Here is a 57671-nt window from a genome sequence, read left to right on the forward strand (position 1 = left end):
AAAAGCTAAAGAAGAAGAGAAAGCAAAAGAAATAGCAAAAGCTAAAGAAGAAGAAAAAGCGAAAGAAATAGCAAAAGCTAAAGAAGAAGAGAAAGCAAGAGAAATAGCAAAAGCTAAAGAAGAAGAAAAAGCAAGAGAAATAGCAAAAGCTAAAGAAGAAGAAAAAGCAAGAGAAATAGCAAAAGCTAAAGAAGAAGAAAAAGCAAGAGAAATAGCAAAGGCTAAAGAAGAAGAGAGAGCGAAAGAAGTATCTAAAAACAACATACAGTCTGCTAAACGTGAATTAACGGTAGTAGCGACAGCGTATACTGCTGATCCAAGTGAAAATGGTACATATGGTGGACGCGTATTAACTGCGATGGGGCATGATTTAACGGCAAATCCGAATATAAGAATTATTGCAGTTGACCCGAAAGTAATCCCATTAGGATCTAAAGTATGGGTAGAAGGCTATGGAGAAGCGATCGCTGGTGATACTGGAAGTGCAATTAAAGGTAATCGTATTGATGTTTTAATGGGTTCAAAAAGTAAAGCTATGAATTGGGGAAGACAAACTGTTAAAGTGAAAATTTTATAATAACAATAATTATCCAAATAGAAGTCAGTTCTCTTTATTGAGGCTGGCTTTTATTTTGTTAGTAGAAGGATAATAGGATTTTTAAAGGGCTTATTACTAAATCTGTAATTAAGTTACCAGCTTCATTACCAAAAACAACGGTAAAGCTTATAAATATGAAAAATGAAGATATACCTACAGATGAAGATAGTTACTGGGAAGCTTTTGACTTGTTCGGTTCTGAATATGTATGTAGATTATTAGGGGTACCGTTATATGATAATCTTCCAAAGGATTTGGCGTGTCCAACTTGTGCGAAAGAGATGAAATATGTTGCTACAATTACTCAAGATATTGAGGAACGTGGACTTATTTCAGTAGTTGATTTCCAGTTTGGGGAAATGAATATATACTATTATTTATGTATAGATTGTTTAATTATAAAAACTGAAATACAAAGTACATAACAAGACTAACATATTATATTAGTCTTGTTTTTGTATCGCAACATCATTAAGAATCGCATCAAATATATCTTTTTGCGTAAAGTTATCTGTAAAAATAGTTTCTCTGGCAACCTCAATTGTATCGTGCGGATTATACCATTTTTGTAGGGAATCCTCACCAAATTCATGTCGTTTGTCTCTTGTGTTATGTCGTCTAATAGTTTCCTCTAATGATAAATCAAAGTAATATGCAAATGCATTTTCATCAAAATAACGAATTAATTCTTTTAACATCTCACCATACCTATGACTGTTCAATATACCTTCTAAAATAACAAATTCACATTTTCCTTTTCCGTACTTCGTAATTTCAAATAGTAAATCATGTGATAAATTACCCATTGTGTCGTGTACTCTAAGCATATCTCTACGTACAACATCCTGTGATACTAAAAGTGTTCCTTGTCCGAAATGTTCTTGTAGTTGTTTTGCAATCGTTGTTTTACCACTTGCGGAGTTTCCTCTAAGAATGATTAAAGTGGATGTAAGTATAGGATTAGACATAATGTATTTCCCCCCAACAGCATTAATTATATAGAAAATTTTAACAAATAAAGTGAGGAAAGTGTATAATTAATATGATGGATATTTAAGGAGGGGGTAAGATGGGAGATATATTAAAAAATGCACAACCTATATGGAAACGGACTTGGTTTCGTTATCTAGGGGCATTTTTTATTGTTCAGTTACTGTTTACCCCGCATTAAAGGGCAGTAAGACCCCCACCTCAAAATTCAGCGAAAGCGAAGAAGTTAGGTGGGGGGATCAACTGCCCGTAAAAGCCCGATTGGTTCAACTAATAATCAGTGGGGGATGAACAAAACCCCCACTGATTAAAGTTTCACTTTATTTTGTGTGAAATCACTGCGTGGGCGCCAAACTTTAGGCCAGGCGGAGAGTTTTTTAATAGAATATTAAATTCTCAATTTTTCACTGAATGGTTCACACTCTATACAATCCCGCAATTTAACGTATTTACAGCATTTTTTGCGATTACATTACTACCATATGCATTAGTAGGTGCAATGAAAGATGTAACAGCAAGAAAAAATATAAAGAAATAATAGAGGTATAATATGCTTTTTCAAAAAGAAGGTTTATTGATTAGATACGTAATGGAAGATGATGCATCTATCATTTCTAAATGGTTAACGGACCCAGCAGTCCTGCGGTATTACGAAGGACGAGATAATCCGCAATCTGTAGAAAAGGTGCTTGATCATTTTATACATAGTCCAGACAGTAATGAAAAAAGATGTTTAATAGAATTTGATACCATTCCGATTGGTTACATACAAATGTACCCAGTGGATTCAGAGTGGAAAGCGTTATATGGCTATAAAGAATCACAAAATGTATGGGGTATGGACCAATTTATCGGTGAACCAGCCTATTGGGGAAAGGGAATTGGAACAAAACTCGTTCAGGCAGCAATTACATATATTATGGGTGAAATGGGAGCAGAAGCAATTGCAATGGATCCGAAAGTAAATAATGAACGAGCAATAAAGTGTTATGAAAAAAGTGGATTTAAAAAAGTAAAGATTTTAAAGGAACATGAGTTGCATGAGGGGAAATTAGAAGATTGTTGGATGATGGAATATAAACAATAATAATGGCTTATACAAATAAAGGGGGATGTGTGAAATGAAAAAAGCATTAATCGTAATTGATGTGCAAGCGGGTATGTATACAGCTGGAATGCCAGTACATAATGGGGGAAAGTTTTTACAAACATTGCAAGAGCTTATTAGGGAATGTCGTTCAAATGATATTCCAGTTATTTATATCCAACATAACGGTCCTAAAGACCATCCGTTAGAAAAAGGTACGGATGGATGGCGAATCCATGCGGCCATCGCTCCGCAAGAAGGAGATAATATAGTTGAAAAGACAACTCCAGATTCATTCCATAATACAAACTTAAGCGAAGTGTTACAAGAGAAAGGAATTGAACATGTTATTCTTTCGGGAATGCAAACAGAGTATTGTGTAGATACGACAACGCGCAGAGCATGTAGTGAAGGGTATAAAGTAACGTTAGTGAGTGATGCGCATAGTACATTTAATACAGAAGTGTTACGTGCTGAAGATATTGTGAAACATCATAACGCAGTATTGGGAGCGTTTGCGGATGTTGTTGCAGTAAAAGACTTAAAAGTGGCTGCCTCTAAATAAGAGGCAGTTTTTTATTAGAAAAAATAGCGTCAAATATTGTTAGTAAGTCGGTATTTTGAAATAATCACTTATATAATTTCACGTACCATAATGAAAAAATACAAAAAAGGAGCACCACATAATTAAAAAGGGCGCTCCTGCATTAAAACGTTACTTTTTCTTATCTTTATCCAATATATTTTGTTCTTCAGCAAACTCTGTACCATATGCAAAGCGGCGATTAATACGAATGTTATCATTGTTGTGCCTTGTATGAGAGTTAGAGAAGCGATGAACGATTACTTCAGATAAAGTGAAGACGATGGCAGAAAGGATACTGCCCCATGCAATTTGCATATAGTTGTCTAATAAAATATTACCGAAAATCCATACGCTTAAATATGTTAATAAGAAATCCGACATAATGGCACCAGTATTGCCAATTCGATTTAAAATAATTTTATCAACGAACATGTAGGATACGATTGTAACAAAGAGACTGAATGAAATAATTTGAACAAACGTTGCAGGGAAAAATAAAGCAAGCCCAATGCTAAATGCGATAATGCACGATATAAACTTGATAAGCACTACTGTGAAATCATTCAAAATTTACACCTCCGATTTATACATAGTTTTTCAATAAATTCTGGAGTTCATACATTGTAACGGATTTATTTACATAAAACTTTTTCATGTTCGGAATTTAGTCTAAATATTATAAAAACAATGAAAAAATGTTATAGTAAAATGAGAGTGTATGACATTTTTAGGTAAGGGGGAATCCAAGATGTGGATTACTTCAGAAGTAGAAATTCCAGATGAGTTAATTGATCACCTTGAGCAAGGAAAGTTAGTGTTATTTGTTGGAGCGGGAGTTTCTATGAAAGGGAAATCAAACTTACCGAATTTTGATGATTTAGTTGATGAAATTGCAAAAACGTTATATGTCGAAAAACGTGAAATAACAGAGCCACATGATTATTATCTTGGCAAAATTGCGAAAACAAAAGATGTACATCAAGTCGCAAGAGATCTCGTTCATATAGAGAAATCAAAACCGAATCCATTGCATTATGCAATTCCAAGGTTATTTCCTTTAGATACAGATATCCGCATTGTAACAACAAATTTTGATCAACATTTTACAACTGCAATTAAAGAAATAAATAGAGATATCAATGTTTATTACGCTTCAGCTTTACCGACTGGGAGAGCTTTTAAAGGTCTTGCTTACATACATGGTAATGTAGAACAGGAGAAAGAGGCTTTAATTTTAACAGATGGTGATTTTGGAAGGGCTTACTTAACGGAAGGGTGGGCGAGAAGGTTTTTAGTTGATCTATTCTCAAATTACACCGTTTTATTCGTTGGATATAGTCATAATGACCCAGTAATGAAATATTTAGCAACTGGTTTACCACCAAGTACAAGACGATTTGCTTTTGTCGCACAAGGAGAAAATACATACCACTGGGAACATTTGGGGATAAGACCAATTGTGTATCCGAATAAGGTGAATAATCATCAATCCCTTGTAAAAGCGGTAAAACGCTGGGCTGAATTAATGGGTGATAATTATATTACGAAAAGAATGCGTATTCGGGATATTGTAACGGTTCCCCCGTCAGTAGAACAGGAACAATTATCATACATAAAGCAATCGATTAAAAAAATTGAAACAGTACGTTACTTTGTGGAATTTGCTCATGATTATGAATGGGTCGAATGGTTAGAAGCAGAAGGTAAATTACAAAATTTGTTTATGCTTACGCCAAACTATAATGAAGTAGATGAATTACTTGCAGAATGGTTAGTGGAACAATTTCTTTTTAGTCATCAGAAAGAATTATTTCAATTAATTTATAAAAACTATTCTAAAATATCACCGTTATTATGGAGAACAATTTGTAACTACTTAAACGAAACGAAGAGTAAGATGGACCCGTTGTTGTTTGCAAGGTGGACACTCCTTTTATTAGAAACAGCTGAAAAAGATAGTAGCTCTATAGAAAAGATTTCTAAGTTACTGCAAAAATGTTCTTTTCCTGAGCATAAAGAAATTGCCTTATTGTTACTAACTTTTATTTTAGACGGAAAACTGAAGTTGAAACGTGTAAGAAAATGGGGAAATGATACGCAAGAATCAATAGAACTCGAGGAATCGAGTCGCTTACCAGTATCTACATTTTCTCATGTGGAGCAAATTTGGAACGAAAAGATGAGGCCATATATCGCTTATTATGCTGTTCCAATTATGATGATTGGATTAGAAAAATTGAGAATGTTGTCGTTAAGACAAACGGCACTGAAAAAAAGAAATAAGGAAAATGTAGAGAAAGAGTTTCATCAAAATGATCTTGCATTTTTAATACGAATTGTAAAAGAGTGTCTAACTTATTTATGCGAAAACAATGAGAAAAAAGCGGATTATTATATTACAGAAATGATAGAAGCAAATAGCGTACTTCAAAAGCGAATTGCAATTGATGCGATGAATAAAAATATTTTTGTTCGTGTAGATGACAAAATGAAATGGTTGTTACATGAAGGACTTCTTTTAGATTTCACTTATAAACACGAAGTTTTTCAACTTTTAAAAAGGCATTATGCACATTGTTTAGAAAAAACAAAAGAAGAAGTCACTCGAACTGTAATAAAGCATCTTACAGAAGAGCGGGTATTTGATGCATGTCTCGTATTAGACTTATTATTCAAGTGTGATTCGAATAGCCCATCTACGGCAAATGGGTATGAGTTAATGAAGCAAAAGCATCCTCATTTTCATTCTGAACGATACAGTGTACAAAAGAAAGAGGATACAGCAGAAAGCATTACTTGTAATGTAACTGCTGACGGATTATTGCAGCTGAAAGATGTTGAAATTATGAAGCAAGTTCAGCAATTTTCGCAAGATGGTGTTTTTGAACAACGCCATTTTTTAGAGATGTTATCAAAAGCATGTAAATTAAACACAGAGTGGAGTATTTCATTTGCATACCAATTAGTAGGAGTGCAAGAAATAAGTAATGAAGTATGGTTTGTTTGTATTAGAGAATGGCGAAATAATCGAGGATTGACGAATGAGCAAATCCAAAAAATTATTCCGCTATTGCAGAAATTTGTTAGAAATACTGCTTTTCATTGGTTAATTAGTAGTTTTCTATATGAAATTAGTAATCGACTAGAAGAATTAGAAGAGAATAGTATACGTGTTGTAAAACGATTTGCATTTTCAGTGTTTCCTCAAGTTATGAAGAGTGATACAGACTTTAAGCTTGGGAAACAAGATTTTTATAATGAATCAATTCAGCATCCAGTTGGAAAAATGACGGCTGTATTATTAAAGTTGTTATCATATGATCATTTATACGATCGTAATGTATATGAATATTTATTTTTATTTGAAGAACAAGTAAGAGTTAATTCGGAACGAACAAACTTTATGTTTGCTCGTTTAATAGCAGATATTACATTCCTATATCATATTGAAAAACAATGGTGCCGAAAATATTTGTTACCATACTTAGATTTAAAAAAACAAAATGAGATTACGGAATATGCATGGGCCGGCTTATGTTACACGCAAATAAATCTACCTTTATTTACAGAAATGAAGCGATTTATTAAGTATGCGATAGAACATTTGGAAGTATTACATCCGCATACGAGAGAAGCTTTCTTGAAGTGGCTTAGCTTTGTATTTATTAAATGTGTACTATATTGGGATCAAAAAACAGATTGGTTATACCCGTTACTCATACTAGAAAATGAAGAAAATAAAATTAAGTTTATGCAGTTTTTATGCTATTACGTCAAAACATTAAGTGTAAAAGAACAACAAAAATTTTGGACAGCTTGGCTCAGTGTATTTTTGCGAGAACGACCAAAAATGGGTGAGATAACTGCAAGAGAATATGTAATGCTTTTACGTATTATTTTATACATGGATGAAATATTAGAAAAAGGATTATGTATTATGTCTCGTGCATTTTCAAGTGTACATGGTAAATGTGCAGGTGAGGAAATGAAGCAGTTATTGATTGAAATGCTTCATAAAAAAGAAAGTATGAAAGCGCATAAAGAAATATTTGCAAATGTGTTTTTTATTTTACTACAAACATGTCACGAAGCCGTTTTATTTGAAAAAGAAATCATAAAAATAAAAGAATTATTAGTTCAGTATGAAGTAGAGGAATATGTTTTACATTTACTAGAAAATGAAATAATTCGCATAGGAATTGTAATGGGTGATTTACAAAAAGAATTATAGGACGAAAGTGGAATTTTAAAAAATATATAAAAAGTTGTTGACAGTGTTTTGAAAAGCGTTCTATAATACGAATCATACTTATTCAATTTCAAAAACATTTGAATAAACAAAGTGCAATGAAGAGATCACAGTAGTGGTTAGTCTTACTGTAACAGAGAGCTGGTGGTTGGTGTGAACCAGTACAGGGATAATCATGAATTACAGTCTTGGAGCATCTTTTTCGTAATAAAGATAGTTTGTCTTTATGAGGAAAAAGCGGTCAATTGATCGTTAACAGTGAAGAGAGGTAGACGGAAAGTTAGTCTACAACTAGGGTGGTACCGCGATAAATATCGTCCCTACTGATTTATTCAGTAGGGACTTTTTGTATTTTAGTGGTTCAACTTGAAAATTAAATAGTCATGCATTGAAAGGAAAAGCAGTAGTTGTTGTTTCCCTGTAACAGAGAGCTGGTGGTTGGTGCAAACCAGTACATAAACAAGAGCGAATTACAGTCCTGGAGCATCTTTTTCGTAGTAAAGATAGTATTGTCTTTATGAAGGGAAAGACGGTCAGATGATCGTTAACAATGAAGAGAGGTAGACGAAAGAAGTCTACAACTAGGGTGGTACCGCGATAAATATCGTCCCTACTGATTGGATCAGTAGGGCTTTTTTGTACAAAAAAGTGGGTTTTTAACTAGTAGTTCATGTCTTTGTAAGAATTATCAGTTTAAAATAAGAAGAGGTATCGATTCCACTATAAATTTGTATAATTAGTCAGTTCAGAAAATAGAGAATTTTTTATTCTCTTACTATACTTTTAAAACATTAGAGGAGGATTTCCAAATGGCAAATCATGAATTAGATCAATTACGTAAACAGGTAGATGAAATTAACTTACAACTATTACACCTTTTAAACAAACGTGGTGAAATTGTTCAAAAAATTGGAGAGCAAAAGCAAGTACAAGGTACGAAACGCTTTGATCCAGTACGTGAGCGTGAAGTACTTGATATGATTGCAGAGCATAACGAAGGACCATTCGAAACATCAACAGTTCAACATATTTTCAAAACGATTTTCAAAGCAAGCTTAGAGTTACAAGAAGATGATAACCGTAAAGCGTTACTAGTATCACGTAAAAAGAAACAAGAAAATACAATCGTTGATGTAAAAGGTGAATTGATTGGAAACGGAACACAAACGTTCATCATGGGACCTTGTGCAGTAGAAAGTTTAGAACAAGTTCGTCAAGTAGGGCAAGCGATGAAAGACCAAGGCTTAAAATTAATGCGCGGTGGTGCATTCAAACCGAGAACTTCTCCATATGATTTCCAAGGTTTGGGAGTAGAAGGACTTCAAATTTTACGTCAAGTAGCAGACGAGTTTGACTTAGCAATTATTAGTGAAATTTTAAATCCGAACGATGTTGAAATGGCATTAGACTACGTTGATGTAATTCAAGTTGGCGCACGTAACATGCAAAACTTCGATTTATTACGAGCTGTAGGTAAAGTTAACAAACCAGTATTATTAAAACGTGGATTAGCAGCAACAATTGATGAGTTCATTAACGCAGCGGAATACATCATTGCGCAAGGTAACGATCAAATTATTCTTTGTGAGCGCGGTATCCGCACATACGAAAGAGCAACACGTAACACATTAGACATTTCTGCAGTACCAATTTTAAAGAAAGAAACACATTTACCAGTTATCGTTGATGTAACACATTCAACTGGACGCAGAGATTTATTATTACCAACAGCGAAAGCGGCACTTGCAATTGGCGCAGATGCAGTAATGGCTGAAGTTCATCCAGATCCAGCAGTTGCATTATCAGATTCTGCACAACAAATGGACATTCCAGAATTCCATAGATTCATGGATGAGTTAAAAGGTTTCAAAAATAAATTATCTTAATTCCATATCATATATGCGTTGAAGAGGAAACAGTAGCGCTTATCTCACTGTTAAAGAGAGCTGATGGTCGGTGTGAATCAGTACAAAGGTAAGCATGAATTACAGCCTTGGAGCATCTTTCCCGACAACTTTTGGAGGGTAAGACGGTCAAACGATCGTTAAAGAAGAAGAGAGGTAGACGAAAGAAGTCTACAACTAGGGTGGTACCGCGATAAACATCGTCCCTACTGAGCGCTCAGTAGGGACTTTTTTGTACAAAAAAATAGTAAAGGGGCAAGAGAAATGAGATACATTACAGCTGGAGAATCACATGGACCGCAGTTAACAGTTATTTTAGAAGGTGTACCAGCAGGTTTGACACTTACGGCGGAACATATTAATAAAGAATTATTAAGAAGACAAAAAGGTCATGGACGCGGAAGACGTATGCAAATTGAAACAGATACAGTTGAAATTGTAAGTGGTGTTCGTCACGGGATGACACTTGGATCACCGATTACGTTAATTGTAAAAAATGATGATTTCAAACATTGGACGAAAGTAATGGGTGCAGAGCCAATTTCTGAAAAAGAAAGTAAGGACATGAAACGTACAATTACAAAACCACGTCCAGGACATGCGGATTTAAATGGAGCAATTAAATATGGTCATCGTGATATAAGAAACGTATTAGAGCGCTCATCTGCAAGAGAAACGACAGTTCGTGTAGCTGCTGGTGCAGTTGCAAAACAAATTTTAAGCGAATTAGGCGTGGAAATTGCAGGACATGTTCTTGAAATTGGTGGAGTAAAAGCAAAACATATTTCAAACTTACCGATTGAAGAAATCCAAACGATAACTGAAAACTCACCAGTTCGATGTTTAGATAAAGAAGTAGAGCAAGAAATGATGGATGCGATTGACAACGCAAAAAGTAGCGGAGATTCAATCGGTGGTATTGTGGAAGTCATTGCAGAAGGTATGCCGATTGGCGTCGGTAGTTACGTCCATTACGATCGTAAATTAGATGCAAAACTTGCTGGTGCAATTATGAGTATAAATGCATTTAAAGGTGCTGAAATCGGCGTAGGTTTTGAAGCGGCACGACAACCAGGAAGCAAAGTGCATGATGAAATTCTGTGGGATGAAGAAAAAGGATACACGAGAAGAACGAATAATGCCGGCGGTTTAGAAGGCGGTATGACAACAGGTATGCCAATTATCGTAAGAGGCGTGATGAAGCCAATTCCTACTTTATACAAACCGTTAGCAAGCGTTGATATTGATACGAAAGAAGCATTCCAAGCGAGTATTGAAAGATCTGATAGTTGCGCAGTACCAGCGGCGGGTGTAGTAGCTGAATCTGTTGTGGCATGGGAACTTGCAGATGCACTAGTCGAACAATTCGGAAAAGATCGTATGGAATTATTAAAACAAAACATTATGCAACACAATAACTACGCAAAAGAATTTTAATAAAAAGGTGGGTTTAACGTGCAAGTAAAAGATCAACTATCATCATTACAACCATATAAACCAGGTAAATCACCAGAACAAATGAAAGAAGTGTACGGAGATCATTCGTTTGTGAAATTAGCATCGAATGAAAATCCATTCGGCTGTTCGCCACGTGTTTTAGATGAGCTGCAAAAATCGTGGTTGGAACATGCTTTATATCCTGACGGAGGTGCTACAACGCTCCGTCAAACAATTGCAGATAAGTTGCATGTGCAAATGGAACAAGTACTTTGTGGTAGTGGTTTAGATGAAATCATTCAAATAATAAGCCGCGCCGTATTACGAGCGGGAGATAACATTGTAACAGCAGGTGCAACATTCCCACAGTATCGTCATCATGCCATTATAGAAGGTTGCGAAGTGAAGGAAATTGCGTTAAATAACGGTGTATACGACTTAGAAGAAATTTCTTCAGTAGTAGATAACGATACAAAAATTGTATGGATTTGTAACCCGAACAATCCAACAGGCACATATGTGAATGACCGAAAATTGACTCAATTCATTGAAGGTATTAGTGAAAATACGTTAATTGTCATTGATGAAGCGTACTATGAATACGTAACAGCAAAAGATTTCCCTGAGACATTACCGTTTTTAGAAAAACATAAAAACATTCTTGTACTTAGAACGTTTTCTAAAGCATACGGATTAGCTTCTTTCCGCGTTGGATATGCGATCGGACAGGAAGAGCTAATTGAGAAATTAAATGTCGTACGTTTACCATTTAACGTATCTTCATTAGCGCAAAAAGCAGCTACGATTGCTTTTGGTGATAACGAGTTTATTGAAGAAATAGTTCGTGTGAATACAGAGGGATTACAACAATACGAAAGCTTTTGTAAGGAAAATGAAATTCCATTTTATCCATCGCAAACAAATTTCATCTTCTTGCCAGTTGAGAATGCAGGAGAGATTTATGAAGCTTGTGCACATGCAGGGTTTATTATTCGTCCATTCCCAAATGGTGTCCGTATTACAGTTGGAACAAGGGAGCAAAATGAAGGGGTGATTTCAGTGTTACAACAACACTTTGAAAATAAAAAAAGAAAGTCTCGAGATGAGGAAAATGCGTAAAAAGGTAGTATTAATTGGAACTGGTTTAATCGGAGGCTCTCTCGCATTAGCAATTAAGAAAGAGCACGATGTAACGATAACAGGTTATGATATATTTCAAGAACAAGTAGAGCGTGCAAAAGAATTACATGTAGTAGATGAAATAGCAATTAATTTACAGCATGCATGTGAAGAGGCACATTTAATTATTTTTGCTTCTCCAGTTGAAGAAACGAAGAAGCTATTACACAAACTTGCGTCATTCCGTTTACGAGAAGATGTTATAGTGACTGATGTTGGTAGTACAAAAGGCACGATTATGAATGAAGCAGAAACTTTATTTTCAAAGGAAGTATCTTTCATTGGTGGACATCCAATGGCAGGTTCTCATAAAACGGGAGTTGAAAGTGCAAAAGCGCATTTATTTGAAAATGCATTTTACATTTTAACACCTATGCATCATGTGCCAAATGAACAAGTGGAAGAGTTAAAAGATTGGTTAAAAGGAACGGGATCACATTTCCTTGTTTTAAATACAGAAGAACATGACTATGTAACAGGGATCGTTAGTCATTTCCCGCACCTTATCGCAGCAGGTTTAGTGAAGCAAGTAGAGAAACATGCAGGAGATAATCCGCTCATTCATCAGCTAGCTGCTGGAGGGTTTAAAGACATTACACGTATCGCATCTAGTAGTCCGAAAATGTGGAGTGATATTGTAAAGCAAAATCGAGAGCATTTAATGGTATTATTAAAAGAGTGGATCTCTGAAATGGAAGATTTATATAAAACAGTTTCTACCGGAGATGCAGGCGAGATTCAAAACTATTTTGCAGATGCGAAAGAATACCGTGATTCTTTACCAGTAAGAAAGAGAGGGGCAATTCCTGCCTATCACGACTTATACGTCGATGTATTAGATAAGGTGGGGGCATTGGCTCATATTACGAGTATTTTAGCGCGCGAGGAAATTAGTATTACGAACTTGCAAATATTAGAAGCGCGTGAAGGACTGCTTGGGGTATTACGTATTAGCTTCCAAAGGGAAGAAGATCGTATGAAAGCAAAGCTAGCGCTTGGAGAAGAAGAATACCAAACTTATGAAACAATTTAAATGAGAAGGTGAAAAACGTGAAAGAAAGAACAATACAACCTGTTAATAACGGATTGAATGGCAATATTACAATCCCAGGTGATAAATCCATTTCACACCGTGCTGTTATGTTCGGTTCTATTGCAGAAGGGAAAACAACAATTAAAGGTTTCTTGCCCGGTGCAGACTGTTTAAGTACAATTTCATGTTTTAAAGAAATGGGAGTAGAAATTACGCAAAACGGTGATGAGGTTACTGTAGTTGGTAAAGGATTAGAAGGTTTACAAGAACCGAAAGCTGTATTAGATGTTGGTAATTCTGGTACAACAATCCGATTAATGTCAGGTATACTAGCTAACACACCATTTTTCTCTTGCGTACAAGGTGATGAATCTATCGCAAAAAGACCGATGAAGCGTGTAACAAACCCATTAAAACAAATGGGCGCAAACATAGACGGCCGAGAAGAAGGAACATTTACACCGTTAACAATACGTGGTGGAGATTTAAAAGCAATTGAATATATTTCTCCTGTTGCAAGTGCACAAGTAAAGTCAGCTATTTTACTTGCAGGTCTTCGTGCAGAAGGTGTAACAGCTGTTACAGAACCACATATTTCCCGCGACCATACGGAAAGAATGCTTGAAGCATTTGGTGTTAAAGTAACTCGCGAAGGGAAAACAGTGAAGCTGTCAGGTGGACAAAAATTAACAGCAACAGACATTCAAGTGCCAGGTGACGTATCATCAGCAGCATTTTTCTTAGTAGCAGGTGCAATCATCCCAAATAGTAAACTAGTATTACAAAATGTAGGGATGAATCCAACCCGTACCGGTATTATTGATGTTTTAGAAAAAATGGGTGCTACGTTCACTGTAGATCTAATTAACGAAGGGGCATCGGAACCAGCTGCAAATATTACAATCGAAACATCTTCATTAAAAGGAATTGAAATTGGCGGAGATATTATCCCTAGATTAATCGATGAGATTCCTGTAATCGCATTAGCGGCAACGCAAGCAGAAGGAATTACAGTAATTAAAGATGCACACGAATTAAAAGTAAAAGAAACAAACCGTATTGATACAGTCGTTGCTGAATTAACGAAACTAGGAGCTCGCATAGAAGCAACTGATGACGGTATGATCATTTACGGAAAATCAGCTCTAAAAGGCAATACAGTAAATAGTTATGGTGATCACCGTATCGGAATGATGCTTGCAATTGCTGGTTGCCTGGCAGAAGGAAAAACAATTATTGAAGATGCAGAAGCAGTAGGTGTATCATATCCTACATTCTTTGACGAACTTCAAAAATTAGCTAAATAAAAAGGATGGAAAGCAGATACGTGATGTATCTGCTTTTTTTGTTAAAACGTCCTTGTAGTTTCACTTACCGAACTATAATAGTAAGAATTATGATACAATTCAAACAGGGAATGGAGGAGAATTATATGAATGTCATACAATTAAAAGAAGATAAGTTCAGAGAAGCATTACGTTTATCAGAATACGCTTTTCAATATAAAGTAGATGAGGAACGATTACAGCAGCAACTTACAAAGATGAAGGAAAGTCATGAAGTATACGGTATTATGGAAGGTGAGGACTTAGCTGCAAAACTACACCTCATCCCGTTTCATATTTACATAGGTAAAGAAAAATTTAAAATGGGTGGCGTTGCAGGAGTAGCGACGTATCCAGAGTACAGAAGAAGTGGGTATGTAAAAGAGCTACTTCAACATTCACTTCAAACAATGAAAAAAGATGGCTTTACAGTCTCTATGTTACACCCATTTGCTGTTACATTTTACCGTAAATACGGCTGGGAACTTTGTGCGAATCTTCTCGTATGTCATTTGACAAAGAGTGATTTAGTTATGAAAAAACAAGTGAATGGTACTGTGAAACGTTTCAATAAAGAAAATCACCCAGAAGAGGTCGAGAAGCTTTATGAAACATTTGCAGAACATTTTTCTGGTATGCTAGTTCGCAATGAAAAATGGTGGTTACAAGCTGTTTATGAGGATTTAACATTAGCAATTTATTACGATGAAAATAAAAGTGCAGCCGGCTATATGTTATATAAAATAGAAAACTATAAAATGACAGTAGATGAATTTGTTCCACTGCATAATGAAGCACGAAATGGTCTATGGAATTTTATTTGCCAGCATGATTCTATGATTAAAGAGCTTGAAATGACAGTAAGTGAAAACGAACAGTTGTTATATACATTGCAAGAACCACGTGTGAAAACAGAAATAAAACCATATTTTATGGGAAGAATTGTAGATGTAGAGCAGTTCTTAAAACAGTATGAGTTAAACTGGAACAATGTACAACAAGAAGTCATTTTACATATTACAGATTCATTTGCACCGTGGAATAATGTATCGGTGAGACTTGCAAATTATGAAATAGCAATTATAGAAGAACCAATGGATAAAGGGATCAAGCTAGATATAAATGCACTATCTACAATACTGCTTGGATACAAACGCCCATTAGAACTAAATGAATTAGAATTAATTAGCGGAAGCGAAGAGGAAATACGGGCATTTGAGAATGTAGTACCAGTGCGCAAGCCGTTTATTTATGATTTCTTTTAATTTGCATATAAGATGGAGTTGTTTCGAACAAAATTTTGGGATAGCTCCATCTCATTGTATTAATTTTTGTCGGTAAGTTGATATATCCTGAAAATCGCTGATATAATTTTATTCACATACAAGAGAATAGAATCGCAACTATACGTTGTCACGCACTTGACTTTTATTCCCTGTAATTTATAATTAAAAACGGAATGAATTTTCATTCCTGAAAATAGAGGTGGAAAAAATGGCTAAAAACAAACAAGAGGATATTTTTGATGCTGCGATGCAACTTTTTGCAGAGCGTGGTTACGATGGTACGACAATTCCAATGATCGCTGAAAAAGCAAATGTCGGTGCGGGTACTATTTATCGCTATTTTGAAAATAAAGAGGCGCTTGTTAACTCATTATTTTCAAAAAGTATGTTACAGCTTTCTGAAATGATAAAAACGGATTTTCCTGTTGAAGCAAATATTCGTGAACAGTTTAGTCATACGTATAACCGTTTATTTGAATTTGCGAGAAACAATGTGGATGCTTTTTTATTTACAAATTCTCACTGTGATAGTTATTTTCTTGATGAGCAGAGTAAGAAAATATTTGACGATTTTATAGGCTTCTTTATGAATATTATTGAAGATGGAATCGCAAAAGGTTTGCTTCGTCCATTGCCTCCAGTTGCTTTAATTATTATTGTATATCAACCGTTAGAAAAATTAACGAAAGTAATTGCAACAGGGCAATTAGAATACTCGAAAGAGTTAGTAAAAGAATTGGAAGAAAGCTCTTGGAACGCTATTAGAATCATTTGATTCTATAGCTTTATAAGGACAGGAATGAATATTCATTCCTAAATAGAATTAAAAAATGAGAGTAGGAGAGGGTATTTGTGCAACTAAAGGAATGAATATTCATTCCGGAAAGACTAGTTTAATAGAGTTTACAAAATAATGTAATAGAATAATAGGAATGAATATTCATTCCGTAACTAACGTAAATTTTAATCGCGGGAGATGATGCAAATGAGCAAGCTGAAAAATTGGAGAAGTTTATCTTTTCTATTATGGATAGTTATTACCATTACAATGATCGTAACGATGCCTAATATGGATAAATTAGTGAAAGAAAAAGGGCACATTACGATTCCTAATACAGAACAAAGTAGTATTGCTGACAAAATGATAAAAGAAATGGATAAAGACGGGACAGAAAAGTATGACATTATAGTTGTTTTTAATAGTGACAGTAAAACAGCTTTAACGACTGAGCAAAAAGAGGAAATAATAAAAACAATCAACGCTTTGCAAAATGAAAAAGAACAATTAGGAATTAAAGAAGTTGTTTCACATTTAGATAATAAAGAATTAGAGAAACAATTAGTTTCTAAAGATAATACGACTATTTTAACGCAAATATCGATAGATAAAAAGCATGGTGAAATATCGAAAGTTACAAATAACCTTCATAATAAAGTGAAAACGAAAGGGGTAACAACGTACTTAACAGGAAGTGATTTAATAGCAGGAGATTTCCTTACATCTTCTCAAGAGGGAGTGAAAAAGACTGAAGTTATTTCAATCATTTTCATTCTTGTAATATTAATCATTGTATTCCGTTCACCTATTGTTCCAATTGTTTCTCTTCTTACTGTTGGGGTATCATATTTAGTTTCAATGGGGATTATTGCTCATTTAGTAGATCAATTTAATTTTCCATTTTCTAACTTTACACAAGTGTTTGTCGTTGTTGTCCTGTTTGGGGTTGGAACAGACTATAACATTTTATTATTTACGAGATTTAAAGAAGAATTAAGTAAACAAGAAAACGCATTTTTGGCTACGAAAGAAACATTTAAATCGGCAGGGAAAACCGTTTTATATAGCGGGATAGCAGTACTAATTGGTTTTGCATCTCTTGCTTTAGCGAGTTTTAAACTATATCAAGCTACTTCAGCGGTAGCAATTGGTGTCGCAGTTTTATTACTAGTATTAACTACGTTAAATCCGTTTTTTATGGTGCTTTTAGGAAAAGGGATGTTTTATCCCGTTAAAACATTTAAAGGTCATGAAGACAGTCGTCTATGGGGATTCTTTGCGAAAAACTCAGTAGTGAGACCATTTGTAGCTTTAATTATTGTATTCGTGATATCAATTCCTTTCATATTAAAGTATTCTAATACACTTAATTACAACGATTTATTTGAAGTAGACAATAAATATGAGTCGAAAATGGGGATTAACGTAATAGAAGAACATTTTCCACCTGGTTTTTCTTCACCAAGTACGTTAGTCATTCAATCGAATAACAAGTTAGATGAGGCGAGTTCGCTTCAAACTTTAGATGAACTAACTGATAAGATTTTGAAAGTAAAAGGTGTTTCAGAAGTATATTCACCGACACGTCCAACTGGTGATAGGATTAAAGAACTATATATAAATAAACAAGCGGGTGAACTAAATACAGGTTTAGGAGATGCCAATGGTGGTATAAAGGAAATTAATGATGGATTAACTACTGCGAAAGATAAGATGGGTAATAAGGACTCAAATAGTCTTGCGAACGTTCAAAAGTTAATTGATGGAACAAATGAAGCGAAAAGTGGTGTATCAGCATTAGGAACAGCTTTAAATCAACTATCCAATGGCATAAATGACGGAGCACAAGGTGCGCGGCAAATTGAGAGTGGGTTAACTTCAGTAAATGAAAATATAAGTGTATTATCTCAAGCAACTTCACAACTTCATGCTGGCTATACACAGTTAGAAAAAGGTTTAAGTTCTTACGATCAATACTTCGGAAGTATTTCTCAAGCGATTGACGGTGCGAAGAAAGGTTATGAACAAATTGAAATGTTAATGACCAATTTCATTCAAACGAAACCAGAATTAGCAAATGATCCTAACATTCTGCAGACGATAGGAATTGCTAAAGAGGCTCAAAAGCAATTAGGTGGGCTTTCAAATGAATTAAATAAATTGAAAGCGCAGCATAATTCGGCGATGGGATCATTTAAAGAAGCGAATCAATCGTTATTGAAAGTGGATAATGGCTTAAAAGAAATGAACAATGGAGTTACTAAGTTACAAAAAGGAGCAGCTGATCTTAAAAATGGATTAAATGAAGGTGCTTCAGGTTCAAAACAAATTGCGAACAAGTCATCTGAGTTACAAACCGGATTAACGAAAATAAACGATGGGCAAGGTCAGCTATTAACCGGACTGAAAGACTTGCAAGAACAGATGGGTCAATTACAATCCGGACTAACTAAAAGTACAGAAGGCCTTGAAAAGGTAAGTAATGGCCTAGGGGATGCTCAGAAATATTTAGGAGAACTGAACGAATCAAAAAGCTCTGAGAAATTCTATATTCCAAAAGAAGTTTTGGAGGGAGAAGATTTCCAAAAAGCTTTGAATACGTACATGTCACATGATAGAAAGACTGCTAAAATGACAATCATTTTAGACGTAAATCCGTATTCAAAAGAAGCGATGCCAATTATTCAAGAAATCAATAACACAATAGATGGTACTTTGAAGGGGTCGGAATTAAATCATGCGAAAACAGCAATCGGAGGAACGACAGCTAGAAACGTTGATTTAAAAGAAGTAACTGGGCAAGATTTCTTACGTACAGCTACAATTATGTTAATTGGAATCGCGATTGTATTAATTGTGATTACACGTTCATTATTAAACACCATCTTTATTATTGGATCGTTACTATTAGCTTACTTTGCATCATTAGGGATAAGTGAACAAATTAGTACGCATATTTTACATGTAGATTCATTAAGCTGGAATGTTCCATTCTTTAGTTTCATAATGATTGTCGCTTTAGGAGTGGATTATAGTATTTTTGTAATGATGAGATACAATGAGTTAGAAGGGGACCCAGCGACGAAAATTGTAACTGCTTCTCGTCATATCGGAGGAGTCGTATTATCAGCGGCACTTATTTTAGGTGGTACATTTGCTGCATTAATCCCTTCAGGTGTATTAACGCTTATACAAGTAGCATCCGTAGTTGGCGTTGCACTTCTTCTATTAGCTTTAATTGTGATGCCGATATTATTACCGGCGTTAATAGGGTTAACGAGTAAAATGAAGAGTTACAAAGAGAAAATAAGAAATAAGAAGAGACTGTAGGGAATGATTTCTCTACAGTTTTTTCGGTATATAATATTTCAGATGAAAATGAATCCGATGTATGACAGAATGAGCAGTGAAAGGTTATATGAGAAAGAGGTCGATGATATACATACAATAGCTAGGGGAATGGACAAAAACTATCCGATTTCATTGTAGAAAGGTAATCAACCGTTGCTATTCATCCAGCTTCTACTATATAATAGCTATAGTCTACAATAATTGAGTCGTAATATGCGATTTTTTAAGACAATCGGTGAGAAAACGCTGAAATAAGCGGTATTAGTAGGAGGACACAAATGATTACAGTAAGTAACGTTAGTTTGCGTTTCGCGGATCGCAAATTATTTGAAGATGTTAACATAAAATTCACGCCAGGTAACTGCTACGGTTTAATCGGAGCAAACGGTGCTGGTAAATCTACATTTCTAAAGATTTTATCTGGGGAAATTGAACCATCAACAGGTGACATACATATTACGCCAGGTGAGCGTCTAGCAGTATTAAAACAGAACCATTTCGAATATGAAGAGTTCCCAGTATTAGAAACAGTAATTATGGGTCACACGCAACTTTACAAAGTAATGCAAGAGAAAAATGCTATTTACATGAAAGAAGACTTTAGTGATGAAGATGGAATGCGCGCTGCTGAACTTGAAGGTGAGTTCGCTGAGCTTAACGGTTGGGAAGCTGAGTCAGAAGCTGCAATTCTTCTTAAAGGTTTAGGTATTGGTGAAGATCTTCATGATAAGAAATTGTCAGAATTAACTGGGGCAGAGAAAGTAAAAGTATTACTTGCTCAAGCTTTATTCGGTCAACCTGACATTCTATTATTAGATGAGCCTACCAACCACTTGGACTTAAAAGCGATTCAATGGTTAGAAAACTTCTTAATGAACTTTGAAAACACAGTTATCGTAGTATCCCATGACCGTCACTTCTTAAATAAAGTATGTACGCACATGGCTGACCTTGATTTCGGTAAAATTCAACTTTATGTTGGTAACTATGACTTCTGGTATGAGTCAAGCCAATTAGCTTTAAAATTAACACAAGATGCTAATAAGAAAAAAGAAGAGAAAGTAAAAGAGTTACAAAACTTCATTGCACGCTTTAGTTCAAACGCTTCTAAAGCGAAACAAGCAACTTCTCGTAAAAAATTATTAGACAAAATTACATTAGATGATATTAGACCGTCATCACGTCGTTACCCATTCGTTGGCTTCACACCTGAGCGTGAAGTAGGAAATGACTTATTAACTGTTGAAGGTCTTTCTAAAACAATTGATGGTGAAAAAGTGTTAGATAATGTGTACTTCACTTTAAATAAAGGTGATAAAGTTGCATTTATCGGCCGTAACGATATTGCGATGACAACATTATTTAAAATTCTTATGGGTGAAATGGAGCCGGATAGCGGTTCATTCAAATGGGGTGTTACAACCTCTCAATCTTACTTCCCAAGAGATAACTCTAAGTACTTTGAGAACAGTGATTACAACTTAGTTGAATGGTTACGTCAATTCTCTCCACAAGATGAGTCTGAAAGCTTCTTACGTGGTTTCTTAGGCCGTATGTTATTCTCAGGTGAAGAAGTTAAGAAGAACGTTTCTGTATTATCTGGAGGCGAAAAAGTTCGTTGTATGTTATCTAAAATGATGTTAAGTGGTGCGAACGTAATCACACTTGACGATCCAACGAACCACTTAGACCTTGAGTCAATCACAGCATTAAATAACGGTTTAATTGCATTCAAAGGTACAATCTTATTCACATCTCATGACCATCAGTTCGTGCAAACAATTGCAAACCGCATTATCGAAGTAACACCAAACGGTGTAATCGATAAAGAGGCTACTTATGATGAGTTCTTAGAAAATGAGGAACTTCAAAAACAAGTAGATGCAATGTACAAAGGTCAATAATATATAATGAAAAAACTCGCTCTTTTTAGAGCGAGTTTTTTTGTCGAGAAAACGTAACATCGCTGGTCGGTCAAATGAATAATTATTCAAATATAATATTAATGAACAGGAGAATTTTTTCATGTATGAAGGGATGTAATGACTTTAAGATTTAAAGAGTTAGTTGAAGAAGGGAAATGTAAGTAGAGTAATATAATCAAATCGTATTATTTTGTCATGTGAAATATGTACCAAATTTGGAGATAGAATAGTTTGCGAATGAGTTTATAAAGGTATATAGTATGGGTTGTCATAATTAGTGGATGAATCTTGGGAGAAAACAGGAAATGTTACAAATTTATTTTGTTAAATAGAAACCAAGGTCAAAATGTCTAGAAAGAAATAGTTGAATAAATACTAGCTTCAAATTATAATTACTAATATTCTTCATATAGTTAAATAAAGATAATCTATTTGAAGAAGAAAATTTGAATAGAGAGACAGACTTATAAAAAAATAAGCCTTGGATGATCAAAAGAGGTGGAGAAATGAAACAGTTCTTATTAAAGAGCAAAAGCGTGTTAAGCAATCATTTTGGATTCTTTCTGTTTGCCGTTATTTTATTGTGGCTCAAAACATATGCAGCTTATGTAACGGAATTCAATTTAGGAATTTCAAACACAATTCAAAAATTCTTGCTGTTTTTTAACCCGCTTAGTTCAGCAGTTCTATTTTTAGGACTTGCATTATTTGCAAAAGGGAAACGATCTTATATTTGGTTAATTATCATTAATTTGTTATTGTCGATTCTTTTATACGCAAACGTAGTATACTATCGCTTTTTCAGTGACTTTATTACGTTCCCGACATTAACACAAACGAATAACTTTGGAGATTTAGGTGGTAGTATTCTTGCGTTGCTACATCTTTATGATCCATTATACTTCTTAGACACGATTATATTAATTGTGTTAGTCGCAACAAAATTTGCAAATCCAAAACCAATTCGTGTTGCGAAGCATAAATTATCTCTAGTATTTGTAGCAGGTATTTTATTATTCAGTGTTAACTTAGGTCTTGCAGAGTCTGACCGTCCTGAATTATTAACAAGAACGTTTGACCGTAATTATATTGTGAAATATTTAGGTGCATACAACTACACAATTTATGATGGAATTCAAAGTGCGAAAGCATCGACAGAACGAGCATTAGCTGATGGCGATAATATGACAGAAGTACGAAATTATTTAACATCAACTTATGCAAGTCCAAATCCTGAGTATTTCGGTAAAGGAAAGGGAATGAACGTAATTTACATTCATTTAGAGTCATTCCAAAACTTCTTAATTGATTACAAATTAAATGGTCAAGAAGTTACACCGTTCTTAAACTCATTTACAAAAGATGCGAATACACTTTATTTTGATAACTTCTTCCATCAAACAGGACAAGGGAAAACATCTGATGCGGAGTTTATGTTAGAGAATTCAATGTTTGGTTTACCGCAAGGTTCTGTCTTTACAACGAAATCTCATAATACGTATCAATCAGCACCAGCTATTTTAGGACAACAAGGATACACATCAGCAGTATTCCACGGTAACTACAAAACATTTTGGAACCGTGACGATATTTATAAATCATTTGGTTTTAATAAATTCTTTGATGCGTCATACTACGATATGAATGAAAAAGACGTAGTAAACTACGGGTTAAAAGATAAACCGTTCTTTAATGAATCTATTCCGTTATTACAAACGTTGAAACAACCGTTCTATACGAAGTTTATTACGTTATCGAACCATTTCCCTTATCCAATCGATAAGGCAGAAGCAACGATTGAACCAGCAACAACAGGTGATTCATCAGTAGATACGTACTTCCAAACAGCACGCTATTTAGATGAATCTGTAAAAGGCTTCATCGATTACTTGAAACAATCTGGTTTATATGATAACTCAATTATTGTTATGTACGGAGACCATTACGGTATTTCAGATAATCATAACGCAGCAATGTCAAAAGTAATGGGTAAAGAAATGAACTCATTTGAAAATGCACAGTTACAACGTGTACCATTAATCGTTCGTGTACCAGGAGTGAAAGGTGGCGTACAACATCAATACGGTGGTGAAATTGACGTTCTTCCAACGCTATTACACTTACTAGGTACAGATACAAAGAATTATGTTCAATTCGGTTCTGATTTATTATCACCAGATCATAAACAAGTCGTTGCGTTCCGTAACGGTAACTACGTAAGCCCAACAGTTACTGCACTAAACGGCAAATACTATGATACAACTACTGGAAAACCTGTAGAATTTACAGATGAAATAAAGAAAAATGAACAAATGGTTCAAAACTCACTAAAATACTCTGACCAAGTCGTGAATGGTGACTTATTACGATTCTACACACCGGAAGGATTCACTCCAGTAGATCGTTCGAAGTATAACTATAACAACCGCGATAAAAACAAAACGAAGGTAAAAACGACTCCGGAAGGGGAAGCTAAATAAATAATAAAAGGCGCTATTCATATGAATAGCGCCTTTTATTTGTAAATATACCATCATTATGAGACAGAACCAGCTGTTGCTTTTTGTTTAGCCTTTCCGAAGAAAACTACGCCGATGATGATAATAATGATAAATGCCCATTTAACCAAAGGGTTACTTTCGAAAAATCCAGCGAACCATTTCTCATCTACAATCATTTTCGCGGCAGTATAAGCTAAAACGGCTGCTCCAATCGTAATGATGACAGGAAAACGATCTACCCATTTTAAAATCAATGTACTGCCCCATACGACTACTGGAATAGACACTAATAATCCGATGATTACTAAAGAAAAGTTACCATGGGCAGCTCCTGCAACAGCGAGTACATTATCGATGCCCATTAACGCATCAGCAATAATAATGGTTTTAATAGCAGACCAAAATCCTTCTTCGGCCTTAATATCATGATCTTTGCCTTCAGCAATTAATTTATAAGCAATCCATATAAGGAGTACACCACCAATTAGAAGTAGCCCTGGTATTTTTAACAACCAAACAACAACTAAGGTAGCGAGGGCTCTAATCGCGATTGCCCCGATAGTTCCCCATATAATAACTTTCTTTTGCTGATCTTTCGGTAATCTTCTTGCTGCTAATCCAATTACAATGGCATTATCACCGGCTAACACTAAATCAATTACAATGATGGCAAGTAGGGCGGACAAATATTCGGCTGAAAGAAAATCCATATACACATCACTCCTTAAGAGTAATATGTGCTAAAGTGTTGATAATATAAAAAATAGGATTGAATTTGTATATTCAATCCATAATTTCTTACTGTATTTTGATATATGTTTTAATTTCGTATAAGTCGCTTTTGTATTCTTTTTTGTTTATCGTTTCGCTTTCTTAATTTTCGATTCATCTTTTTAATGCGGTTTTCTTTTCTATTATCCCAGTTATCACTTCGAATTTTACTAATAGACTTATCTGTCTTAGCACGAAAACGTCTTACTTTTTTCACGAAGGAAAGGGGTGTTTTGCCGATAACACCTTGTTTTTCTAACGAATCCTCTTTACCTAGACACCAATCAGGATGAGATAATAAATAGTCGAAATCAAATATTATCCCGTATTCTTTATCCATATATGTATACCATTCATCTAAAGTACACTTATTTTTTGTATGTAAATATGTTGATCCATCAGTCATAGCACAGCACCAATAGTCAAAATAGCTCCATAGTACCCATTCTTTCGGTACATCTAGTGTTAAAATTACCATTTTTGAATTTGTTCTACCCCAAGCTTTATGATTTCGATTTGGGTAATTATTTGCTTCCCAGACCCAAATAGGATAGTTACCTTCGTAATGAGGCAATCTTGTTTTAGCGACGCGCACCATCCAGTCATATGAATATACATCGTCTGGATCGATGAATTCTTTATTACCTTCTAAATAACCAAGTTTCTTAAATTGTTTCCATGCTTCTTCAGTTTGTACTGTATATACGATCATATGGCACCTACTTATTTAAACTAAATTATAGTATAACATGTGATTTTGAATTTTTATTGATATTAGAGAAGGGGGAGTTTGAGTCGAATATACGAGGAGTAATTCCCAAAATGATAAAAAGACTTGATTCCCAGCTAAAGGAAATCAAGTCTTTTCATTACATACGATTATCATGCCAGAAGTTTAATGGGAAGTGTTCGTTCTCATTATATGCTTCTAATTCATATCCTTTTTCTTTCAGTCCTTTAATAATTCCAGGAACTGCTTTTACTGATTGTGGATGAATATCATGCATAAGGATAACTTCTGTTGGATTTGTAGCACCATGTAACACGTTTTCTACAATTTTAGCAGATGCAGCATCAACTTGCATTTTGTTATATTTCCAGTCTAAAGAATCAATTGTCCAATCCCAAACTTTTAAGCCATTTTCTACAACTTTGTTGCGAAGAGCTTCGTTTAATCCTGGCATAGAGCCGTAAGATGGACGAGTTAATACTGGTGATTTACCTAAAACACCAGCGATTAAGCCTTGGTCTTCCTTCATTTCATCTACGTAATGACCTTCAGTGTAAAGTTTCTTGTAGTTATGAGTCATACTGTGCATCCCAACGTAGTGACCTTCAGCATCTTCGCGTTTTACAAGATCAGGGAAAGCTTTTACGTTTGAACCAATTAGGAAGAATGTTGCTTTTGCATTTTCTTTCTTTAACATATCTAAAAGCTCAGCTGTGTATTTTCCAGGACCGTCATCAAATGTTAAATAAGCGACTTTTCTAACTTGCCCGTTATAATGTTTTGGAGCTTCTTTCGGAGCAAGAGATGTTTGAATCTCACTTACAAGTTGAACAGATTTTGCTTCATCCTCTGTACTAGCTAGAGCAGTATGTACTGATCCAAAAGCCACTTCGTATGTGAATAATACCCCCGCACAAACTAACATAGCCCTTTTTACTAAAGTTGTCATTCGAATTCCATTGTGCATAATTTTCCTTCTCTCTATAAAAGTTCTACTCTACTATATTAGCAATTATAGGTAGGGAAATGCAAAAAAACTTTTTTACAAGTGTAAAAAAGTTTACTCAAAAGTATGCAAGATTTTATATCAATTGCAGTTTTGAAAAATAGGATGAATTTAAACTTTATTATTTAAACTTTCAATCACCAAATCATACTTTCGTATCATTTCATTTTCGTTCCAATTATTGATTCGAATATTTTTGTTTTTTATTAAAATATTGGTAAAGAAACAATTACATGAAAAAAGGAGTGGGAATATGGATAATTATATTTGCACTACATGTGGAGTACAGTATCCCGAAAATGAAGAAGCACCTTCTCGCTGTAAAATTTGTAATGAGGAAAGACAATATGTTAATCCAATTGGGCAGTCATGGACAACATTAGAAACGATGCAAAATAGCAATTTATACAAAAACGAAATAATAAAAGAAGAAAGCGGTTTGTATAGCATTACTACTAAACCTAAATTTGCGATTGGACAAACAGCATTTTTAATACAAAGTAAAACTCTAAATGTTATGTGGGATTGCATTAGTTATTTAGATGATAAAACGATACAACGTATATATGATTTAGGTGGTATTCAAGCAATAGCACTTTCTCATCCACATTATTACTCTACACAAGTTAAATGGGCGGAAACATTCAATGTACCTATTTATATTCATGAAGATGATAAAGAGTGGGTGGTTCGTCCGAGTAAGCAAATTAAATTTTGGTCTGGGGAGCATCTGATATTATCGGAAGAACTTACATTGCATCGCTTAGGAGGCCATTTTAAGGGTGGAACTGTTATACATTGGAAAGACGGTAATGAAGGGAAAGGTATTTTGTTATCAGGTGATATTATACAAGTAGTTTCGGATCGGAAATGGGTAAGTTTTATGTATAGTTATCCCAATCTCATTCCATTACCAGCGAATAAAGTTAGAGATATGGCAGAGAAGGTAAAAGATATCCAATTTAGTCGACTATATAATGCATTTCATGGTGTGGTGGAAGATGCGAATAAAGCTGTACAAAGATCTGCTGATCGGTATATAAAGGCCCTGCAAGGAGAACTATTTCATACGTAATAGCTTGTAATTCATCTCTATATTTATATAACTAATTTTATATGAATTTTATACTAAAGTCCTATTGTTTATTAACTAATAGGTCTTTCAACTTAGGAAGTTCACACTAATGAGGGATGTTAAAGGGAATATATGTAACCTATACTAATTACTATAAAGCTTTGGAAAATGAAAAGGAGGAGATTTGCATGAAGAATTGGGTTCAATTTAGAATTGCAAGACCAACAGATAAATTTGAAGAAGTGATAAGTTTTTATGAAACAGGATTAGGTTTAAAACGTATAGGGGAATTTCACAATCATGAAGGATATGATGGGGTTATGTTTGGCTTACCAGATGAAGAGTATCATTTGGAGTTTACTACACATGTTAATGGAAGTCCATGTCCGGCACCGACAAAAGATAATTTACTAGTTTTTTATATGCCTATTAAAGATGAAATTGAAAAGATAGTGAATCGATTAAGTAATATGGGCTATCATGAGGTAGAACCTGAAAACCCGTATTGGATAGAGAAAGGAACCACAATAGAGGATCCAGACGGTTGGAGAATTGTGCTTATGAATGCATCTGAATAAGAAAACTATTTTCATATGAAATAGAGTGTAACAAAATGATTTAGACATAAATCCCTACAGTGTTTGTAGGGATTTTTATATAAGAAATTTTTATTGAGAGAGTTATTAAAATGTAGAAAGTATTTTGGCTAAGAACAAATGTAGTAAACATAATTTATGAAGGAGGTATAAAAGTATGATAGTAAACCATTTTGAAGCGTTTTCTAAACATGTTGGAAATACACCGCTCGTGAAATTAGAATGCAAAGAAACGAAGGATCTTTCTATCTATGCTAAATGTGAATGGCATAACCCTACAGGATCGATTAAGGATAGGGCAGCACTTGGAATGATTAATAAATATTTACAAGAAGCGGACAAAAAACAAAATATTTTAGAGTATAGTGGTGGAAGCTTAGCGAGGTCAATTGGGTGTATTTGTAATTATTTAGGGATTCAATGCACGTTAGTTTTAAGTTCTGGAACCGATAAATCTCTATTAAATGAACTTGATCGTTATGGTGCTAACGTAATCTTAGTTGATAAATGTAAAGGGTTCTACGCAGTAATTGAGAAAACAATAGAGATTAGCAAACAAAAGCCAGAATTATATTTTTTATTCCAACATTATAATAATGCAAATCTAGTAAGTCATATAGAAGGTACAGGGCGAGAAATTATTGCACAAATGATTGGAAAACCAATACATGCATGGGTAGCATCTGCTGGTACTGGTGGAACTCTAATGGGAGTCTATACAGCAATAAAGAATTATACAAAAAATGTTGAACTACATTTAGTAATGCCTGCTGAATTGCCTTATGGTTCGGAACAACCACCAAATGATTTAAAGAAATATGCTGGATCAGGTGGGTTCGGCTTAGGAAGGAAACAACATTTCATAGAACAGGAAGAAAATTTGATAGAAAAACAATGGACTTATTCATATGAAGATACCCTGTATGAAATGGCACGTTTTTACAAAGATACTGGTATAAAAATAGGAACTTCTGCGGCAGCGAATTTATTAGCAGCTAAACAAATTGGGAAAGAAAAAGGTGCGAATTTTAATGTAGTTACAGTTTTTCCGGACGCAGGGTCAATAGAAGAGTGGTCAGATGTAAAAAATTCAGTTGAAAAAATAGGTGATTGAGAGGACCATTAAAAGTTCTTTCGTAGTTTATATCTTATTCTACGCAAAATTGATACCATCAAAAAACTGTATGTTTAACATGTACAGTTTTTTGATGGTATAGCTGTGCAATGTTTAGAAATTTCACATACCGTATTTTAAAAATAAATATAGGAAAAACAAAAAGTAATGTAGAATATATCGTACATACATATATACAGTTAACATAAAAGATAAAGAGGTGGGTATATGTTACTTGAGGAAGTAATGCAGCAACTAGAGGAATATGGAACAGAACAAAATCGAAAAACGTATAAAAACCACGGAGCGAAAGAGCCGTTATTTGGAGTTAGTTTTGCGAATTTAAAATTGTTAAAAAAGAAGATAAAAAAAGATCACGATTTAGCAGTTGAATTGTGGGAAACGAAAAATATGGACGCAATGACATTAGCAACTTATATTTTAGACCCGAAAAAAATAACGACAGAACAGCTTAATAGTTGGATTCAGGATGTTGATTATTACTGTTTAATGGATGTTCTGATGACATCTATATGTACTTCGCCAATTGCAATAGAAAGAATGGAAGAGTGGATAAAGTCTAATGATGAATGGATTGGAAGAGCTGGCTGGTCTTTATTAGCAAATATAGCGATTAAAAATAAAACGTTACATGATGATTTCTTCTCTCCGTACTTAGAAGAGATTAAAGAAAATATACATAATGAAAAAAATAGAAAAAAAGAAGCGATGAATAGTGCTTTAATCGCAATAGGAATTCGTAATGAAGACTTAGAGCGACAAGCGATTGAAATTGCAAGTGAAATTGGAAAAATAGAGGTTGATCATGGTGCAACATCATGTAAAACACCAGATGCAGAAAGCTATATAAAAAAAGCGAGAGAAAGAGCTGAAAAAAAGAAAGTGAAATAAGAAAAGAGGATCGGTTATGAAACCAATTGAAGCAGCACAAAACATAATTACATTACAATTTCCGAATTGTGATGTAGCTTTACTCGGCGGAAGCGTTGCACGAGGAGAAGCGACGAAAACATCTGACCTTGACATTGTAATAGTCAATCAAAGTTTAACTTCTTGCTATAGAGAATCTTTCTATAGTAATGGATGGCCTGTTGAGGTGTTTGTTCATAATTTCGAAACATATAAAACCTTTTTCAAAATGGATTGTGATCGAGGGAGGCCGTCGTTACCACAATTAGTTTCAGAAGGGATTGCCTTAAAAGGGGAACAGGAAATTGTTGAGAAATTAAAAAAAGAAGCGAATGATTTACTACATAAAGGACCAGCTAAATGGACCGAAGAAACGATTAAGCAGAAGCGATATTTTATTACGGATACTTTAGATGACTTTATTGGTGCAACAAAAAGAGAAGAAGAATTGTTTATCGCTAATTTATTAGCCGATTTAGTACATGAATATGTATTAAGAGTAAATGGTAAGTGGCTTGGGAGTTCAAAATGGTTTATTAGAGTGCTAAAAAGATATGATGAGCAATATGCAAACAAATTTGTAGCCGCTTTTGATCATTTTTATAAAACGGGAGGGAAAAATGAATTAATTCATTTTATAGAAAAGACGTTAGAACAGTATGGTGGAAGAGTGTTCGAAGGATTTTCTATTGGTAAATAAAGAGAGGAGAAAAAAATGAATGTACCATATGTTCAATTAAGAGAATTGACACTAGATGATGTAGAAGATCGCTATCAATGGTCATTAGATAGAGATGTAACAAAGCATTTAGTTTTACCAGATCAATATCCTCCGTTCACTCGTGGAGATACGAGAAACTGGATTGAAGCTTGTATAAGCCGAAAAAATGGTTATGAACAAAGGGCAATCGTTACTGAGACAGGTATACATATTGGATGGGTAGACCTTAAAAATTTTGATAAAACAAATAAAAATGCTGAACTAGGAATTGCGATTGGAAATAAAGACTATTGGGGTAAAGGATTTGGAATGGCAGCTCTAAACAGCATGTTACAAATAGGTTTTTCTCAGTTTGAATTGGAGAAAATTTGGTTACGTGTAGATGAAGATAATACAAAAGCTAAAAAGAGTTATGAAAGTGCCGGATTTGTATGCGAAGGGTTAATGAGAAATGATCGATTGAGACAGGGAAAGTTCATTCATCGCTATCGTTACAGTATATTAAAAGAAGAGTATGAATCAAAAAATAATAACCTATAAAAATATTATGTAAATTAAAAAGGGGAAAATAAAATGATTCGATTACTTACAAAAGCGGATGCAAAAAAATATTGGGAGTTGCGTTTACAAGCACTACAAGTAAATCCAGAAGCATTTATAACGACTTATGAAGAAGCAGTACGTCAAGAAAACCCTCTTGAACGAGTTGCTAGTAATCTTTCATCCAACAGTAGTTTTACATTTGGTGCTTTTAATAATGAAAATCGTTTAGTTGGGGTTGTTACTTTATTAACAGAAGAAAAAGACGCATATAAGCATAAAGGACATATCGTTGCAATGTATGTAGATACTGAAAATCGAAGAAGTGGTCTTGCACGTGATTTAATACGTAAAGCAATTGAAAGGGCAAAAGAGATGAAGCTAGAGCAATTGAATTTAGGGGTTGTGTCAACGAACGAACCAGCCAAACGATTATATGAATCAATGGGATTTAAAACATACGGAATTGAAAAAAGGGCTATAAAAATGAATGGTGTGTATAGTGATGATGAACATATGGTGTTGTTCTTTTAAGAGAGGAAGTTTTGTATGAAAAAGGCGAAACTGCGACAATAAGATGGGGAATATGGCATATAGCAGATCATAATCGGTATCATCAAGCTCATATAAGTCGATTGAGGAAATTATACAGAGAATATAAACTACATATTCTTTAATTTTTGAATGAACGAACGCCCCTAAATAATAATTAAAGGAGGCGTTTGTTTTTATTCGTTCGCTTTTCTTCCCAAGCTATCATTAAATTTTTATGATAATCTTTTGGTTTCTCAATAGAAAACCAGTAAATTGAATGTGCAATAGTTGGTAGCCATCTTTTATAGCGGATGCGTATATTTTCATGGTGAGTATAGTGGGTCGAGATTAAAGTAGATTTTGACCCTTGAAAATTTTTACATGTAATGGCCTCGATTTCATACCAATGCACTTTATTCCCATGTAAATCTACTACAATTCCTTCATCATCCCAAAGTGAAATGTAAGTTTGAATGTAGATTTTTCATCGCGTATACTAAAATATATGTCATAGAGATAAAAAATTAAATACAAGGGGTTTTACAATGAAAGCAATTGTTATAGGGATACTGGCATCATTTTTCTTTGCCTTTACTTTTGTTTTAAACAGGGCAATGGACTTAGAAGGTGGAAGCTGGATTTGGAGTGCATCATTACGGTATTATTTTATGGTTCCAATGCTATTACTTATTGTTATGTATAGAGGGAACTTAAAGCAACTCTTTCAATATATGAAAAACAATCCGAAAGAATGGTTAGTGTGGAGTATCGTTGGATTTGGTCTCTTTTATGCACCGCTTAGTTTTGCTGGAGCGTTCGGACCGGGTTGGCTCGTTGCATCAACATGGCAAATTACAATCGTTGCAGGGATTTTGTTAACACCATTTTTTGCGGTGGATCCACTACATAAAAAACTTCCGATGAAGGAATTAGTAATGTCGGGCATTATTTTATTCGGTGTCGTTCTCATGCAAGTAGAACATGCTTCTTCATTAGGTATTCGTGAAACCGTTTTATGTGTAGTTCCTGTACTTATTGCAGCATTTGCGTATCCTCTTGGAAATAGAAAAATGATGCAAGTTTGTAAAGGGGAATTAGATGTATTTCAGCGAGTACTCGGTATGACATTAGCAAGTTTACCATTTTGGTTTTTATTATCTGGTTACGAAGTATCAACAGGCGGATTACCGTCAAGTAGCCAAGTTTTTCAATGTTTTATTGTAGCAGTTAGCTCTGGGTTAATCGCGACAGTATTATTTTTCTTTGCAACAGATCTTGTGAAAGATGATCCGCAAAAATTAGCAACAGTGGAAGCGACGCAGTCTGGTGAAGTTTTATTTGCGCTAGTAGGAGAGTTGATTTGGTTATCTGCACCAATTCCATCATCATTATCTTGGATTGGTATGAGTCTCGTTATTATTGGAATGATACTTCATAGTTATGTGGCTGTCGTTGTAAAAAAAGAAGAAAAAATAACGGCGTAATGAGATTAGCTCTTTTTATTAAGAGCTAGTCTTTTTTCATAGAAAGGGATGAAAGTATGAATTTACAGTGTGTTAAACAAATTGAGAAAGATTCAATATTAAATGTGCTACAATATGCCGTCGGTCCAAATGAAATAAGCTTAAAGAAAGCAGTAATATTTTATCAAAGTAATAAAGGGACTTTGTACAAATATGAAGAAAAAGCTTGTCTAGGTATTGAAATAATCGGAGAAACTAAAGCACGCATATGTCATATAGCAGTGGCTCCAGATTATCGTCAAAAAGGAATTGCACTGCAAATGATTAAAGAAGTGGTAAGGATATATCAATTGACTTATATAGAAGCGGAGACAGACGATGGGGCGGTAGAATTTTATAAAAGAATTGGTTTTCAAGTTAAAAGTTTAGGAGAAAAATATCCAGGGATAGAAAGACTTCATTGTTACATGGAAAAATAGTATAAAATATGCATATGGAGTATAGTTTGAAAAAATAGGATTTACATTTTTCTTCATTTCAAAAAAACTCTCGCTCATCATTATCTACGATTTTAATAGAGTTTTGAGGCTTCAGTATAATAATATACATATTTTTGTAGTAATGAATATGATTAAGTTAAAAATTAAAAAAAATATGATAATATATTTATATAAAAGTTTAAATTTACGTGGCTAGTGGGGGAACTAATATGAAAATGAATGAAATAGTAGCAAGTACACAATTTCCAAATACAATCGAAACAATAACAAAAGATTTAAAAGCATTAGGAGTCGAAAAAGGAATGACAATTATCGTTCATTCATCACTAAGTTCTATCGGGTGGATATCTGGTGGTGCCGTTGCTGTAGTAGAAGCATTAATGAAAGTTGTTACGGAAGAAGGAACGATAATAATGCCAACGCAATCTTCGGATTTGTCCGATCCGAAACATTGGTCAAGACCACCTGTACCGGAAGACTGGTGGCAAATTATCCGAGATAACGTCCCAGCATTTGATTCACGTATAACCCCAACAAGGGGAATGGGTGAAATAGTTGAATGTTTTCGTACATATCCGAATGTAGTACGTAGTAATCATCCGTTAGGAAGTTTTGCTGCATGGGGAAAACATGCAGTAGAAATAACAATGAACCATTCGTTATCAATGAGCTTTGGAGAAGAATCTCCATTAAGAAAAATATATGATTTAGACGGGTACGTATTATTAATTGGTGTTGGATATGATTCCAATACGTCTGTTCATTTATCCGAGGTGCGTTCTGGTGCATGTGAGTTAATACAAGTAGGAGCACCTATTATAGAAAACGGTGAAAGAGTGTGGAAAGAGTTTGTTGAAATGGATTACGAATCTGAGAAGTTTGTAGAAATTGGTGTGGAGTTTGAGCGAAAAGGAACTGTAAAAAATGGGAAGATAGGGAATGCAACGTGTCGTCTAATGAAACAGCGTGATATAGTTGACTTTGGAACAGAATGGTTTCGTAAGAAAAATTAGTAAGGGATGGTTACAATGAAGGGGAAAAAGGTATTAATTACGAGCGGTGGTTGTCTAGAAAAATGGGATCAAGTACGCGGGCATACGAATATGGCCAAAGGTACAATCGGAAGGATAATCGCAGAAGAACTTCTAGCTAAAGGGGCACATGTTATATATTTACACGGTTATTTTGCGGAGAAACCGAGTGATGTACATAGAGGGTTAGAATTACATCCATTTGAAGGAATCGTTGATTTACAAGATAAAATGAAAAGTATCATATCACATGAAAAGGTTGATGCAGTCATTATGGCAGCGGCTGGATCAGATTGGATTGTAGAGAAAATTTGTGATCAAGATGGTAATGTTCTTAATATGAACGGAAAAATTTCAAGTGATATAGCACCGATTATTCACTTTCAAAAGGCTCCAAAGGTATTAAAACAAATAAAAGAATGGGACCCAGAAACAGTACTTGTTGGTTTTAAACTTGAAAGTGATTTAAATGAAGAAGAACTGTTTGAAAGAGCAAAAAATAGAATGAAAGAAGCAAGGGCGAATGTAATGATTGCGAATTCACCACATTCTTTATATTCGCGCGGGGCTGTGCATTATGTAATTGGACAGGATGGTAAAGGGAAGTTGTGTAATGGGAAAGATGAAACAGCGAAAGAAATTGTCAAAAGCTTAGAGGTATTATGTAATCGTGTCACTGCTTTTTAAAATTAAGTTTTTAGATGAGAATGAATCCGCATAGTAATAAGTAAGCGAAACTTTAATTGGTGGGAATTTTACTTTTACACGAATGTGAAGCGTATACCAATCAAGAGCTATACACAGAATAATTGGTGAGGAGTGGATTCTATGGAACATTTATTAAAGCAAGCTATTAAACTTAGAAATGAAAAGAAATATGCGCAGTCTAAAGAGATGCTTATAGGATTAACAAACTTTACAAAGGATGCAGAAGTACTGTATCAGTGTGCGTGGATACATGATGTAATGGGGCTAGAAACAGAAGCAGTTCCGTATTATGAGCAGGCAATCGCAAATGGACTTGATGGCGAATCGCTTTGCGGTGCTTATATTGGTTTAGGAAGTACATATCGTTGTATAGGGGAATATGAAAAGGCAATTACAGTATTAGAAGCTGGGGTGAAAAAATTTCCAGAGAACGCTCCGATGAAAGTATTTTTATCATTAGCAAAATATAACGTAAACGATCACGAATCAGCGATGAAATTATTACTTGAAACTGTCGTGAAAGTAGAGGAAGTAAAAGAATTTGAACGTGCCATTTCATTTTATAAAGACCATTTAAATGAGGTTTTTAAATAAAGGAGTGAACGTATGAAGGTTACACTATCACGAAGGCGAAAAGGTATTTGGATTGGACTCGTCTCTTTAATTATGCTATCAAACTATTTATTGTATGCCCTTCCAATTGTACCAGTTGCGCCGAAAGAAGTTGTGCTTGGGTCATTATTAGATTGCTTGTTTGTCATTCCAATCATCACATATTTCTTCATTATTCGAAAAAGATACTCGTTAACATATATAGTTCCTGTTGTAATAGCTGGTTATATTTTTGCAAGATTTATTATTCCAAGTGATTATTTACAAGCTTTTTCATTCATCTCTTATATTATTGTTGCGGCTGAAATTGCATTTGTAGGTCTAGAATTATTCCTTCTCTATAAAATTGTTAGAGTGCTTCCTAAAATAATAAAAAAATATAAAGAATATAGAAGAGAAAATTATTCCTTTTCTTATGCAATTGATGCAGCGTTTGACACTACTATGAAAAGAGGTAAGTTAATAGATGTCATTCTAACAGAGTGTAAGTTAATCTATTATGCGTTTTTATCGTGGCGTGAAAAAGTACCAACAGGTAAATCTGTATACTCATATCATAAAAAGACTGGTGCTATAGGTGTGTATATCATGATTATTCACGCAACAGCAATTGAAAGCATTGGTTTTCATTATTTACTACATCAGTGGAATCCAGTAATAGCATGGATTTTACTTATTTTAAATGTATACGCGATGATTTATTTTATAGCTGAAATACAAGCGATGCGCAAAAATCCACTTGTCGTAACAGAAGAACAAGTAATCATTCAAATCGGATTAGGAAAGAAAATTGTTATGCCATTTACACAAATTGATAATATTGCGTTCTACAAGGGTGAATTGCTAACGGCAAAAGAAGGGAAGCAGGTATTGGATGCAACTGTTATGGAGTTCATAAAAGAACCTGCTACTTTTGAAATAACATTAAAAGAGCCAGTGAAAGCGCAGTTGTTATACGGCTTTTCTAAAACAGTAAGTCGTGTTTACTTAAATGTTGATGAAGAACGAAAATTTTATGATGCGGTTAAGGAAAAGTTAAAACATGAGTAATAGTACTGTTAGTTGCATGAAAACAAATGAGTTTCCGTTAGAAGTGAAAAAATATGAAACATGGATAGTGAAAAACTCTTTCTAAATAAGAAGGAGTTTTTATTATGTACTTGTATAAATCATTATATAAAAAACTATACACTTCTTTATCACTACATAAATAGATATAATTGAGGATAGAACTAGCATAAGGGGAAACAAAATAATGAATAAGTTACTTACATCGAAAATTGAAATTATAGAAAGAAAAATCCGGTATAACTCAACAATAGTAGATCACAATTGCTTATTACTTGAAAAGCAATCACAAAGTATCGTGTTATTTCACGAGGTGCAGTATTCATTTACAATGACTGCAAATGATACTAAGTTAACAATCCCAAAAGGGAGTTATACAATCGCATATTACTGGAGAGATCGTCCGTACAATTTATACGTATGGAGAGATATAAAAGGAAAGTATTTAGGTTCCTATTTTAATATCGTAAAAAACACACAAATAAAAGATGAAGTGGTTTCCTTTGAAGATTTAATCATCGATATTATGGTACTTCCAAATGGAGAATATTTCATATTGGATGAGGATGAATTACCAGAACCATTAGGAAATTTCGAAGGTGGTTATGTGAAGAAAGCTCTTTATGAATTAAAAGAAATCATTCAAAAAGAGCTTCCACCAATAGTTTTGGAGACAGCCAGGGTGCGGAGGAAATAAAATTTAATTACATAAATATTTTGAATGGAAATGAGTAGTCTCAAGTTATATGATCTAACTTTTTTGATCAATCTAAGGTTAGTAGCATATCTCTTGAGATTACTCTTTTTTTGTGGAAATTTCGTCGCTTAGTTATTAAATCGATTTTAAATTTATGAAATAATATTGACTGAATCAAGTTCAGTCGTTTATGATTGAATCAGATTCAGTCGTGGTGAAAACATTGTAGGAGATGACGTATGAAAAGAATATCAAAAGAACCAGATGTAAGACGCCAAGAGTTAATGGATATTGGTTTTGAACTATATATGAAAAATGGTATGAAAGGATTTGGCATAAAAGATGTTGTGAATCATGCAGGTGTAGCAACGGGCTTATTTTATTATTACTTCAAGTCTAAAGAGAATTTTGTTGATGAAGTTTTAAATGACTGTATTGTGAAAAATATGGAGTTAATTGAAGAAATACTTGTTTCAAATGAACGGTCTGTCATGCAAAAGATGAAAGATTCACTAGATATATTTTGGACATTTATTGAAAAGTTAGCACCCTATAAAAATGTGAGTTCGTTTCAGACGGAACAACATTTTCAACTGGAACAGAAATTATTCGCACGTATGCAACCGTTAATTAGACAAGTAATTGAAGAGGGAGTAAACATAGGGGTTTTTTATACTGATAACTCATTATTAGCTTCTGGGTTTATTCTATACGGTCTTAGCAGTATTGCTCATTCAGAAGTAAAGTTGAATCTAGATACAAAACATGAAATGGTTAATTTAGTATTAACTACACTACGATACAATCAAAAGGAAGGAGAAAGTTTATGAAAATTATTATCGATGGAAATAATATCTCACAAGAGCAACTTATAAAATGGAAAAGAGAACGGATAAAAAAAGTATTATATATATTAGGACATAAAGAGCCTGAAATAAATGATACAGACGTCATGATAAAACAGCTAACGGAAATAAAGTTGCGATATACATACAATGAAATGTACGAAAAGTTGAAATCAAAACTTAGATTAAGTGCAATAGGTATGCGTATCTGTACTCTTTTATCTGGCGATAGACGAAAATTTTCAAAAACTAGTATTTATTTAGATGGGATTACAGCAGAAGAAGCCATACATGGAATTGATAGTTTGATGCTTGAACAATCACGTGAAAATAACAAAGTGAATTTATCTGCTTGTCCTGATCACTATGTACTAAGACCCTTTGGGGAAAATGAATTAGAGGTTATCGAAACTACTGGTAATTCTCCGTTTCCAGTTCAATTTTTCATTGTTTTTGGTGACGAAACCGGATTGAAAACACCGAGAGATAAATCTTATCAATACCAATCAACAGGTGTTGCACGTATGAAAGATGGTACTACTATTGGTGGAGTTCGACATCAATTTAAAGATACTGATACAGGGATAGAAGTAAGTCTAGTTGTTGAGTTCCCAGCCCTTTGTCCTAATAGTCTAATTAAATCCCATCAAATGCATTTAGCGTGTGAGTTTTCTTATTGGTTACAGTGGATTAAAGATCAGAAAAAATAGTAAGTAAACGTCGTTTAAATAAACAAAAGTAAAATGTTCAAACAAATCATATGTATGTTTTAATAAAACCTAGTTGACTTATCGGAAATATTTGTATAATATGTACTTAATTCCATAACGTATTGCTGATTGGAGAAACCAAAGGCATTTTATCAACAGATAAAATGCCTTTGGTTTTTTTATTGCACAAATACTGAATCTGTTCATTTATATGAATCATTTTAAGGGGGGGAAGAAATGACTGTTTCAATTGATGGGGTATCAAAATATTTTTTGAAACAAACTGGTACGGTTCAAGTGCTAGAGAATATTAATTTTCAATTAGAGGAAGGGGATTTTGTTACAGTAATTGGTCCGAGTGGGTGCGGAAAAAGTACATTACTAAAAATTGTTGCAGGTCTAGATAATGATTTTGAAGGTGAAGTTGTTATTGACGGGGAGCCTATCTTAAAAACGAGCAAGAAACAAGGTTTTATTTTTCAAGAACATAGGCTTTTTCCATGGTTAACAGTTGAAGAAAATATAGCGGCAGATTTGTCGTTAAAAGATAAGTATGTGAAAGATAAGGTGAGAGAATGGGTTGAAATCGTTCGGTTAGATGGCTTTGAAAAATCGTATCCGAAAGAAATTTCAGGCGGGATGTCACAACGTGTTGCGATAGCGAGAGCGTTATTAAGAGATCCAAATGTATTATTACTTGATGAACCTTTTGGAGCGCTGGATGCTTTTACTCGAAGTCATTTACAAGAAGTATTGCTAAATATTTGGGAGCAGAAGAAAACAACAATGATATTCGTTACACATGATATAGACGAAGCGATATATCTTTCAAACCGAATCATCATTATGAGTGCAAAACCAGGGAAAATACATAAAGTGATTGAAAATAATTTGCCTTATCCGCGAAATAAAACTTCTCAATCGTTCCAACAACTTCGAACGAAAGTATTACAGCAGTTTGAATATGGAGGGTTGATTCAAACAAGTATATAGGAAAAGGGTGATTTTATATGTATAAAAAATTTAAAATTCTTTCTTTTGCTTTAGCTATATCAGTATGTTTATTAGGATGTGAAAAAAGTACAGCAAGTAGTAAGAAAGAAGATGTAACAATACAAATTGGTATACAGCAAGGGTTAAGCCCGCTATTACTAGCAAAGAAAAAGGGGTGGTTTGAAGAGGAGTTTAAAAAAGAAGGAGTTAAAGTGAAATGGACAGAGTTCCAAAGTGGACCTCCTTATTTTGAAGCAATCGCATCAAACCGATTAGACTTTGGTGAAGTAGGGAATTCTCCAGTCATTTCAGCGCAAGCAGCAGGTATTGGATTTACCGAAATCGCCAATACAAGTTATGCGAGAAAAGGAACTGGAATTCTCGTTCAAAAAGATAGCAAGATTGCGAGTGTAAAAGAGTTAAAAGGTAAAAAAATTGCAGTAGCAAAAGGAAGTAGTGCCTTTAATTTATTGTATCGAGCACTTGATAAAGAAGGGATTGATGCAAAAGAGGTAAATGTCATTCAATTACAACCAGATGAAGCGCAGCCTGCATTTGAATCAGGATCAGTAGATGCATGGGCGATTTGGGACCCTTTCATATCATTACATACGTTAAATAAAGGTGCGAAGGTGATTGCAGACGGTGAAACATTAAATGTCTCTTCACCAGAATTTTTAATTACGAGAACAAAATTTGCGAAAGAACATCCAGAATTAGTTGAGAAATTCCTCAAAGTTTATGAGAAAGCACGTGTATGGCAAGATGCTAACTTAGATGAAGCAATAAAAGTATATACTTCTGTAAAAAAGATAGATGCGGAGATCGTAAAAGAAGTGTTTAATCACGACAAACCAATTTTAGTTCCGGTAACGAAGGAAATAATAGCAGAACAACAAAAGACAGCGGATTTTCAATATAAGCTTGGTTCTATAAAGAAAGAAACTAAGGCGGAAAAAGTTGTAGATAATTCTTTCGTAGAAAAAGCATTGAAAGCGAAGTGAAAAGAGGTTTTGTAAAGTGGAAAATACGAAAGCTGTTATGAAACCAGCGAGTATAACGATTGAGAAAAACAGAGTTAAGAATGTGCGAAAGTTAAATGTAAAAGTTTTAGTAAGGGCAATTACTATACCGGTTATTATATTAATAATTTGGCAGTTAGCTGGCGTATTCGGCCTTGTTTCTAAAACAGTTTTACCAACACCATTAGATATTTTTTTAGCTTTCCAAGAGCTTATTAAAACAGGAGAGTTATTCGGCCATTTAAGTATTAGTGTATTCAGGGCTGCGGCTGGTTTCTTTATTGGTGGGGGCTTAGGAATCATTTTAGGAACGATTGTTGGATTTTCAACGAGAAGTGAGCAATATTTAGATCCATCTGTGCAAATGTTAAGAACTGTACCTCATCTAGCTGTTGCGCCACTTTTCGTATTATGGTTCGGTTTTGGTGAAACATCGAAAGTGTTATTAATTGCAGATGGTGCATTTTTTCCTTTATACGTAAACGCATTTTTAGGTATTAGAGGTGTGGATTCAAAGTTATTTGATGTAGCGAGAGTGTTAGAGTTTAGCAAAAGAAAACTAATTACGAAACTCATTTTACCATCTGCATTGCCTAACCTTTTACTAGGAGCAAGGTTATCGTTAGGTGTTGCATGGGTGAGTTTAGTAGTAGCAGAACTTATGGGATCTACAGAAGGTATTGGTTATATGATTATGGATGCAAGGCAATTTTCAAATACAGATATCGTATTTGTCGGCATAATTATCTTTGCATTTGTTGGGAAGTTTTCTGACTCTCTAGTACGTTTACTAGAAGCGAAGTTTTTAAGATGGCGAGATAATTTTAAAGGTGAGACTGGGAATTAACATATAAATTATTAGGGGTAATTTATATAGAATGTGTTAGTATACGATTCAAAATAAATAAGGGGTGTGTAAAGGCATGGAATTATTATGGTTTATTCCGGCTTATGGAGATGGTCGATATTTAGGAACGACAAAACGAGGAAGAGCAGCTGAATATGGTTATTATAAGCAAGTTGCTGCGGCAGCTGATTATTTAGGATATACGGGTGTTTTACTTCCAACTGGTCAAGGATGTGAAGACCCTTGGGTGTTAGCTTCAGCTCTTGCTGCTGAAACAGAAAAATTAAAATTTTTAGTAGCAGTGAGACCAGGACTAATGTCCCCTACAGTTGCAGCGAGGATGGCATCTACATTTGATAGAATTTCAGATGGGAGACTGCTTATTAATGTAGTAGCTGGAGGAGATCCAGTTGAACTACAAGGAGATGGATTATATCTTGATCATGATGAAAGGTATGAAGCAGCGGATGAATTTTTAAAAGTTTGGAAATCGACATTGCAAGGTGAAACGATCTCTTTAGAAGGAAAACATATTCAAGTTACAGATAGTAAAGTTGTATTCCCACCAGTTCAAACGCCATATCCTCCTATATATTTCGGAGGATCATCAGCTGCTGGAAAAGAAGTAGCAGCTGAACATAGTAATGTATATTTAACGTGGGGAGAGCCGCCAGAGCAAGTAAAAGAAAAAGTAGAAGAAGTAAGAAAACTTGCAGAAGAGAAGGGGCGTACAGTCCGATTTGGCATTAGATTACACGTAATTGTAAGAGAGACAGAAGAAGAAGCATGGGAAGAGGCCGAACGTTTAATTCAATATGTGGATAATGAAACAATTGAGCTTGCTCAAAAGACATTTGCAAGATATGATTCGGTTGGTCAAAAACGGATGACACATTTAAATAAAGGTACGAGAGAGTCGTTAGAGATAAGCCCTAATTTATGGGCTGGTATCGGACTTGTAAGAGGTGGGGCAGGTACTGCACTTGTAGGCGATCCGCATACAGTAGCAGAAAGGATAAAAGAATATGAATCGTTAGGAATTGATACGTTTGTTTTATCAGGATATCCGCATTTAGAAGAAGCGTATGAAGTGGCAGAATTGTTATTCCCATTATTGAAAGACAAGAAGAAAGAAGAAAATAAAATTGTTGGTGAAATGATTGCTGATGCATATGCATTAAAAAAATAGTGAGAAATAAAGTTTCACTTATTTATTGCTTCATTTTGTTTACTGCCTGTTAATAGGGTATAAAAAATCCGCAAGTTATTCGCTTGCGGGTTTTCATCGTAAATTATTAGAAAATATGGTAAAATCAAAGGGTAACTTAAGGTGCGGTTGGTTGTTCAATTATCACTTCTCCGAGTAGGAGGGGGGTGATAATACGTGAGTGAAATAGCGTTGCTACTGCAGGGTGGACTGTTTCTCGTTGCATTGTTAACGTTCGTCGTCGTTTTAATAGACAAGCTCAAAAAATAACAACCCACCTATGCCTATAGAATGTGGGTTGTTTTGTTTGTAAGAAACAAATAGGATAAATGAACAATCCAATCTGCTAAGTTACGTGGACTAGTGTGTAGCCGCACACTAGTCTTTTTTATTTATATACAATTTATAATTGGTTTATGTGATTGTATTGTTCTTTTCATACTCATTATAACACAGTGTCTTTTCATCAAGAAAGGAGACCGTATGTTCTGGTATCTATTATATAGTAGGTGCTTTTTCTTTGAACAGCCCATCCATATACTGTTTTAAACTTTGGACATAAAATTTCTGTGTATTCACATTATTTACACCGACAATGGGTGATGGAAGGTCAAATCTTTTTTCTGATAAATGAACGACAACATCAAAGATGTCAAACAAACGAATGAAGCAAAACAGACCGTCTTTATCGCTAAGTAAAATAAAGTAATGATTTTCACTACTTGTATTTAACGTATTCCATAAAGAACTTTTGCTTAAATCACGTACAATACTTTTTTCTTTTAGTTCCACGAAATCTGCATTTGAGAGAATGGTAGAAATATCAATCGCATCTTGATCTTCAAAGTAGCCATCAACTGCTTGTACAGCGAATGTATAAGCCATTTTTAATATACTCATTTTATATTTACGGTTATCTAATAGTAATTCCCGTTGAATAGAACTCGCTACTTTCGTTACACGTTCCTCTTTCCAAATTTCATTATGTAAGGAAATATCGTGCTTTTTACATAGTTTCATAATTAATGCATTAGAATAAAGAATTTCGTCGCTTACTTCGACAACATCAGTCTCAGCAGCCGCAAGTTCCTCACCGTGCTCATTCGTATAGAGTGGGGAATCAATTTGTCTTTTCATTTGTTCAATCTTAAATTGACTCAATTTATGCCTAATTAAAGGACGATCAATATTTGTTGTCATTTGTTCATGACAAGTATCACAAATTGAGTTTGTGAAATAATATCCACATAATATTTCTGGAATGACATATTGTTCACTAAGTTCTTTCGTATCTTTTCTGCATATGATGCATTGTGTCATTTTTATCACCTTTACCTGCAAATTTGTATGTAATCTCATTGTAGTGTATTTATCGGTATTTTGGAATATTGTAAAGGAAAATATTATGTGAAATTCATACTTATTTTGGTACAATGAAGAGAAGTGCTAGTTTAAAGGAGGCCGTTTTTTTGAAATCAAAAGTGCACTTTTGGACATTAGAAGTGCTAATGGTTGTAGGAATCATATTTATTTGCACAAAAATATCATTTTTATTTCAACCGATTGGTATCTTCATATCAACATTATTTTTCCCAATCTTAATCGCGCTTTTTTTATACTTCATATTTAATCCTGTATTAATCTTTTTGGAGAATAAAAAAGTACCTAGAAATTTAGCGATATTGCTGTTATATCTTTTTATCATAACATTAACTGCGGTTGGCGTTGGAGTAGTTGTTCCTACGATTTCACAACAGCTAATGGACTTAGTAAAAAATATGCCAGGCTACATAAAAGAGGGAAAAGTATACATACAAGAATTATCACATCATAGGTTGTTTGAATGGTTATCTACACAAAACTACGTTTCCATTGAAACAATTGAAAAAAATGCGATTGAATACTTAAAAGATATACCAAATACAATTACGTCGAGTGCAACGGCTTTATTTGGTATTATCACGAACGTTGCATTAGTTGTATTTACTGTACCGTTCATTTTATTTTACATGTTTAAAGATGGACATGCCTTTCCAGGAAAAGCGGTAAGTTTATTACCAGAGTCTTACCGTGAAGAGGGGCTTCGTATCATTAAGGAAACGAACGAAACATTATCTGCATATATTCAAGGGCAAGCGCTCGTTTGTATATTTGTAGGTGCGTTTACTTTTATCGGTTATTTAATTATCGATTTACCGTACGCTTTCGTTTTAGGAATTATCGCAGCATTTACAAACATCATTCCTAACTTAGGTCCATTTATCGGGGCAGCACCAGCTGTTATTGTAGGACTGTTCGTATCTCCGATGCAAGCCTTATACGTAATTATTATCGTAACAATTGTACAACAGTTTGAAAGTAATATTATTTCACCACGTATTATGAGCTCGAAATTAAACATCCACCCATTAACAATTATTATCCTAATTTTAGGGGTAGGAAACTTTGCTGGAATCATCGGAATGATTTTAGCAGTACCAGTTTATGCAGTAACAAAAACAGTTGTTTCGAACTTAGTGAGATTGTTTAAGACGAAGAGAAGTAACCGAAAATAGTAAAAACTGAGGAAGATACACCGCTTTTTAAGTGGTGTATCCTTTTGTTTATAAATAATTAAAAGTGGGTTGATTTGATTTTATTATATATTTTTTATACATCAAATTCAGTGATAAACTTGTGTGGTATAAGCTCTATAAAACTATGTGGAATCCCTCTGAACTATCCAAATCATTTCCTTACAGCGTGCTATCAACATCATAATCGACTCCTTTCAATTCCATATAGTTAAACGATTAAAGGTGAGTGTAGTATTTGCTTCTACGATCTCGAATTTCATTAATAACTTGTTTATATTGTCTTTCTTGTTTTAATTCATTTTGAGATATTGTTTCTTTTTGAATCGTAATCGTTAAAAAGAAAAGGTGAAACTTCATATGTGAATTCCTCCTTTCGAATTGGAATTACAGATGACTACAGTAATGACTTTGTCTTTCTTTTACAGAATTCATAGCCTGATTAATTTGACGTTCATGAAGCATTTCAGACTCAGAAAATTTTTTTTTTTGAATGGTAATGGTTAAAAAGAATACTTTAAATTTCATAAAATAATTGCCCCTTTATAAGTGATTTAGAAAAAACGAGTGTAATAAGAAATTACAGGTGACTACAGTAATGACTTTGTCTTTCTTTTACAGAATCCATAGCCTGATTAATTTGTCGCTCATGAAGCATTTCAGACTCGGAAAATTTATTTTTTTGAATGGTAATGGTTAAAAAGAATACTTTAAATTTCATAAAATAATTACCCCTTTATAAGTGATTTAGAAAAGACGAGTGTAATAAGAAGATTGGCGCTCTTTTACTTCGTCCATAATGTTTTGAATGTGTTGTTCACGTAAAATCTCTTTCTGTGAAAGCTTACGTTTTTGAATGGTGATTGTTAAAAAGAATGCTTTAAATTTCATGAATATATTACCCCTTTAAAATATATTTTTAATACATTTGAGTGTAGTATGAACTTTTAATGTCAGTTATTTTATCAGTCAGTTGTTTTAACTGTTGTTTACGATTGATTTCAGTTTCAGATAAAGTATGTTTTTGAAGTACAGTCGTAAAAAAGAAAATATGAAAAGTCATAAATGAATTCCTCCTTTCGAAAAGGAATTACAGGTGATCACAGTAAAGTGCTTGGCGCTCCTTAACATCATTCATAGCTTTTTCAATTTGCTCATTATGAAGAATTTCATCTTTAGAAATTGTATTTCTTTGAATCGTAATACTTAAAAACAATACGCTAATAGTCATTGAATGTTGCTCCTTTCTTAGAAAAATAATGTAAGAGACTAAAAAATCGCGCAAAAAAACCACAGGAAGATACAGTTCTCCTATGGCTGGGCGTGAAAAAGCCACAGGAAAGTATACGACCTCCTGTGGCGAATTTATGAATTAAATGAAATAAATTACGATTTTCAATTCTCCATTAGGGTGGTCGAATTCATATTTAATTGTCCAGAAAACACAGGTGCAGTTAACGCTAAAGTTAATGCATGTAATTGTAATTTCATCATTTCCTTCGACCTCCTTTTAGAATTTTTTTCTTACGTTAGTAAGTATATACAATTAATGGATAATTGTAAACATAAAAAATGAAAATTTTTAATTTTGATTAAAATGCGTATATTTAAAAAGGGATTTGAAAGTAAATATTGTAATTAACGAAATATCGATAAAAATGGGGGATGCTAAATGAAATATATGCATCATAACATAATCGTTATGCTAACAATTTTTTTATTCATTACGGCTTGTTCTAACGGGGAAAGAATAAAAGATATATATGATGTTAGGTCAGATGATTTTAAGAAATATACTGGGACATACGTTGGTAATAATTCAGATGTGGTTGCAATTATTAATCATTTACCTGGTGGTGGAACAGTTCAAAGTATAAGTTTAGAAAATGAAAATATAAAAGTGAACTATGGTGCAAAAGAGAGTGGAGCTCTTACAGAAGAAATGATTGAGACGTATTGGTTTGATGAGAAAGATACGATGAAGAAGAATTTTCTCTTTAATGCTACCTATCTAGTAATTTTAGTACCAAACGCAAAAGCTTATGAGTTTCAAATAGAAAATAAAAACTTTAAGATAACGAGGGAAGAAATGTTATCAATTTTGCATAGGGAATTCGATGATTTTCCAAAAGAAAAAGATATATGGGATAAAAATAAAGTTATAAAGTTCTTTAACGGCAATGAAGAAAAAATTAAAATGCTTGTGGAAGATAAAGATTTTCGGAAATCTTTATTTGCTAAATATCCAGTGAGCCAGTTGAAATAATGGAGGGGAGAAGATGGAGTTAGTATACAAAATTTCTTATCATAGAATGCAGGATCATTATTTACCTAAATTAGTACAGGCAATTAGGCTCGTTAGTGAAGAAGATTTGTGGAAAAAAGAGACCTCTGTTAATTCAATTGGTGGAATCGTACTACATATTTGTGAACATTTACAGAGAAATACAAGGCGTTATAAGGATCCAAATATAGTTTTTGAAAATGGAATTGAAGAATATTTTCCAGTGAAACAAATAAGCTCTGAAGCTTTGTTAAAAACTGTTGAAGAAATATTTGATGAGTGGGGCAAAGCATATATACAGGTCTGGGAAGAAAAAAGGCATATTGATCTTCAAAGTCTATTACATTTGGTTGAGCATACAAGCTATCATTTAGGGCAAGTAGTAGATCGTACAAAATGTATTGAGGGACAACAGTTTAATTTTTGTCAAAATGGTATAAATGAAAAGAATTTGAGAACAAGAGTTGAAACTTCGAATTTTTAGAAAGAGAGACATTCTTAATTGAATGACTCTCTTTTTCGTAAAAGAAATTTATGGAAAAAAATAATTCTATGTGATATGGTTAATTACATAAGTAATTAACCTATGAACCTAAGGTGGTGAAAATGTGAAGCCGACTCTAGAACAAAATAAATTAATATACATACAAATTGCAGAAACGATTGAATCTGATATTTTAAAAGACATATTGCTTGAAGAAGAACAAGTTCCATCGACAAATCAATTTGCGAAGATGTTACAAATAAATCCGGCTACCGCAGCTAAAGGGGTGAATGTATTAGTGGATGAGGGGATTTTATATAAAAAGAGAGGGATCGGGATGTTTGTTGCAAAAGGAGCAAAAGAAGTTGTACTAAAAAAAAGACAAAATACTTTTATGACTGAATATTTACCTAAAGTGTGGGAAGAAGCGAAAGTACTAGAAATATCAAAAGATGAATTGATGGATATGATTCAAAAGATTACGAAGGAGGGGAAAGAGGGATGATTGCACTTGAAACGAAAGATGTAACGAAAAAGTATAAAAAGAAAATAGCTGTAAATGAAGTAACGATTTCATTGGAAGAGAATAAAATATATGGTTTGCTTGGAAGGAACGGAGCAGGGAAAACGACTTTATTAAATTTACTAGCAGGACAAATTACTTCAAGTAGTGGAAGTGTATCAATATTTGGTGAAGATGTTTTTGAAAATAGTAAAGCGATGCAAAATATTTGTTTCGTTAGAGTAAAAGAAGAGTCTCATTTAAGTTATAGCGTAAAAGAAATTTTTAAGATATGTAACATGTTTTATAAAAATTGGGATCAGAAGTTTGCTGAAGAACTGGCGGGTAAATTTCAGCTTAATATAACAGAGAAATACCATAAACTATCTCATGGCATGCAAACAGTTGTAGGAATTATTAAAGGGTTAGCAAGCAGAGCGACAATTACTATTTTTGATGAACCAACTACAGGATTAGACGCAGCACATCGTGAGTTATTTTATAGTTTACTACTAGAAGATTACGGGGAGTATCCCAGAACAATTATATTATCAACACATCTGGTAGAAGAAGTAACCCATGTTATTGAAGAAGTAATTATCATAAAAGAAGGTGCACTTGTTGTTCAATCAACAGTGGAAGATTTATTGCAACAAGGTCATATTATTTCAGGGCAAAAAGGTAAAGTGGAGGAGTTCTTGATTAATAAAAAAGTTATAAATAAAGAAATTTATGGGAATAAAGGTATTGCTGTTATATGGGAAGGGCTTTCTAATGAAGATTGTTACTCTCTTGAAAAAGAAGGTTTAGTAATTGATAGAATTACATTACAAAAACTATTTATTCACATGACTGGTGGTGAAGTGGAATGACGATGTTAATGAAACAATTGAGGTTACATATAAATTTTCATTATAAAGCAATTTTAATATTTTGGATTGTAGCTTTATTAATAAAAGGAGCTTTATATGCTGCTCATTTAAATGAAGCGAAAGTTGGTTATTTACCCGAAATTATCAATAATCCTTCAATTGCAATTATGATTTTTATAGTAGGGAGTGTTTTCATTGTTCAAGATGATTTATTTCGTTTAGCAGTTTCATTTGGTATAACGAGAATACAATATTTTATCGGAGCGATTTGCTATATTGTGTTGCAATCCGCATTGTTTTCATTCCTTCAAATACTGTTTTTACAAGATATAAAATATAACTTAGTAAATGTTAACTTTGGAGAGCAATTAATACAACAGTTTATTTTACAATTTTTATTTTATGTTACGATAGCATGTTTCTTTCAAGTAGTAGTAATTTTTAAGCAAAGATTTCAATGGATTGGTCTCATGATTGGTGGGTCGCTTTTCCTTTCAACAAATAGTGTGCTGTATGGAGAAGTAGGGATAAAAGGATTGTTATTTACAAATGATGTATCTTTAATAGATATCCCTTATTTTATTGTTATTTCAATTGGATTAACAATTCTTTATATCATAACTAGTAGTATATTTATTCGTAAAGTATCATTTGAACGAACAGTTTAAAATAGTGATAGATTATTCTTTTAGGGAGAAGGAAAATATATGGGAGACACGTCCTCACTAATAACCGTCTTTTTATGCATTGCACTACTGATATTTTGGCGTCGTTATCGCTCCATGCATAAGCCAATAAAGGGATCGGGAAAACGTATTTTATGGCCATTACTATTTTTAACACCAGGTATTGTATGGTTTTTAGGTCCCGTACATCCAGCTATATTACAAGTAATTATAGCGGTATTCATTGGTGTACTTTTTGCTGTGCCGCTTATAGTATTAACAAATTATGAACGAAGAGATGATGGGAATATTTATACGAAAAAAAGTGCAGCTTTTTTAATTACTTTTATTGCACTTGTCGTTTTGAGATACGGTTCAAGAAAATATATTGTTGACTTAGATCAGCAAACAATAGGTTTATTATTTTATGTTGTTGCAGTATCGTATATTTTTCCTTGGAGAATTGCCTGTTATATAAAGTTTAGAAAAGTTTGGCGGGAAAATAATAATCATGCTATATGAAAACTTCTCATTTGAGAAGTTTTTTTATTTTTACAGGTAAGCAAAATAAGTTGTTGAAGGGCAGGCTGTCATAGAATATGATACATATTATAATGAGGAAAAGTTGAGGGGATAAAAATGCGTACAATTTTACTTTTTCTAAACAACATGTTCATTAGCGAAATCGAGGACATTAGGCAAAAACATGATCCTTTATTTGGATTAATTTCACCGCATATTACAATTGTATTCCCATTTGAAAGTTCGATTTCAAATGATGAGCTGAAATTACATATTATAAATGTATCAAAACCGATACAGAATATAGAAATTGAATTTACGAATCAAATTACAAGTGAAAGAGAATATTTGTTTTTACGAGTTGAAAAGGGGAAAGAACAAATAGAGGAACTACATAATATTCTATATACAGGACCTTTATTACAATTTTTGAAAGAAGACATTCCGTACATCCCGCATGTAACAGTCGGAAGAAAAGAAAGTGCCGAATTAGCTGCTGAAGTAGTGAAGGAGATTCCTAGTTTTCATGGGAAGTTAAATTGTGTGATTGATAGAATAAGCGTGGAGCGAATTGGAGAGAACGGGGAATCAATTATTGAATTTGAAGTGCCATTTCTAAAAAGCTGACAAAAGTCAGCTTTTTATTTCGTAGCATGAAGTAATGCACCAATTGCACCGCTATTACCACCATCTTGTAAAAAGATTGGTGTTTTATTTTGATATTCGGTGTAGCTACTAATAATATGTTGAAGTTGTACGTTATTACATAAAGTCGAACCAATATAAATAATATGTTCAATGTTTTTTGTTTCAGCGAATTGAAGGCTTAATGCAGTAACGACTTCACCGACAAGTCCTTGTACAGTAGCTAGTATATCGGAGTTACTATTATTTGATTCTGTAATGGCTGCTTTTCCGAAGTTACTAGCAGTTAAGTTATTATCGATAGGGGAAAGAATAACACCATAAATATCTCCAACCGTAATATCTAGCTCTTTTCTAGATCCTACTTTTGTTAGAGGTATTATATCTTCAAAATGATCTATATTTGTTAACAATTTTGAGAGTCCCATAATAGTCCCACCGCCAACTCCGGTTCCACCAGCGCGAATATATTGTTCATTATAAACGTAATGGATAGAAGTACCTGTACCGATATTGGTTAAAATAAAATTGCGTATAGCATGTTTTTCTTCTTTTAATATGTATTGGACACCTGCAAGAGTAGCTTCAAATTCGTTTAGCTCTATTATTTTATATGAACCTGTAAGCAGATGCTGTAATAGTTTCGATTTACCACCCGTAATACATATTTGTTTTATGCCATTGTTGTTTTTAATCCAATCTATTATTTTATGTTGTTCATGTGAATAAAATTTTTCAAAAGTTAATAGCTTTTTTTTGTTAAAATAAGCTATTTTCGTTAATGTGCCTCCAGCATCGATACCGATAGTACGTTCCATTTTCCTGCTCCTAACTACGTAATATGTTTTCCTATTTACTCAATCGGTTGAGAATAGATATTTCCAACTGATATAAGGAACACTTTAATCTGCTTGATATATTAATAGTTTTTCTATAGTTACAATAGGCTGGTCGTTTACAGTTGCAATACCTTTACCAAGAACAAAACCTCGGCGATTGCGCGTTAGCTCATAATGTAAATCAAGTTTATCACCGGGATATGCTTTTCCGTGGAATTCAACTCCATCTAAAGAGGAGAGGAATCCTAGTCCTTCAGAATCACTTGTATGTACAAATGCACTAAGCTGAGCAAGTGCTTCTACAATTAACATATGAGGCATATGTTTGTGACTATCATTTATAAACCATTCGTTATTTGTAATGAGTTTATATCCTGTAACGAATTCATCTTGTTTTACATTTGTTACTTTATCAATCATTAAAAATGGATAACGATGGGGAAGTGTGTCTTTAATATGCATATGAAAGTACCTCCAATTAATAATACCCCTGCTAAAGTTAAGCAGGGGAGCCGGAATTAATTTTTAACTAATTCATTTACTTTTTCAAGGACGAAAATGCCGCTATTTCTAATGTTTTCAACAACTTGTTGCAACACTTCTTTATCTTGAACGAGTGCAATACGTACAAAGCCTTCTCCGTGAGGTCCAAATGCATGACCAGGTGTAACAACGACATTCGCACGATCCATTAATGCATAAGCGAAGTCTAGAGAAGTCCATCCTTGTGGAATTTCTGCCCAGACAAACATACTACCAGCTGGCTTATCGACATTCCAGCCAAATGTTCGGAATCCATCGATTAGTGTATCTCTACGTTCTTGATAAATTTCACGGTTTTTCTCACAAAACGTAGCACCGTTTCTTAGTGCAGCACATGCCGCTTTTTGAATTGGTAAAAATACACCGTAATCGGTATTAGATTTAAATTGAGTAAGTGCACGAACAATTTCTTCGTTTCCAATCATATATCCAATACGGCTACCTGCTAAACTATAACTTTTTGACAAAGAATTGATTTCTACGCCAACTTCTTTAGCACCAGGTACAGAGAGGAAGCTAATTGGCTTATTACCATCAAAATAAAATTCGGCATAAGCAAAATCATGGACAACGATAATATTATGCTTTTTCGCGAATGCGATTACTTCTTTAAAGAAATCTTCATGAGCCATTGCTGGAACGGGATTCCCTGGGAAGTTTAAAATCATCATCTTCGCTTGATCGGCAATTTCTTCAGGGATGACTTCTAAGTCTGGTAAGAAATCATTCTCTTTCTTTAAAGGCATGTAGTAAGATATTGCACCAGCCATTTGAATACCTGTTTCATAAGCTGTATATCCTGGATCAGGAACTAATATAATATCACCTGGATTTGCATAAACCATAGGTAAATGAACGAGCCCGTCTTGTGAACCCATTAATAATAAAACTTCTTTATCCGCATTTAATAAAACGTTATGAGTATTGTTGTAATATTCAGTTACAGCTTCGTGAAATTCTTGAATACCTGATAATGTATACCCGTAGCTCTCTTTCTCACTCGCTGTATGTACCATTGTTTCTCTTACAAAATCAGCGGGCGGCATATCAGGATTTCCGATGCTCAAATCAATCATGTTATGACCTGCTGCAATTTTTTCTTTTTTATAGGCTCCTAATTCACTAAATATAGAAGATTGGAATGCTTTCATTCTAGTTGCTAACGTGTAAGTCATCAAAACCCCTCCTAAAACAGTGCTTTCATTCTGCGTTTTTAATTATTCTGAAAACACATGTTTATATTTTATCATTTTTTTATGAAAATTAAAATGATTGACAAATTTAGAGGAAGGATTAGCCTATTTTGAAAAGTATCGATGTAAATAGCGTAGATGTGTTAATTGAAATGTCTATTATAGGATTCATTTTATATAACTTAAGGTATTCTCTAGTTTTTATTAAGTATATTTCTCATGTTTTGAATGAAAAAGAATACGAAAACAAGGGCTATTTTTGTGGCCGATTTCTAAAGTGAAATAACGCAGAAAATATTTTCTGCGTCTCCTCTGAAATGTAATCATTTCTTTTTATATGTGCATAATTTTTCGGCTGTCAAAAAGTATACATTTAGTGTACCGTCGGCAACTTTTAAAGTTTGGTCCGATGTAAATGAATTACCATAATCAATGTGATATACATTAGAATTTTTGACAAATGAGCCTTTATATAAATCGTCTTTATTCTTTGTTGTTTGCATTTCTACTAAATTTTGCACAATTTCCTCTTTATTTTCTTTTTTGACAACTGTTTCAAATTTATAATATACAGGGCATTCACCATTTTTATTGTCAACGACTTCCCAAGAACCGTATATATCGTTATTGCTGCATCCACTAAGTAGGATGATTAGTATAGGAATTGTAAGTAGAACCTTTTTCATTTTGTGCTCCTTTCTTTTAAATTTGAATAAACGTGCGAATACGATAGGGATATTATAATAAATAAAGTTTAAATTTTTTTAAAGAATTATTTAATTTCATATAAAAATTTAGGAGAAATTAAATAAGCATGAATCTAGTGTAAAGTCAGATTCATGCTAGTACCATAGCCTATGTTATGTCTTTTTTGAGCATAAATAAAGAGGAAAGCAGAATCACTATTCCATTTAATATATATACGCTTGCGATCATAAAGGCTAACGTACCTGCGCCAAATCCTGCTTTATCGAATATAGAAGCAAATGTTGCGATAGTCAAAAAGATAATGGGAGTCAGTAGTAAAAATATGAAACCTGCCACGATTCTTTTTTTAAAACTATGTCCAGATAAGGAAATGGCTAAAAAGTTTAGGATGCTAAACAGAGCAATTGCAAAGAGCAGAACAATAAATACTTCGATGCCATCAGACATTTTACCACTCCTTTTATAAAGAGTACTTTTTATAATCTATTCGAAATTAAAGGAGGATACTCCTTTAGGTAATTTCAATAAACGTAATAAATAGGCGTATTATAAAACAAAGAAGTATGGATTCAATATTAGATCCATACTTCTTTGTTTATTTTATAAATTCGCAGATTGCGAATGCTGTTTTTCATAATGTTTCTGCTTAGAGAGGGAAATAGAAATAATCAATAATGAAACGACTCCGAAGATGAGAACCATATATTGTAACCCAATTGTATCTAAGAAGAAGCCTGTGCCAAGTAAGACGATTTGGAACATAACCCTCTCAAACATATTACGGAATGAGAAGAGGCGACCGTGATAACTTTTTTCCACTTTCGTTTGGAAAATCGTCGACATAATAGGGAAGAAGCAGCCAACACTAAACCCAAACAACCCAAATGATGTAAGAGCCATCCATTTTATATCGCTAAAGAACAATGACAGATGTGCAAAAGCAGTACAAACTGCAAAGAAATATAGTAATTTTTCAGGTTTGAAATGATCAGATAGACGTTTAATTACGAAGGCACCTATCATAAATGCGACACCTTCAATTGTATATATGAACCCTTTAATCGTAGGATCATGTTGCATTTCGCTAATGTTAATAACCATTAAATTAAACCCAGCTATAAATAATAGAGGGATGATACTTAATATAAGTGCTGTAAAAGCAATAGGAATTCCTTTTAAAATATGAAATACTTCCATAAAGCTAGTATCTTTTGCAGCTTGTTTACTTGGTGTTGTTGATTTCTTGTCTTCGAATTGTAGGAAGAAAGTCGAGAGGAATAATAAGGCGTATGCTGCCATTGAGAAGGCATACATGTACTGTAAACTCATCACAACTAAAAGAATTCCACCTAGTGAAGTACCTGCAATACGAGCAATTGTACCAACATTCATATGTACACCGTTCATTTGTAATAACTCATGCTCACGTACGATGAGTGGAATTACAGATTGTAATGCAGGGAAATAAAATGCTGCTGAAATTTGAAGAGCAATCATAAATGCAATCATAAATGCGATACTTTCAAATTGAATAGCAAAAAACATGAAAATAACACTTAAAACTCGACCAAACCCAGCGTAAAGAAGAATTTTTTTCTTTTCATACTGATCGATGACACGGCCAGCCATAGGTCCAACTAGAACACCGGCTAATAGTCCGATAAATAATATAACTGATTTCATGAAATCAGAAGGGACATATTTTTGCATAAATTCAAGGTTGCCAAGAATACCAAGCCATAATCCTAGACCTGCAATAAACTCCCCAATTAAAACAATCCAAATGTTTTTATTACGCCACATAACATAAAACCTCTCCGTCTTTTAAAATGAAAAGCGCGTATATAAAACCTCCTTATTTATGTATTCTTTTCATACGAACTTTTTTAGAG

At 33.8% G+C, this 57671-nt stretch carries 61 protein-coding genes, 4 pseudogenes and 3 other annotated features; of the genes and pseudogenes, 47 read left to right on the forward strand and 18 right to left on the reverse strand.

Going from position 1 to position 57671, the window contains the following annotated elements:
- Positions 1-577: 3D domain-containing protein (locus tag DN401_RS00005; RefSeq protein ID WP_255481160.1), on the forward strand; the 577-nt coding region annotated here is incomplete at its 5' end.
- A gap of 110 nt (positions 578-687) precedes the next feature.
- Positions 688-1023: pseudogene (locus DN401_RS00010) on the forward strand (hypothetical protein); the annotation flags it as partial.
- An 18-nt stretch (positions 1024-1041) separates the two neighbouring features.
- On the opposite strand, the gene DN401_RS00015 reads toward DN401_RS00010, so the two are convergent.
- Positions 1042-1566 (reverse strand): kinase, encoded by a 525-nt coding sequence (locus DN401_RS00015; protein WP_000070145.1) that lies wholly within the window; start codon positions 1564-1566, stop codon positions 1042-1044.
- Positions 1567-1667: 101 nt separating this feature from the next.
- Between DN401_RS00015 and DN401_RS30020 the strand changes: the two genes are divergently transcribed.
- The 4 genes and pseudogenes from DN401_RS30020 to DN401_RS00030 all read left to right on the forward strand — a co-directional run bounded on the left by DN401_RS30020 (position 1668) and on the right by DN401_RS00030 (position 3240).
- Positions 1668-1769: a YfzA family protein gene (locus DN401_RS30020; RefSeq protein ID WP_000502345.1), complete on the forward strand. Its 102-nt coding sequence runs from the start codon at positions 1668-1670 to the stop codon at positions 1767-1769.
- 138 nt (positions 1770-1907) lie between these two features.
- Positions 1908-2126, forward strand: a pseudogene (locus tag DN401_RS00020) (YfzA family protein); the annotation flags it as partial.
- A gap of 12 nt (positions 2127-2138) precedes the next feature.
- Entirely contained in the window at positions 2139-2675 is a 537-nt protein-coding gene (locus DN401_RS00025) for a GNAT family N-acetyltransferase (protein ID WP_000898768.1), read from the forward strand.
- A 34-nt stretch (positions 2676-2709) separates the two neighbouring features.
- Positions 2710-3240 carry a cysteine hydrolase family protein gene (locus tag DN401_RS00030; protein WP_000709539.1) on the forward strand — a complete coding sequence of 177 codons (531 nt, stop codon included), beginning with the start codon at positions 2710-2712 and terminating at the stop codon, positions 3238-3240.
- Positions 3241-3390: 150 nt separating this feature from the next.
- On the opposite strand, the gene DN401_RS00040 is transcribed toward DN401_RS00030, so the two are convergent.
- The gene (locus DN401_RS00040; RefSeq protein WP_000997702.1) at positions 3391-3828 is read right to left on the reverse strand and encodes a YndM family protein; all 438 of its coding nucleotides are present in this window, start codon (positions 3826-3828) and stop codon (positions 3391-3393) included.
- 181 nt (positions 3829-4009) lie between these two features.
- Between DN401_RS00040 and DN401_RS00045 the strand changes: the two genes are divergently transcribed.
- From DN401_RS00045 to ltaS, 11 genes are all read left to right on the forward strand, one after another.
- Positions 4010-7492 (forward strand): DUF4020 domain-containing protein, encoded by a 3483-nt coding sequence (locus DN401_RS00045; RefSeq protein WP_149287425.1) that lies wholly within the window; start codon positions 4010-4012, stop codon positions 7490-7492.
- Positions 7493-7599: 107 nt separating this feature from the next.
- Positions 7600-7835, forward strand: a binding site (T-box leader).
- A 54-nt stretch (positions 7836-7889) separates the two neighbouring features.
- Positions 7890-8125, forward strand: a binding site (T-box leader).
- A 194-nt stretch (positions 8126-8319) separates the two neighbouring features.
- The gene (locus tag DN401_RS00050; protein WP_001273575.1) at positions 8320-9396 is read left to right on the forward strand and encodes a bifunctional 3-deoxy-7-phosphoheptulonate synthase/chorismate mutase; all 1077 of its coding nucleotides are present in this window, start codon (positions 8320-8322) and stop codon (positions 9394-9396) included.
- Between the two features lie 9 nt (positions 9397-9405).
- Positions 9406-9625: a binding site (T-box leader), on the forward strand.
- A 53-nt stretch (positions 9626-9678) separates the two neighbouring features.
- Positions 9679-10851, forward strand: a complete 1173-nt coding sequence (gene aroC, locus DN401_RS00055) for a chorismate synthase (RefSeq protein WP_074555213.1) — start codon at positions 9679-9681, stop codon at positions 10849-10851.
- Positions 10852-10869: 18 nt separating this feature from the next.
- Positions 10870-11970, forward strand: a complete 1101-nt coding sequence (hisC, locus tag DN401_RS00060; RefSeq protein WP_137396740.1) for a histidinol-phosphate transaminase — start codon at positions 10870-10872, stop codon at positions 11968-11970.
- Entirely contained in the window at positions 11963-13063 is a 1101-nt protein-coding gene (gene tyrA, locus DN401_RS00065) for a prephenate dehydrogenase (protein ID WP_025687153.1), read from the forward strand. The genes hisC and tyrA overlap by 8 nt, the downstream gene beginning before the upstream one ends.
- Positions 13064-13080: 17 nt before the next feature.
- A complete protein-coding gene (gene aroA / locus DN401_RS00070) occupies positions 13081-14370 on the forward strand; it encodes a 3-phosphoshikimate 1-carboxyvinyltransferase (protein WP_000664630.1) in 1290 nt (429 codons plus the stop codon).
- Positions 14371-14495: 125 nt separating this feature from the next.
- Positions 14496-15653 carry a GNAT family N-acetyltransferase gene (locus DN401_RS00075; protein WP_001100928.1) on the forward strand — a complete coding sequence of 386 codons (1158 nt, stop codon included), beginning with the start codon at positions 14496-14498 and terminating at the stop codon, positions 15651-15653.
- Between the two features lie 229 nt (positions 15654-15882).
- Positions 15883-16449 (forward strand): TetR/AcrR family transcriptional regulator, encoded by a 567-nt coding sequence (locus DN401_RS00080; protein ID WP_001107309.1) that lies wholly within the window; start codon positions 15883-15885, stop codon positions 16447-16449.
- A gap of 210 nt (positions 16450-16659) precedes the next feature.
- Complete coding sequence (locus DN401_RS00085; protein ID WP_149287426.1) at positions 16660-19782, forward strand: MMPL family transporter; 3123 nt, start codon at positions 16660-16662, stop codon at positions 19780-19782.
- 299 nt (positions 19783-20081) lie between these two features.
- Complete coding sequence (locus DN401_RS00090) at positions 20082-21707, forward strand: ABC-F family ATP-binding cassette domain-containing protein (RefSeq protein ID WP_000633864.1); 1626 nt, start codon at positions 20082-20084, stop codon at positions 21705-21707.
- Between the two features lie 527 nt (positions 21708-22234).
- A complete protein-coding gene (gene ltaS / locus DN401_RS00095) occupies positions 22235-24208 on the forward strand; it encodes a lipoteichoic acid synthase (protein WP_000808770.1) in 1974 nt (657 codons plus the stop codon).
- A gap of 56 nt (positions 24209-24264) precedes the next feature.
- Here ltaS and DN401_RS00100 read toward each other — a convergent pair whose 3' ends face one another.
- The 3 genes from DN401_RS00100 to DN401_RS00110 form a co-directional block, all read right to left on the reverse strand.
- Positions 24265-24939 (reverse strand): TerC family protein, encoded by a 675-nt coding sequence (locus DN401_RS00100; RefSeq protein WP_000346932.1) that lies wholly within the window; start codon positions 24937-24939, stop codon positions 24265-24267.
- A 110-nt stretch (positions 24940-25049) separates the two neighbouring features.
- Positions 25050-25712 carry a DUF3841 domain-containing protein gene (locus DN401_RS00105; protein WP_000637705.1) on the reverse strand — a complete coding sequence of 221 codons (663 nt, stop codon included), beginning with the start codon at positions 25710-25712 and terminating at the stop codon, positions 25050-25052.
- Positions 25713-25869: 157 nt separating this feature from the next.
- On the reverse strand, positions 25870-26697 hold the full coding sequence (locus tag DN401_RS00110; protein WP_000551452.1) for a peptidoglycan-N-acetylglucosamine deacetylase: 828 nt from the start codon (positions 26695-26697) through the stop codon (positions 25870-25872).
- A 292-nt stretch (positions 26698-26989) separates the two neighbouring features.
- On the opposite strand from DN401_RS00110, the gene DN401_RS00115 reads away from it, so the two are divergent.
- The 22 genes and pseudogenes from DN401_RS00115 to DN401_RS30045 all read left to right on the forward strand — a co-directional run bounded on the left by DN401_RS00115 (position 26990) and on the right by DN401_RS30045 (position 44219).
- Positions 26990-27811, forward strand: a complete 822-nt coding sequence (locus tag DN401_RS00115) for an MBL fold metallo-hydrolase (protein ID WP_000371021.1) — start codon at positions 26990-26992, stop codon at positions 27809-27811.
- A 188-nt stretch (positions 27812-27999) separates the two neighbouring features.
- Positions 28000-28389, forward strand: a complete 390-nt coding sequence (locus tag DN401_RS00120; RefSeq protein ID WP_000800667.1) for a VOC family protein — start codon at positions 28000-28002, stop codon at positions 28387-28389.
- A 175-nt stretch (positions 28390-28564) separates the two neighbouring features.
- Positions 28565-29521 (forward strand): PLP-dependent cysteine synthase family protein, encoded by a 957-nt coding sequence (locus DN401_RS00125; RefSeq protein ID WP_017656505.1) that lies wholly within the window; start codon positions 28565-28567, stop codon positions 29519-29521.
- 228 nt (positions 29522-29749) lie between these two features.
- The gene (locus tag DN401_RS00130; protein ID WP_000923448.1) at positions 29750-30433 is read left to right on the forward strand and encodes a DNA alkylation repair protein; all 684 of its coding nucleotides are present in this window, start codon (positions 29750-29752) and stop codon (positions 30431-30433) included.
- Between the two features lie 16 nt (positions 30434-30449).
- Positions 30450-31210 (forward strand): annotated as a pseudogene (locus DN401_RS00135) (nucleotidyltransferase domain-containing protein).
- Positions 31167-31712, forward strand: a complete 546-nt coding sequence (locus DN401_RS00140) for a GNAT family N-acetyltransferase (RefSeq protein ID WP_001102492.1) — start codon at positions 31167-31169, stop codon at positions 31710-31712. The pseudogene DN401_RS00135 and the gene DN401_RS00140 overlap by 44 nt, the downstream one beginning before the upstream one ends.
- 33 nt (positions 31713-31745) lie before the next feature.
- Complete coding sequence (locus DN401_RS00145; RefSeq protein WP_000620314.1) at positions 31746-32246, forward strand: GNAT family N-acetyltransferase; 501 nt, start codon at positions 31746-31748, stop codon at positions 32244-32246.
- Positions 32243-32389 (forward strand): annotated as a pseudogene (locus DN401_RS00150) (DinB family protein); the annotation flags it as partial. The gene DN401_RS00145 and the pseudogene DN401_RS00150, both read left to right, overlap by 4 nt.
- 402 nt (positions 32390-32791) lie before the next feature.
- Positions 32792-33730: a DMT family transporter gene (locus DN401_RS00160; protein ID WP_000644594.1), complete on the forward strand. Its 939-nt coding sequence runs from the start codon at positions 32792-32794 to the stop codon at positions 33728-33730.
- A gap of 56 nt (positions 33731-33786) precedes the next feature.
- Positions 33787-34188, forward strand: coding sequence for a GNAT family N-acetyltransferase (locus DN401_RS00165; RefSeq protein WP_001053116.1), 402 nt, complete (start codon positions 33787-33789; stop codon positions 34186-34188).
- A gap of 230 nt (positions 34189-34418) precedes the next feature.
- Positions 34419-35222, forward strand: a complete 804-nt coding sequence (locus DN401_RS00170; RefSeq protein ID WP_000783346.1) for an AAC(3) family N-acetyltransferase — start codon at positions 34419-34421, stop codon at positions 35220-35222.
- Positions 35223-35237: 15 nt separating this feature from the next.
- Positions 35238-35927, forward strand: a complete 690-nt coding sequence (locus DN401_RS00175) for a phosphopantothenoylcysteine decarboxylase domain-containing protein (protein WP_000676726.1) — start codon at positions 35238-35240, stop codon at positions 35925-35927.
- Between the two features lie 141 nt (positions 35928-36068).
- On the forward strand, positions 36069-36542 hold the full coding sequence (locus DN401_RS00180; protein WP_000400636.1) for a tetratricopeptide repeat protein: 474 nt from the start codon (positions 36069-36071) through the stop codon (positions 36540-36542).
- 12 nt (positions 36543-36554) lie between these two features.
- Positions 36555-37610, forward strand: coding sequence for a hypothetical protein (locus DN401_RS00185; RefSeq protein WP_000869230.1), 1056 nt, complete (start codon positions 36555-36557; stop codon positions 37608-37610).
- A 205-nt stretch (positions 37611-37815) separates the two neighbouring features.
- Positions 37816-38325, forward strand: coding sequence for a ribonuclease FAU-1 family protein (locus DN401_RS00190; RefSeq protein WP_001037883.1), 510 nt, complete (start codon positions 37816-37818; stop codon positions 38323-38325).
- A 239-nt stretch (positions 38326-38564) separates the two neighbouring features.
- Positions 38565-39155 (forward strand): TetR/AcrR family transcriptional regulator, encoded by a 591-nt coding sequence (locus tag DN401_RS00195; RefSeq protein WP_000822621.1) that lies wholly within the window; start codon positions 38565-38567, stop codon positions 39153-39155.
- The gene (locus DN401_RS00200) at positions 39152-39880 is read left to right on the forward strand and encodes a hypothetical protein (RefSeq protein ID WP_000691330.1); all 729 of its coding nucleotides are present in this window, start codon (positions 39152-39154) and stop codon (positions 39878-39880) included. Before DN401_RS00195 ends, DN401_RS00200 begins: the two co-directional genes overlap by 4 nt.
- A gap of 237 nt (positions 39881-40117) precedes the next feature.
- Positions 40118-40873, forward strand: a complete 756-nt coding sequence (locus tag DN401_RS00205; protein WP_000218576.1) for an ABC transporter ATP-binding protein — start codon at positions 40118-40120, stop codon at positions 40871-40873.
- Positions 40874-40890: 17 nt separating this feature from the next.
- Positions 40891-41877 (forward strand): aliphatic sulfonate ABC transporter substrate-binding protein, encoded by a 987-nt coding sequence (locus DN401_RS00210; protein ID WP_060852027.1) that lies wholly within the window; start codon positions 40891-40893, stop codon positions 41875-41877.
- 16 nt (positions 41878-41893) lie between these two features.
- On the forward strand, positions 41894-42742 hold the full coding sequence (locus DN401_RS00215; protein WP_000432128.1) for an ABC transporter permease: 849 nt from the start codon (positions 41894-41896) through the stop codon (positions 42740-42742).
- 76 nt (positions 42743-42818) lie between these two features.
- Positions 42819-43931, forward strand: a complete 1113-nt coding sequence (ssuD, locus tag DN401_RS00220; protein ID WP_000422246.1) for an FMNH2-dependent alkanesulfonate monooxygenase — start codon at positions 42819-42821, stop codon at positions 43929-43931.
- A gap of 195 nt (positions 43932-44126) precedes the next feature.
- Complete coding sequence (locus DN401_RS30045; RefSeq protein WP_001289320.1) at positions 44127-44219, forward strand: putative holin-like toxin; 93 nt, start codon at positions 44127-44129, stop codon at positions 44217-44219.
- A gap of 228 nt (positions 44220-44447) precedes the next feature.
- Here DN401_RS30045 and DN401_RS00225 read toward each other — a convergent pair whose 3' ends face one another.
- On the reverse strand, positions 44448-45269 hold the full coding sequence (locus DN401_RS00225; protein ID WP_000189709.1) for an HNH endonuclease: 822 nt from the start codon (positions 45267-45269) through the stop codon (positions 44448-44450).
- A gap of 149 nt (positions 45270-45418) precedes the next feature.
- On the opposite strand from DN401_RS00225, the gene DN401_RS00230 reads away from it, so the two are divergent.
- Complete coding sequence (locus DN401_RS00230) at positions 45419-46504, forward strand: AI-2E family transporter (protein WP_000837892.1); 1086 nt, start codon at positions 45419-45421, stop codon at positions 46502-46504.
- A gap of 237 nt (positions 46505-46741) precedes the next feature.
- Here DN401_RS00230 and DN401_RS00235 read toward each other — a convergent pair whose 3' ends face one another.
- Genes DN401_RS00235 through DN401_RS00260 form a run of 6 tightly spaced genes read right to left on the reverse strand, consistent with a single transcriptional unit; the run spans position 46742 to position 47753 of the window.
- Positions 46742-46882 (reverse strand): YrzI family small protein, encoded by a 141-nt coding sequence (locus DN401_RS00235; protein WP_000668498.1) that lies wholly within the window; start codon positions 46880-46882, stop codon positions 46742-46744.
- A 27-nt stretch (positions 46883-46909) separates the two neighbouring features.
- Positions 46910-47050 (reverse strand): YrzI family small protein, encoded by a 141-nt coding sequence (locus DN401_RS00240; protein ID WP_065224506.1) that lies wholly within the window; start codon positions 47048-47050, stop codon positions 46910-46912.
- 52 nt (positions 47051-47102) lie between these two features.
- On the reverse strand, positions 47103-47243 hold the full coding sequence (locus DN401_RS00245) for a YrzI family small protein (RefSeq protein WP_000669805.1): 141 nt from the start codon (positions 47241-47243) through the stop codon (positions 47103-47105).
- A gap of 26 nt (positions 47244-47269) precedes the next feature.
- Positions 47270-47413, reverse strand: a complete 144-nt coding sequence (locus DN401_RS00250; protein WP_000668963.1) for a YrzI family small protein — start codon at positions 47411-47413, stop codon at positions 47270-47272.
- A gap of 28 nt (positions 47414-47441) precedes the next feature.
- A complete protein-coding gene (locus tag DN401_RS00255) occupies positions 47442-47585 on the reverse strand; it encodes a YrzI family small protein (protein WP_000142712.1) in 144 nt (47 codons plus the stop codon).
- 27 nt (positions 47586-47612) lie between these two features.
- Positions 47613-47753 (reverse strand): YrzI family small protein, encoded by a 141-nt coding sequence (locus DN401_RS00260; RefSeq protein WP_000156193.1) that lies wholly within the window; start codon positions 47751-47753, stop codon positions 47613-47615.
- Positions 47754-48194: 441 nt separating this feature from the next.
- On the opposite strand from DN401_RS00260, the gene DN401_RS00265 reads away from it, so the two are divergent.
- From DN401_RS00265 to DN401_RS00295, 7 genes are all read left to right on the forward strand, one after another.
- Positions 48195-48788, forward strand: a complete 594-nt coding sequence (locus DN401_RS00265; protein WP_074047318.1) for a DUF4825 domain-containing protein — start codon at positions 48195-48197, stop codon at positions 48786-48788.
- A 13-nt stretch (positions 48789-48801) separates the two neighbouring features.
- Positions 48802-49290 carry a DinB family protein gene (locus DN401_RS00270; protein WP_074047317.1) on the forward strand — a complete coding sequence of 163 codons (489 nt, stop codon included), beginning with the start codon at positions 48802-48804 and terminating at the stop codon, positions 49288-49290.
- Positions 49291-49414: 124 nt separating this feature from the next.
- The gene (locus tag DN401_RS00275; RefSeq protein ID WP_000805185.1) at positions 49415-49795 is read left to right on the forward strand and encodes a GntR family transcriptional regulator; all 381 of its coding nucleotides are present in this window, start codon (positions 49415-49417) and stop codon (positions 49793-49795) included.
- The gene (locus tag DN401_RS00280) at positions 49792-50664 is read left to right on the forward strand and encodes an ABC transporter ATP-binding protein (RefSeq protein ID WP_000560923.1); all 873 of its coding nucleotides are present in this window, start codon (positions 49792-49794) and stop codon (positions 50662-50664) included. Before DN401_RS00275 ends, DN401_RS00280 begins: the two co-directional genes overlap by 4 nt.
- The gene (locus DN401_RS00285) at positions 50661-51332 is read left to right on the forward strand and encodes a DUF4052 domain-containing protein (protein ID WP_000178200.1); all 672 of its coding nucleotides are present in this window, start codon (positions 50661-50663) and stop codon (positions 51330-51332) included. The genes DN401_RS00280 and DN401_RS00285 overlap by 4 nt, the downstream gene beginning before the upstream one ends.
- Positions 51333-51371: 39 nt before the next feature.
- Complete coding sequence (locus DN401_RS00290) at positions 51372-51851, forward strand: CcdC family protein (RefSeq protein ID WP_000502965.1); 480 nt, start codon at positions 51372-51374, stop codon at positions 51849-51851.
- Between the two features lie 117 nt (positions 51852-51968).
- Positions 51969-52478 (forward strand): 2'-5' RNA ligase family protein, encoded by a 510-nt coding sequence (locus DN401_RS00295; RefSeq protein ID WP_001259199.1) that lies wholly within the window; start codon positions 51969-51971, stop codon positions 52476-52478.
- Between the two features lie 14 nt (positions 52479-52492).
- Here DN401_RS00295 and coaW read toward each other — a convergent pair whose 3' ends face one another.
- The 6 genes from coaW to DN401_RS00325 form a co-directional block, all read right to left on the reverse strand.
- Positions 52493-53314 (reverse strand): type II pantothenate kinase, encoded by an 822-nt coding sequence (coaW, locus tag DN401_RS00300; RefSeq protein WP_075677174.1) that lies wholly within the window; start codon positions 53312-53314, stop codon positions 52493-52495.
- An 84-nt stretch (positions 53315-53398) separates the two neighbouring features.
- A complete protein-coding gene (locus DN401_RS00305; RefSeq protein ID WP_000547649.1) occupies positions 53399-53797 on the reverse strand; it encodes a 3-hydroxyacyl-ACP dehydratase FabZ family protein in 399 nt (132 codons plus the stop codon).
- Positions 53798-53853: 56 nt separating this feature from the next.
- Positions 53854-55053: an LL-diaminopimelate aminotransferase gene (locus DN401_RS00310; RefSeq protein WP_000222693.1), complete on the reverse strand. Its 1200-nt coding sequence runs from the start codon at positions 55051-55053 to the stop codon at positions 53854-53856.
- Positions 55054-55394: 341 nt separating this feature from the next.
- Positions 55395-55757: a hypothetical protein gene (locus DN401_RS00315; protein WP_000757022.1), complete on the reverse strand. Its 363-nt coding sequence runs from the start codon at positions 55755-55757 to the stop codon at positions 55395-55397.
- Between the two features lie 169 nt (positions 55758-55926).
- Complete coding sequence (locus DN401_RS00320; protein WP_001279463.1) at positions 55927-56226, reverse strand: hypothetical protein; 300 nt, start codon at positions 56224-56226, stop codon at positions 55927-55929.
- 153 nt (positions 56227-56379) lie between these two features.
- Positions 56380-57582 (reverse strand): MFS transporter, encoded by a 1203-nt coding sequence (locus DN401_RS00325; protein WP_149287427.1) that lies wholly within the window; start codon positions 57580-57582, stop codon positions 56380-56382.
- Positions 57583-57671 lie beyond the last annotated feature (89 nt).

The sequence above is a fragment of the Bacillus sp. BF2-3 genome (assembly GCF_008368795.1).
Lineage (GTDB): Bacteria > Bacillota > Bacilli > Bacillales > Bacillaceae_G > Bacillus_A > Bacillus_A cereus.

Excerpts from the sequence above, each read along its gene's own strand:
- DN401_RS00015 (WP_000070145.1), bottom strand. The coding sequence starts at position 1,566 with ATGTCTAATCCTATACTTACATCCACTTTAATCATTCTTAGAGGAAAC.
- DN401_RS30020 (WP_000502345.1), top strand. The coding sequence starts at position 1,668 with ATGGGAGATATATTAAAAAATGCACAACCTATATGGAAACGGACTTGG.
- DN401_RS00025 (WP_000898768.1), top strand. The coding sequence starts at position 2,139 with ATGCTTTTTCAAAAAGAAGGTTTATTGATTAGATACGTAATGGAAGAT.
- DN401_RS00030 (WP_000709539.1), top strand. The coding sequence starts at position 2,710 with ATGAAAAAAGCATTAATCGTAATTGATGTGCAAGCGGGTATGTATACA.
- DN401_RS00045 (WP_149287425.1), top strand. The coding sequence starts at position 4,010 with ATGTGGATTACTTCAGAAGTAGAAATTCCAGATGAGTTAATTGATCAC.
- DN401_RS00050 (WP_001273575.1), top strand. The coding sequence starts at position 8,320 with ATGGCAAATCATGAATTAGATCAATTACGTAAACAGGTAGATGAAATT.
- aroC (WP_074555213.1), top strand. The coding sequence starts at position 9,679 with ATGAGATACATTACAGCTGGAGAATCACATGGACCGCAGTTAACAGTT.
- tyrA (WP_025687153.1), top strand. The coding sequence starts at position 11,963 with ATGCGTAAAAAGGTAGTATTAATTGGAACTGGTTTAATCGGAGGCTCT.
- DN401_RS00075 (WP_001100928.1), top strand. The coding sequence starts at position 14,496 with ATGAATGTCATACAATTAAAAGAAGATAAGTTCAGAGAAGCATTACGT.
- DN401_RS00080 (WP_001107309.1), top strand. The coding sequence starts at position 15,883 with ATGGCTAAAAACAAACAAGAGGATATTTTTGATGCTGCGATGCAACTT.
- DN401_RS00085 (WP_149287426.1), top strand. The coding sequence starts at position 16,660 with ATGAGCAAGCTGAAAAATTGGAGAAGTTTATCTTTTCTATTATGGATA.
- DN401_RS00090 (WP_000633864.1), top strand. The coding sequence starts at position 20,082 with ATGATTACAGTAAGTAACGTTAGTTTGCGTTTCGCGGATCGCAAATTA.
- ltaS (WP_000808770.1), top strand. The coding sequence starts at position 22,235 with ATGAAACAGTTCTTATTAAAGAGCAAAAGCGTGTTAAGCAATCATTTT.
- DN401_RS00100 (WP_000346932.1), bottom strand. The coding sequence starts at position 24,939 with ATGGATTTTCTTTCAGCCGAATATTTGTCCGCCCTACTTGCCATCATT.
- DN401_RS00105 (WP_000637705.1), bottom strand. The coding sequence starts at position 25,712 with ATGATCGTATATACAGTACAAACTGAAGAAGCATGGAAACAATTTAAG.
- DN401_RS00110 (WP_000551452.1), bottom strand. The coding sequence starts at position 26,697 with ATGCACAATGGAATTCGAATGACAACTTTAGTAAAAAGGGCTATGTTA.
- DN401_RS00115 (WP_000371021.1), top strand. The coding sequence starts at position 26,990 with ATGGATAATTATATTTGCACTACATGTGGAGTACAGTATCCCGAAAAT.
- DN401_RS00120 (WP_000800667.1), top strand. The coding sequence starts at position 28,000 with ATGAAGAATTGGGTTCAATTTAGAATTGCAAGACCAACAGATAAATTT.
- DN401_RS00125 (WP_017656505.1), top strand. The coding sequence starts at position 28,565 with ATGATAGTAAACCATTTTGAAGCGTTTTCTAAACATGTTGGAAATACA.
- DN401_RS00130 (WP_000923448.1), top strand. The coding sequence starts at position 29,750 with ATGTTACTTGAGGAAGTAATGCAGCAACTAGAGGAATATGGAACAGAA.
- DN401_RS00140 (WP_001102492.1), top strand. The coding sequence starts at position 31,167 with ATGAATGTACCATATGTTCAATTAAGAGAATTGACACTAGATGATGTA.
- DN401_RS00145 (WP_000620314.1), top strand. The coding sequence starts at position 31,746 with ATGATTCGATTACTTACAAAAGCGGATGCAAAAAAATATTGGGAGTTG.
- DN401_RS00160 (WP_000644594.1), top strand. The coding sequence starts at position 32,792 with ATGAAAGCAATTGTTATAGGGATACTGGCATCATTTTTCTTTGCCTTT.
- DN401_RS00165 (WP_001053116.1), top strand. The coding sequence starts at position 33,787 with ATGAATTTACAGTGTGTTAAACAAATTGAGAAAGATTCAATATTAAAT.
- DN401_RS00170 (WP_000783346.1), top strand. The coding sequence starts at position 34,419 with ATGAAAATGAATGAAATAGTAGCAAGTACACAATTTCCAAATACAATC.
- DN401_RS00175 (WP_000676726.1), top strand. The coding sequence starts at position 35,238 with ATGAAGGGGAAAAAGGTATTAATTACGAGCGGTGGTTGTCTAGAAAAA.
- DN401_RS00180 (WP_000400636.1), top strand. The coding sequence starts at position 36,069 with ATGGAACATTTATTAAAGCAAGCTATTAAACTTAGAAATGAAAAGAAA.
- DN401_RS00185 (WP_000869230.1), top strand. The coding sequence starts at position 36,555 with ATGAAGGTTACACTATCACGAAGGCGAAAAGGTATTTGGATTGGACTC.
- DN401_RS00190 (WP_001037883.1), top strand. The coding sequence starts at position 37,816 with ATGAATAAGTTACTTACATCGAAAATTGAAATTATAGAAAGAAAAATC.
- DN401_RS00195 (WP_000822621.1), top strand. The coding sequence starts at position 38,565 with ATGAAAAGAATATCAAAAGAACCAGATGTAAGACGCCAAGAGTTAATG.
- DN401_RS00200 (WP_000691330.1), top strand. The coding sequence starts at position 39,152 with ATGAAAATTATTATCGATGGAAATAATATCTCACAAGAGCAACTTATA.
- DN401_RS00205 (WP_000218576.1), top strand. The coding sequence starts at position 40,118 with ATGACTGTTTCAATTGATGGGGTATCAAAATATTTTTTGAAACAAACT.
- DN401_RS00210 (WP_060852027.1), top strand. The coding sequence starts at position 40,891 with ATGTATAAAAAATTTAAAATTCTTTCTTTTGCTTTAGCTATATCAGTA.
- ssuD (WP_000422246.1), top strand. The coding sequence starts at position 42,819 with ATGGAATTATTATGGTTTATTCCGGCTTATGGAGATGGTCGATATTTA.
- DN401_RS00225 (WP_000189709.1), bottom strand. The coding sequence starts at position 45,269 with ATGACACAATGCATCATATGCAGAAAAGATACGAAAGAACTTAGTGAA.
- DN401_RS00235 (WP_000668498.1), bottom strand. The coding sequence starts at position 46,882 with ATGAAGTTTCACCTTTTCTTTTTAACGATTACGATTCAAAAAGAAACA.
- DN401_RS00240 (WP_065224506.1), bottom strand. The coding sequence starts at position 47,050 with ATGAAATTTAAAGTATTCTTTTTAACCATTACCATTCAAAAAAAAAAA.
- DN401_RS00245 (WP_000669805.1), bottom strand. The coding sequence starts at position 47,243 with ATGAAATTTAAAGTATTCTTTTTAACCATTACCATTCAAAAAAATAAA.
- DN401_RS00250 (WP_000668963.1), bottom strand. The coding sequence starts at position 47,413 with ATGAAATTTAAAGCATTCTTTTTAACAATCACCATTCAAAAACGTAAG.
- DN401_RS00255 (WP_000142712.1), bottom strand. The coding sequence starts at position 47,585 with ATGACTTTTCATATTTTCTTTTTTACGACTGTACTTCAAAAACATACT.
- DN401_RS00260 (WP_000156193.1), bottom strand. The coding sequence starts at position 47,753 with ATGACTATTAGCGTATTGTTTTTAAGTATTACGATTCAAAGAAATACA.
- DN401_RS00265 (WP_074047318.1), top strand. The coding sequence starts at position 48,195 with ATGAAATATATGCATCATAACATAATCGTTATGCTAACAATTTTTTTA.
- DN401_RS00270 (WP_074047317.1), top strand. The coding sequence starts at position 48,802 with ATGGAGTTAGTATACAAAATTTCTTATCATAGAATGCAGGATCATTAT.
- DN401_RS00280 (WP_000560923.1), top strand. The coding sequence starts at position 49,792 with ATGATTGCACTTGAAACGAAAGATGTAACGAAAAAGTATAAAAAGAAA.
- DN401_RS00285 (WP_000178200.1), top strand. The coding sequence starts at position 50,661 with ATGACGATGTTAATGAAACAATTGAGGTTACATATAAATTTTCATTAT.
- DN401_RS00290 (WP_000502965.1), top strand. The coding sequence starts at position 51,372 with ATGGGAGACACGTCCTCACTAATAACCGTCTTTTTATGCATTGCACTA.
- DN401_RS00295 (WP_001259199.1), top strand. The coding sequence starts at position 51,969 with ATGCGTACAATTTTACTTTTTCTAAACAACATGTTCATTAGCGAAATC.
- coaW (WP_075677174.1), bottom strand. The coding sequence starts at position 53,314 with ATGGAACGTACTATCGGTATCGATGCTGGAGGCACATTAACGAAAATA.
- DN401_RS00305 (WP_000547649.1), bottom strand. The coding sequence starts at position 53,797 with ATGCATATTAAAGACACACTTCCCCATCGTTATCCATTTTTAATGATT.
- DN401_RS00310 (WP_000222693.1), bottom strand. The coding sequence starts at position 55,053 with ATGACTTACACGTTAGCAACTAGAATGAAAGCATTCCAATCTTCTATA.
- DN401_RS00315 (WP_000757022.1), bottom strand. The coding sequence starts at position 55,757 with ATGAAAAAGGTTCTACTTACAATTCCTATACTAATCATCCTACTTAGT.
- DN401_RS00320 (WP_001279463.1), bottom strand. The coding sequence starts at position 56,226 with ATGTCTGATGGCATCGAAGTATTTATTGTTCTGCTCTTTGCAATTGCT.
- DN401_RS00325 (WP_149287427.1), bottom strand. The coding sequence starts at position 57,582 with ATGTGGCGTAATAAAAACATTTGGATTGTTTTAATTGGGGAGTTTATT.